This window comes from Rhodosalinus sp. K401 (assembly GCF_041365735.1).
Classification (GTDB): Bacteria; Pseudomonadota; Alphaproteobacteria; order Rhodobacterales; family Rhodobacteraceae; genus Rhodosalinus.
Genome location: NZ_JBGFSI010000002.1, coordinates 1 through 56,023 on the forward strand (window position 1 = coordinate 1; position 56,023 = coordinate 56,023).

Sequence of the window (56,023 nt, forward strand, 5' to 3'; positions counted from 1 at the left end):
GACGCTCGGCGGCGTGCTGGCGATCCAGATCCTGCGCCGCGGGCTCAACCATATCGGCGCGGACACCGAGACGGTGAACCTCGTGATCGGCCTCATCCTGATCGCGGTGCTCTTCCTCGACCGTCAGCTCAACGTGAGGGGCAAGGAGGCCCTGCGGATATGACCGACAAGACACCGGCGCTCCGGCTCGAGAACATCGTGAAGACCTTCCCGGGCGTGCGCGCGCTCGACGGGGTGTCGTTCGAGGTCATCCCGGGCGAGGTCCATGCGCTCATGGGCGAGAACGGGGCCGGCAAGAGCACCCTGATGAAGGTCCTGGGCGGCATCCACCAGCCGAACGAGGGCCGCATCCTCGTGGGCGAGGCGCCCGTGGTGATGGCGAACCCGCTGGAGGCGAAGGCCAAGGGCATCGTCTTCATCCACCAGGAACTGAGCCTCGCCGAGGAACTCACCGTGGCCGAGAACATCTATCTGGGCGAGCTTCCGCGGAAATCCTTCGGCCGCGTGGACTGGAAGACGCTCTACGCCCGCACCGACGAGATCCTCGCCCAGCTCAAGGTGGGCTTCGACGCGCGCACCGTGGTCGGCACGCTCTCCATCGCGAACCAGCAGATGGTGGAGATCGCCCGCGCCCTGACTGTGGACGCCAAGGCGGTGATCTTCGACGAGCCGACCGCCTCGCTGACCGACGCCGAGAAGGTGGTGCTCTTCGAGGTGATCGAGGACCTCAAGCGCCAGGGCGTGGGGATCATCTACATCTCCCACCGCATGGAGGAGATCTTCAGGATCACCGACCGGATCAGCGTGCTGCGCGACGGGCAGTATCGCGGCACGCTCGTGACGGCGGAGACGAACGAGGACGAGGTGACGCAGCTGATGATCGGCCGCGCGCTCGACCTGTCGCGCAACGAAAACCATGCCGAGCCGGGCGACGTGGCGCTGGAGGTCAGGGGCCTTTCCTGCGGGGATCTCTACCGCGACGTGAGCTTCGAGATCCGCCGCGGCGAGGTGGTGGGGTTCTACGGGCTCGTCGGCGCCGGCCGCACCGAGATCGCCGAGACGCTTTTCGGCCTGCGCGCCCCCTCCGCCGGGCAGATCCTTCTGGAGGGAGAGGAGGTCCGGCTGCATTCGCCCGCCGACGCCATCGCGCGGGGCATCAGCCTCGTGCCCGAGGACCGCAAGGGGCAGGGGCTGGTGCTCGGCATGAACTGCCGGGACAACATGACCTTGCCGCAGGTGAACGACCTGAAGGCCGGACCCTTCGTGGCCGAAGGCGCGGAGGTCGCGATCTTCGATCAGTACCGCGACCGGCTCGACATCCGCACGCCGGGCTGGCGCCAGCTCGTCGGCAACCTGTCGGGCGGCAACCAGCAGAAGATCGTGATCGGCAAGTGGCTGTCGATGCATCCGACGCTTCTGATCGTGGACGAGCCGACGCGGGGGATCGACGTGGGCTCCAAGTCGGAGATCCACAAGCTCATCCGCGATCTCGCGGGGCAGGGCTACGCGGTGATGGTGATCTCCTCGGAGATGCCGGAGGTGCTCCATGTCTCGGACCGGATCGTGGCGATGTATCACGGCGAGCTGATCCGGACCTTCACCTCGGACGAGGTGACGGAGGACAACCTGATCCAGGCGATCTCCGGCATCCGCCCGGACGACAGGGCGGCGTGAGCGGCGGGAGGGCGACCGCGGCCTGCGGCACGGCCGGGCGGCAGACGAGTCCGGACTCCCGCGGTGACTGAAAGTCGGACGCGCGCGGCGGACGGCGATGGAGAGACGTCCGCACCGGCTCCTCGACCAAGACGCATCGGCAAGCCCGCGCCGCTGGCCCCGGGCGACGAACCGCGCTATCCGGCGACGGGACCATCCGCTCGGACCAACTGGACGCGACTCCCCGCAGCCTAGGGCGGCGCGACCTGCTTGCGCTTCGCCAGTTCTGGGGCAGTCTGCTAGACTGGGTCGCCGTGGGCGCGTCGGACCGCGGATGCGTGGCCCGACGGGAAGAAGCAAAGGACATGCCAATCATGGAAGACTGGGTGCGGCCAACCTTGATTCTCGGCGCGGTCGCCGTGCTGCTGTTGCTGAACGTGCTGGAGTTCCGATCCAAGCGGCGCGCGGACCGGGCCGAAACGGCGCGCTTCGCGGACGACGACAGCCCGACGATGTGGTTCGCGCGAAAGCGTCATGCCACGTTGCAGAACATCGAGCAGGTGCTGCACATCATCAACACGGTGCTGATCGCCATCCTGATCGCGATCCTCACCGCGTGAGGAACGGCGCGCTCCGGGAAAGGAACACGCACTGGGTGGACGGACATGAACATCCTCGTCTTCGGAGCAACGGGCGGATCGGGCCGGGCCGTCGTGGCGCGCGCCCTCGACGCGGGGCACGAGGTGACGGCCTTCGTGCGCGATCCCTCGCGCATGGAGGCCGCACCGCGCCTGACCGTCGTCGCGGGCGACGCGACATGCGCGGACGACGTGGCGCGCGCGCTGGCGGGGCACGATGCGATCGTGATCAGCCTGGGGGACCGGCCGAAACCGTTCGACTGGTTGCCCGGACGGCGCCGCGCCGCCTCGAGCCGCGTCTGCGAAATCGGCACGCGGAACATCCTGGCCGCGATGCCGTCGGACGCGCCGCCCCGTATCGTCGTGGTGAGCGCCTTCGGCGTCGGCGACACGCGCGAGACCGCGCCCTGGTATCATCGCCTCTACCTGCGCCTGTTCATGGAGGATCTCATGGCCGACAAGGAGCGGCAGGAAACCTTGCTGAAGAAGGCCGATCCCGACTTCCTGATCGTGCAGCCGGTCGCGCTGACCGACGCGGGGGAGAGCGGCCGATGGACGGCCAGCACGGAGGGCGCCATCGGCAGGCAGCAGGTCTCGCGCGGCGACCTCGCGGCGTTCATCGTGGACGAGTTGACCGAAGGCCGGCACCGGCGGGAAACCGTGGCGTTTTCCGGGTGAACGGTCGCCGGCGCGCCTCGGGCGTGGCGACGGTCCGGTCCGGCAGTGGCGCGCGCCGCCCGCGGGACGGGCCGGGCTGCGGTGACCTGCGCCCGATCCCCGCGCCGCCGCGGCGTCAGTCGCCGGGCCCGATCCCGAAATAGAGCAGGTATTTGTCGATCGCCTTGGCGATCGCGTCCTCGGGGTCCTCGGGGCCGTTCATCCCGTAGATGTGCGTCCTGATCCCGATATAGACGATGCCGCCATGCAGGTTCCAGATATCCTCCATGCTCGGCCGCGCGCCGCCGCGCGCCAGCGCCTCGGTCTCGTCGAGGACCGGGCGGAGAATCACCTCGCCCAGATGCTCGAGATAGCGGTGGTTGAGCGCCGCCCCGGCCAGACCGGAGAACATGAAAATCCGCATCCAGTCGCGCTCGAAGATGAGGGCGCTGTATTCCGTGTAGAACGCGAGCAGCCGCTGCCGCAGCGGCACGGAGCGATCCGTGAGGCGGTCCGGCCAGTCCGGCGACAGCCGGTCGAGGTAGACCTTTTCATAGACCGCTTCGAGGAGGTCGTGCTTCGTCGGGAAGTAGTTGAAAAGTAGAGATTGCGTCACCCCGAGCCGCCTGGCGAGCTGGCGTGTGTTTCCCTCGAGGCCGACCTCGGCGAAGAAGCGCACGGCCTCGGCCACGATCTGCTTGCGACGCTCCTCGGGGGGCATGCGCCGGCGCGCCACGCCTTCGATGGAATGTATGTTTTCGCTGTCCAACCCGGCACCCATGATCCTGCCAGCCCGCCCCTTTAAACACTTTTTCCTTGAAACGCGCATCTTTTTAAAGATCATGCGATCAACAAGGGTGAGCATCCGATCAATAACGCCGGCGACCGGCGCGGGACGCGGATGGGGAGGATTACCGGATGAAGGCATCGGCGGGCGGATATGCCCGGGCCAGGGACGTGCCGCACGCGCTCGACCTGCTGGCGGCGTCGGACGGCGCGGGGCGGATCCTGGCGGGCGGGCAGAGCCTGATCGCGGCGATGAACATGCGCCTGTCGGAAGGCGACATGCTGATCGACATCTCCCGCATCGCCGGTCTGCAGGGCGTCACCGAAGAGGCGGACACGCTGCGCATCGGTGCGCTGACCCGCCACGCCGCGGTCGGGGCCGATCCGCTGATTTCGGCGCACGCGCCGCTGCTGGCGGAGGCGGTGGGCTACATCGCCCATGCCGCCATCCGCAACCGCGGCACGATCGGGGGCGCGCTGGCGCATGCCGATCCGGCCGCGGAGTTTCCCGCCTGTGCCGTCGCGCTGGGCGCGACGATCCATGTCGAGGGCAAGGGCGGCGCGCGAGAGATCCCGGCCGAGGCGTTCTTCGAGGACGTCTTCACCACGGCGCTCGCCGAGGACGAGATCCTGACGGCGATCTCCGTGCCGAAGGCGGAGCCGGGTGAGGTGCAGCTTCTCGAAGAGGTCGCGCGGCGGTCGGGCGACTACGCGCTGACGGGGCTGTGCCTGGTCAGGCGGGCGGAGGGGCACCGCGTGACGGTGTTCTCGGCCGGGCCGACGCCGCTTCTGGCGCGGGACGCCATGGCCGCGCTTGACGGGGGCGACCTCGACGGCGCGGTGGCGGCGCTCGTCGAGGCGCTCGACCCGCCCTCGGACACGCAGGCGAGCGCGTCCTATCGCAGACATCTTGCAGGGGTTCTGCTGCGCAGGGCCTTGGCACGGATCGAGGAACAGAAGGCATGACGGCGGCATTCTCGAACAAGGTCGACATCGAACTCACGGTGAACGGAGAGCCGGTCGAGGCGCGCGTTCCGGCGGGCCAGCACCTGGTGGATTTCCTGCGGCTCGACCTCGGGCTGAACGGGGCGCACGCCTCCTGCGAGCACGGCGTCTGCGGCGCGTGCACCCTTCGCGTCGACGGAGAGGCCGTGCGCGGCTGCCTGATGCTCGCCGCGCAGGCCGACGGCGCCGAGGTCTGGACGGTGGAGGGGCTGACCGATCAGGGAACGAGCGCGGATCTGCAGCAGGCCTTCGTGGCGCGAAACGCGTTGCAGTGCGGCTTCTGCACGCCGGGCATGATCGTCGCGGCCGAGGACCTGCTGGCACGAGGCGATGTGCCCACACGGGCGGCGATCCGCGAGCACCTGTCGGGGAACTACTGCCGCTGCACCGGCTACGAGGCGATCATCGACGCGGTCGAAAGCGTGGCGCGGGCGCGCGCTGGAAAGGATGCCGCATGACCATCCAGTTCGGAAACCCCGATCGGCCCAATTCCTATATCGGCAAGACCGTTCCGCGCCCCAACGCGGAAAAGCTCGTGCAGGGGCGCGGGCGGTATGTCGACGATATCGTGCTGCCGCGGATGGTGCATGTGGCCTTCGTCCGATCGCCGGTGGCCCATGCCCGGATCAGCGGCCTGGACGCCGAGGCGGCGAAAGCGGTGAAGGGCGTTCTGCGGGTCTTCACCGGGGCCGACCTTGCCGATGTCTGCACGCCCTGGGTCGCGGTGCTCGCGCATCTCAAGGGCCTGAAATCGCCGCCGCAGCACGCCATGGCCGTGGACCGGGCCTGCTGGGTGGGCGAGCCGGTGGCGGCCGTCGTCGGCACCACGCGCGCCGCGGCCGAGGAAGGCGCGGCGCTCGTCGATGTGGACTACGATCCGCTTCCGGTCGTCACCGACACGATGACCGCGCTGGATGACGACACGCCGGTGATCCATCCCGACCTCGGCGACAATCTTGCCTTCCGGCGGCTGCACGAGGAAGGCGACGTCGACGCGGCCATGGAAGCGGCGCACAAGGTGGTGTCGGCCCGCTTCCGCACCGCGCGCCATACCGGGGTGACCCTGGAGCCGCGCTCGATCCTCGTCGACTGGAACCCGGCCGAGGAGCAGCTGACGGCCTATCACGCGACGCAGGCCCCGCACATGATGCAGACGGTGTTCGCGGAGCATCTGGGAATCCCCGAGGGCCGCGTCCGGGTGGTCTGCGGAGACGTGGGCGGATCCTACGGGATCAAGGTCCATGTCTATCCCGACGAGATGGCCACCGCCGCCATCGCGAAGGTCCTGGCGCGTCCGGTCAAGTTCATCGCCGACCGGCTGGAAAGTTTCACCACCGACATCCATGCCCGCGATCACGAGATCGAGGCACGGATCGCCGTGGACGCGGAGGGCAAGATCCTCGCCATCGACGTCGACGACTGGACCGGGATCGGGCCCTACTCGGTCTATCCGCGCACCTCGGCCATCGAGGGCAACCAGGTCGTGAACCTGTGCGGGGGCCCCTACGACTTCGCCAATTACAGGGCGCGGACCACGGTCGTGTTCCAGAACAAGACGCCGACCTGCCAGTACCGGGCCGTCGGCCACCCGATCGCCGTGGCGATCACCGAAGGGCTGGTGGACATGGCCGCCGCCGCCATCGGGATGGATCCGGTCGAGATCCGCCGCCGGAACATGTACGCGGACGACGCCTATCCCGTCACGTCGCCCGCGAAGATGAAGTTCGAGGGGCTGTCGCATCACGCCTCGATGGACCGGCTGATGGAGCTGATGGACTACGACGCGCTGCGCGCCGATCAGGAAGCGGCACGCAAGCAGGGCAAGCATCGCGGCATCGGCATCGCGTCCTTCATCGAGCTGACGAACCCCTCTCCGTTCATGTACGGGATCGGCGGCGCGCGCATCTCCGCGCAGGACGGCTGCACCGTCCGCATGGATCCCGACGGCTCGGTCGTGGCGCTGTCGGGCGTGACGGAACAGGGCCAGGGCACGGAGGCGATGCTGTCGCAGATCGTCGCCGAAAGCGTGGGCGTCACGCCCGACAAGGTCCGGATCATCACGGGCGACACCCAGGTCACGCCCTATGGCGGCGGCACCTGGGCGTCGCGCGGGGCGGGGATCGGCGGCGAAGCCGCGCTTCAGGCGGGACGCGCGTTGCGCGGCTCGATCCTCGAGGTGGCGGCGGCGATGCTGCAGTCCGACGAGGGCAGGCTCGACATCCGCGACGGCCAGGTGGTCGACGCCGATACCGGCGAGACGCGGATGCCGCTCGAGGAGCTGGGCCGCATCGTCTACTTCCGTGGCGACACGCTGCCCAAGGGCCTGCCGCGCGAACTGGTCCAGACCCGGCACTTCATCACCATGGACTATCCCTTCGCCTTCACCAACGGCGTCCAGGCCTCCTATCTGGAGGTGGACACGGATACCGGTGTCGTGACATTGCTGAAGCACTGGTGCGTGGAGGATTGCGGCCGGATCATCAATCCGCAGCTCGTCGACGAGCAGATCCGGGGCGGGATCGTGCAGGGCCTCGGGGGCGCGCTTTTCGAGGAAATCCACTACGACGAGGACGGGCAGCTGCTGAACGGCTCGATGGCCGACTACCTCGTGCCCATGGCCGCCGAGATGCCCGACATGATCGTCGGTCACGTGGAGACGCCCACCGCGGAAAGCGAGCTTGGGGCGAAGGGGGCCGGAGAGGCCGGCACTGCCGGGGCCCCTGCCGCGGTGATGAACGCGATCAACGACGCCTTGCGCCCGCTTGGCGCCGAGGTCACCGAAATGCCCTTCACGCCGGAACGCATCCTGCGCGCGCTGGGCAAGATCAACGACTGAACCAGGGGCGCGGGAGGCGCCCCGACAAAGGGAGGAAACGCATGAAGATCACGGCATTCGCGACGGCCACGGCCATACTGACGAGCGGCGCGGCCTTTGCCCAACAGCAGATCACCGTCAACATCGGCTCTTCGCACCCGGAACAGAACATCTGGGTCTACGCGATGAAGAACACGTTCCAGCCCGAGGTGAACCGCATCCTCGCCGAGAACGGCAACGACTATCAGGTCAACTGGGTCGAGAGCTACGCCGGCACGCTCTACAAGTTCACCGACACCCGCGAGGCGGTGATGGACGGCATCGTCGACGTGGGCATGGTCGGCACGGTCTGGGAAGGGGCCAACATGCCGCTTCAGAACGTGACCTACTTCACCCCCTTCGCCACCGAAGATCACCGCATGATCATCGAGATCTTCGACGATCTGTCGGAAAACCTTCCGGCGCTGAAGAACAGCTGGTCCGAGAACGGCATGGTGCATCTCAGCTCGCTCATCACCGACAGCTACGACATCTACGCGACCTTCCCCGTGACCTTGATGGAGGATCTTCAGAACCGCAAGCTGAACGCGCCGGGCACCTCGGCGAACTGGCTGCGCGAGACGGGGGCCACGCCGGTCGACGGGGCGCTGACCACCTATTACACGAACATCCAGACCGGCGTGACCGAGGGAACCCTGTCCTTCGCCTCGGGCATCCGCCCGACCCGGGTCTACGAAGTCGCGCCAGAGCTGACGCGCGTGGGCATCGGGTCGATGTATTTCGGCGGCATCGCGGCCAACGAGGATTTCTTCGACGCCCTGCCGGAAGAGGTGCAGCAGGCGATGCGAGAGGCCGCGCAGGCCACCTCGGTGGCGCATGGGGATTATGTGGCCGATCTTGCCGCGACGGCGATCGACGAGATGCAGGAGGCCGGGCTGACCATTCACCAGCTGCCCGACGAGGAGAAGGCCAAGTGGGTGAACGGCCTGCCGAACATCGTGGAGCCGTGGCTGGAGCAGACCGGCGAGGACGGCAGGATCGTGCTCAAGGCCTATTTCGACGCGTTGCGCGAACGCGGCGCAACGCCGCTGCGGGACTGGGACGAAGGTCTCTGATCGCCTGAAGGCAAGCACTGACAAGGCGATGCCGCCCGTCGCACCGCGCCGGGCGCATCCGTCATGGACGGCGGGATCGTGGCAATGAGCAATGACGACGCGGCCGGGCTGGAAGACGACGACGGCTTCGTTCCGGCCTTTTCCGACGCGCCGGTCGGCGCCGTGCTGGCCACGATCGCGGCGACGCTGTCGGCGATCGGGACCGCCGCGATCGGCGCGCTGATGCTTCTTATCGTGGCGGACGTGATCGGGCGGAATTTTCTGGACGCGCCCGTCACCGGCGTTTCCGAGATCGCCGCCCGCGCGGTGGTCGCGATCGTGTTCCTTCAGGTGCCTGCGGCGATCCTGCAAAAGCGCCTCACGCGCGCCGATTTCCTGCTGCGCCGGATCGAGCGCGTGTCGCCGCGCGTCCTCTGCCTGCTGGAGACGTTCTTCTGCATCGCCGGGGCCGTGGTCTTCGCGCTCATCCTCTGGCCGTCCTGGCCGAAACTCGTCGAAAGCTGGGCGTCGGCCGAATTCTTCGGCGTTCAGGGCGTCTGGACGATCCCCACCTGGCCGTTCCGCCTGATCACCGTGGTCGGATCGGCCGTGGCGGTGCTCTCCGCGCTCTACCGCGCGAGCGAGGAAATTCGAATGATGCGAAGACCGGCATGACCACGCTCGCCTTCGGTTTCGTCCTGATCGCCGTTCTGGTGGCCCTGGTGCTGATGGGCCTGCAGATCGCCTACGCGCTCTTCGGGGTGGCCTTCGTCGGCATCTGGCTGATCCGCGACAATATCGGGCTGGCGTTCCGCATGCTCGAGCTGACCGCCTATTCCGGGATCGCCGATTACCTCTTCGCCACGATCCCGCTTTTCGTGCTGATGGGCCTGCTCGTCAGCGTCTCGAATGTCGGGCGCGACACGTTCGAGGTGGCGGAGGAGTTGCTGCGCCGGATGATCTGCGGGCTCGGGGTCGCGACCGTCGCGGCCAACACCATCTTCGCGGCCGTCACCGGCGTTTCCATCGCGTCCGCGGCGGTCTTTACCCGGGTCGCGGTGCCCGAGATGACGCGCCACGGCTACCGCCCGGCCTTTTCCGCGGGAACGGTCGCGGGCTCGTCCGTGCTGGGCATGCTCATTCCGCCGAGCCTCCTGCTGATCATCTACGGGGTGCTGGCCGAGGTTTCGATCGGCGGCATGTTCATAGCGGGCATCGTGCCGGGCTTCATGCTGGCGGGCGGTTTCGTCGCCATGTTGATCGCCATCACGATCGCCTTTCCGAAATTCGTGCTGATCGATCCCGAGGACACGAAGGCGCGGCGCCTCGACCGGGACCATACCCCGATGCCCGCGGGCGAGATGCTGCGCAAGCTCGTCCCGATCGTCCTGCTCGTGATCCTGGTTCTGGGGGGCCTTTACACGGGCTTCTTCACGCCGACCGAAGCCGGCGGGGTCGGGGCGTTCGGCGCGCTTCTCGTGGCGCTGTCACGGCGCAGCCTCGATCGGAAAAGGCTCTGGAAGGTGATGAAGCAGACCGGCGTCATCTCCGTGTCCATCCTGCTTCTCCTGATCGCCGCGTCCTTCTATTCGCGCATGCTGGCCATCGCCGGGCTGCCCAACGCGATCTCGGGGCTCGTGACCGACTCCGGCTTCGGGCCCTTGGAGTTCCTCTTCTTCTACGCGCTCATCATCCTGCTGATGGGGATGATCCTCGACAGCACCTCGATCCTGCTGATCATGGTGCCGATCGCGGCGCCCATCGCCCAGGGCCTTGGGATCGACCTGATGCATTTCGGCATCGTGACCGTCATCGCGGTCGAGATCGGCCTGCTGACGCCACCGTTCGGCATATCCGTCTTCACCGTACACAACACGCTGAACGATCCGTCCGTGACGGTGGAGCAGGTTTTCGGCGCGACGCTGCCCTTCATCGCGGTGATGCTGATCGTGCTGGTCATCGTGGCGCTGGTGCCGGGAACCGTCACGGTGTTCCTGTAGGCCACATCGCGCCGGCGCCTGCGCTCCGACCCTCCCGCGACATCCCCTCGGCCTGGACCAGACGACCGGGAAGGCCGCGGGAGGTCGGTCCGATCGCTCGCCGATCATCCCGGCCGCGCGGCCCCGTCAAGACGCCGTGCTTTTCCGTTGCCAATTTGTTATGCATGTGCAGCATTCAGAACCTGCGTGCGTGTGGCGCGGCGGCGGGGCCTGCCGCCAGAAGGGTGAGGCAGAGGGCGACCCATGTCCGGCTCGACAAGATTCCTGATCGCGGCGCTCGTGCTGGCTCTCTCCGGGGCGGCGCTCTGGTACGCGGTCTTGAGGGACGGTAACGACCTGCCGCCCGGCTTCGCTAAGGCCAACGGCCGCATCGAAGCCGGGCGCGTCGACGTCGCGACCAAGTTCGCGGGACGTCTTGCCGAAATCCTCGTGAGCGAGGGCGACCGGGTCGAGGCCGGGCAGATCCTGGCGCGCCTCGACGATGCGCATATCAGGGCGCAGCTTCGCGAGGCGGAAGCGCAGGTGAGTTCGGCCCGCCAGACGCTGGCGGAGCGCCGCGCGGTCCTCGAGGAACGCAAAAGCGCCCTCGTTTTCGCGGAAAAGGAACTGTTCCGCGCGCGCGAACTGGGCGAACGCGGCTTCGCGCCGGAGGAACGCATCGATCTTCGCCTGTCCGAAAAGGAGTCCGCCGCCGCGGCCGTGACCTCGGCGAAGGCCGGCATCGCGGCCGCCGAAGCCCAGGTCGAGGCGGCGCAGGCCACCGTCGACCGGTTGCGCGCCGATCTCGAGGATTACGCGCTTCACGCGCCGCGGGCCGGGCGCGTGCAATACCGCCTGGCCGAGCCGGGCGAGGTTCTGGGCGCGGGCACGCGGGTGCTGACGCTGATCGACCTGACCGATGTGGTGATGACCGTGTATCTGCCGACAGGTGCCGCGGGCCGCCTGGCCTACGGTGCCGAGGCGCGGCTGGTGCTGGACGCGGCCCCCGAATACGTCATCCCCGCGAGCGTCAGTTTCGTCGCGGGCGAGGCGCAGTTCACGCCCAAATACGTCGAGACGGAGGAAGAGCGCGAGACCCTGATGTTCCGCGTCAAGCTCCGCATCCCGCCGGAAATCCTCGCCGACTACCAGGATGTGGTGAAGACCGGGGTGCCGGGCGTGGCGCATGTTCGGGTCGATCCGTCCGCGTCCTGGCCCGAAGAGCTGACCGTCCGCCTGCCCGATGCCCGCTGAGCCGGTCGTCGCGGAACTCACCGGTCTCAGCCATCGCTACGGCGCGATCACGGCGCTGGACGATGTCAGCCTGAGCTTCTCCGAAGGGCGCATGGTCGGGCTGATCGGGCCCGACGGGGTGGGAAAATCGACCCTGCTGGGGCTGCTGGCCGGGGTGCGCCGGATCCAGCAGGGCCGCGTCGAGGTGCTGGGCGGCGACATGGCCTGCGCCGCGCGCCGCTCGGAGAGTTTCTCGCGCATCGCCTACATGCCGCAGGGGCTGGGACAGAACCTCTATCCCACGCTGTCGGTCCACGAGAATGTCGATTTCTTCGGGCGGCTCTTCGGACAGGGGGCTTGCGAACGAGAGGCGCGCATCGCGGAGCTGCTGGAAAGCACCGGGCTCGCGCCGTTTTCCGGCCGCCCGGCGGGCAAGCTTTCGGGGGGCATGAAGCAGAAGCTCTCGCTGTGCTGCGCGCTGATGCACGCCCCCGACCTGCTCATCCTCGACGAACCCACGACCGGCGTCGATCCGCTGTCGCGCAAGCAGTTCTGGGAACTGATCGACCGGCTGCGCGAGCGTCGTCCGGAGATGACGCTGGTCACGTCGACCGCCTACATGTCGGAGGCGGAACGCTTCGACCGGCTGGTGGCGATGGATGCGGGCCGGGTGCTGGCCACCGGAACGCCGGACGAGTTGCGCGGCGAGGCCGGGGCCGACACGCTGGAAAAGGCGTTCATCGCCTTCCTGCCGCCGGAAAAGCGCGAGGGCCATGGCGAGGTGCACCTGCCGCCGCGCCCCGAAGGCGACCGCTCCGTCGCGATCGAGGCCGAGGGCCTGACCAAGCGGTTCGGTGACTTCACCGCCGTCAACGATGTCAGCTTTCGCATCGAGAAGGGCGAGATCTTCGGCTTTCTGGGCTCGAACGGCTGCGGCAAGACCACGACCATGAAGATGCTCACGGGCCTGCTGGAGCCGACGGAGGGCCACGCGGAACTTTTCGGAAAGCCGGTCGACAGCTCAGACCTCGCGACGCGGCGGCGGGTCGGCTACATGTCGCAATCCTTCTCGCTTTACGCGGAACTCTCGGTGCGGCAGAACCTCGTGCTGCACGCGCAGCTGTTCCAGCTGAGCGCCGCGCGGCAGCGCGAGCGGGTGGCCGAGCTGCTGGAGCGGTTCGACCTCGGGGACGTCGCCGGCAGCCGCCCCGCGAACCTGCCGCTCGGCGTGCGCCAGCGCCTGCAACTCGCCGTCGCCGTGCTGCATGAGCCCGAGATGCTGATCCTGGATGAGCCCACCTCCGGCGTCGATCCGGTGGCGCGGGACCGTTTCTGGGAGTTGCTGATCGCGCTGTCGCGGGACGACGGGGTGACGATCTTCATCTCGACCCATTTCATGAACGAGGCCGAGCGCTGCGACCGGATCTCGCTGATGCATGCGGGAGAGGTTCTGGCGGTCGGCCCGCCCGGCGACCTGCGCGACCGCCGTGACGCCGAGAGCCTGGAAGAGGCGTTCATCGCCTATCTCGAGGAGGCCGCCGACGACGCCACGCCCGAGCAGGCGCCGGATCCGGGTTCGGAGCGGACAGGCGCCGGGCACCGGCGCGGCCTCTTCTCCATGGCGCGGTCCTGGGCCGTCGCCCGGCGCGAGGCGATGGAGCTCGGGCGCGACCCGATCCGGCTGGCCTTCGCCCTGCTGGGGCCGGTCATCCTCATGATCGCCGTAGGCTTCGGCATCTCCTTCGACGTCGAGGACATCAACTACGCCGTCGTCGACCAGGACCGAAGCGCCGAAAGCCGCATGCTGGGGCGCCAGTTCTCGGGTTCGCGGTATTTCCTCGAGCAGGCCGAACTGGACACGCCCGCCGGGATGGACGCCCTGCTGCGGCGGGGCGAGATCACCATGGCGCTGGTCATCCCGCCCGACTTCGGCCGCGACCTGCTGGGCGGCGACGACCCCGAGGTGGCGCTGTGGCTCGACGGGTCGAACACGGTGCGCGCCGAAAGCGCGCGGCGTTACGCCGAGGCCGCCTTCGCGGGGTTCCTGAGCGAACTTGCGCAGATCGAAACCGGGCGTGTGCCCACGCTTTATCCCGCGGCCATCGAGCCGCGCTTTCGCTACAATCAGAGCTTTTCCTCCGATTACGCCATCCCGCCGGGGGTGCTGATGATGATGCTGATCATGATCCCGACGATGATGACGGCGCTGGGCATCGTGCGCGAAAAGGAGCTCGGTTCGATCACCAATCTCTACGCGGCCCCGGTCCGGAAGCTGGAATTCCTGATCGGCAAGCAGGCCCCCTATGTCGCCGTGGCCATGATCAGCTTCGTGATCCTCGTGGGCATGCTTCTTGCGGTGTTCGGATTGCGGATCGAGGGCAGCCTGCCGGCGCTGGTCCTGGGCGCCCTGCTCTACACGGTGGCGGCGACGGCCTTCGGGCTGGTGATCTCGACCTTCGTGCGCAGCCAGATCGCCGCGATCTTCGGCAGCGCGATCATCGTCATCATCCCGACGGTCAATTTCTCGGGGATGCTCTACCCCGTCTCGACGCTGGACCCGCTGACCCGGACGATCGGGCAGTCCTTTCCGCCGTTCTACTTCCAGCGGATCAGCACCGGCGTGTTCAACAAGGGGCTCGGGGCCGGTGATCTCTGGCTCAACCACCTTGCCCTCGCAGGGTTCTGCGTGCTGTTCTGGGCGCTTGCGGCGTTGCTGCTGAAAAAGCAGGAGGCTTGAGGCGATGCGCGCTCTTCGCAACATCTTCCGCCTCGGCCTCAAGGAACTGTGGAGCCTGTTCCGGGACCCGGTCCTGATGGCGCTGGTGGTCTACACCTTCACCGCGGCGGTCTACGCCGTGGCGCACGGCGTGCAGACGGAGGTGCGCAACGCCGCGATCGCCGTGGTCGACGAGGACAGGTCGACCCTGTCGGGCCGTATCCGCGGGGCTTTCCTGCCGCCGCAGTTCCGCGACGCCGACCTCATCGGGATCTCCGAGATGGAGCAGGCGCTCGATACGGGGCGCTACAGCTTCGTGCTGCACGTGCCCGCGCGGTTCGAGGCCGACGTGCTGGCCGGGCGCCAGCCCTCGCTGCAACTGAACGTCGATGCGACCGCGATGACGCTGGCGGGCAACGGCACGGCCTACATCCAGCGGATCGTCCAGGACGAACTGGCCGTCTTCCTGTCGGGCGACGACGCCGGCACCGCCCTTCCGGCGAGCCTCGTGCCGCGGGCGCGGTTCAACCCGAACCTGCAGTCGCAATGGTTCTTCGCGGTGATGCAGGTGATCGGCAACGTCACCATCCTGTCGGTGGTGCTGTCGGGCGCCGCCGTGATCCGGGAGCGCGAGCACGGCACGATCGAGCACCTGATGGTGATGCCGGTCACCGCGCTGGAGATCATGCTGGCCAAGATCTGGGCCAACGGGCTGGTGATCGTCGCCGCGGCGGTGCTTTCGCTTCTTGTTGTGGTCGAGGGGCTGATGGGCATTCCGGTGCCGGGGTCGATCCCCGTCTTCGCCGTCGGCGCCGCCGTCTATCTCTTCGCGGTCACGTCGCTCGGGATCATGCTGGCGACCTTCGCGACCACGATGCCGCAATTCGGGCTGCTCGCGATCCCTGTCTTCGTCGTTCTCTACCTGCTCTCGGGCGGGGTGACGCCGCTGGAGGCGATGCCCGACCTGCTGCGCAACCTGATGCAGCTGTCGCCCGCCACGCATTTCACGAGTTTCGCCGAGGCGGTCCTTTACCGCGATGCCGGACTGCTTCTTGTGTGGAAGGAACTCCTGGCCGTCGCCTGCATCGGCGGCGTTTTCCTCGCCCTCGCCCTCAGCCGGTTTCGCGGGACGATGGCGGCCGCACGCTGAGCGCGCGACCTGGGCACGCGCCGGCCGGCGGCGATGTTCCGGTCTCGGCGACCGGCGGCGAAGGCGGGCTTTCACAGTGGGCCGCGATGCGCGGGCGATCCCGCGCCGGGAAGGGCAGGGCGCCTTCAGTGGGTGCTCGACCCGCGCCGGATCTCTCCGTGATCGAGGACCGGGGCGGCGTCGAGGTCGGCGGCGTTCAGCATCGAGGCCACGCGCTCGAGCGAGGCCACGATCATCGCCTGCTCCCAGTCCTCGAGCGCCTCGAAGGCCTTCACGTATTGCTGCTGAAGCGCGTCGGGCGCGCGCCCGATCACGTCGCGCCCGTTTTCCGTCAGTTCCACGTTGGTCTGCCTGCGGTCGGTCTCCGAGCGTTCGCGCCGGACCATGCCCTTGGCGGCGAGGCGGTCGAGCAGGGTCGAGATCGTCGCCTGGCTCACCCCCATCTGCGCCGAGATCTGTTTCGGCGTGACGACGCCATGTGCCGAGACGATCTGCAGGACGCGGATCTGCACGGGGGTAAGGCCCGCGACGCGGGCAAGCTCCCGGCCGTACAGTTCGGTCGCGCGCAGGATGCGGCGCAAGGCGATCAGGCTCGTGTCTGTGCGGTCCACGTCGGGGCCCATCGGCTGGTGAAATGTCATGACTGTGTCAGCCTCCGTCCGGTCGGACAAGATATCATTAGTTAGTCTAATTAAGGAAAGCGCGGCAGGATTCCAAGGAAAAAGGCGCCGTCGCCATCCGGTAGCGAAGCCATGCAAAGGTATAAATACCAGAAAAACAATATTTTAGACGTCACATGCCGTGATTTGTTTAGCCTAGTTGATTTTCTTTGCGTGATGCGTATATCTTCCGGCAACGCAGCAAGAGAGGAAGCAGTCCCGTGAACCAGATCCGCTCGATCGACATGCGCCGCCCCGGCGCAATCGCTTTTCGGAAGCCGATGCCGCAGGACGGTGCCGCGGTCTGGCAACTCGTGTCGGCCTGCAAGCCGCTCGACGAGAATTCGATGTACTGCAACCTGATCCAGTGCGACCACTTCCGTGACACCTGCGTGGTGGCAGAGCGCGACGGCGCGCTTCTGGGCTGGATCTCCGCCTACGTGCTGCCCAACGACCCCGAGACGCTCTTCGTCTGGCAGGTGGCCGTTTCCGAAGCGGCGCGCGGCGAGGGCCTCGCCGGACGCATGCTGACGCATCTGCTCTCGCGCGAGGAAGCGCGGGACGTGACGCGCATCCAGACCACGATCACCCGCGACAACGATGCGAGCTGGGCGCTCTTCAAGCGTTTCGCAAGCAAGCAGGGTGCAGAGCTCGACGCGCAGGCGCACTATGCGCAGGACACCCACTTCCAGGGCGCCCACGCCACCGAACACATGGTGACGATCAAGCTGCCCGCGGCGATGGGCCGCGCGGCCTGACGGCCGTCCCCATCACCCGCACATTCCAGAATTTCAAAGCGAGGATATCCTCATGACCGCTGACATGTCAGCCGACAAAGCCATTTTCCACCGACGCGAGTCGCAGGTGCGCAGCTATTGCCGCAGCTTCGACACGGTGTTCGCCTCCGCGAAGGGGGCGATCCTGACCGACACCGAGGGCCGGGACTACATCGACTTCCTGGCCGGGTGCTCGTCGCTCAACTACGGTCACAACGATCCGGACATGAAGGCCGCGCTGGTCGATCACGTCACCTCGGACGGCATCGCCCACGGGCTCGACATGTATTCGCGCGAGAAGGCGGCCTTCCTCGAGGCGTTCGAACGCATCGTGCTCGCCCCGCGCGGCATGGACCACAAGGTGATGATGACCGGGCCCACCGGCACCAACGCCGTCGAGGCCGCGATCAAGCTCGCCCGCAAGGTGACGGGCCGGACCGAGGTCGTGGCCTTCACCAACGGGTTCCACGGCATGACGCTGGGCGCGCTCGCGCTGACCGGCAACCGCGGCAAGCGCGCGGGCGCGGGCCAGCCGCTCGGCAACGTGACCCATCTGCCCTATGACGGCGCTCTGGGCGAGGATGTCGATACGCTTCCCGTGATCGAGGCGATGATCGAAAACTCGTCGAGCGGGGCCGACCTGCCCGCCGCCTTCGTGGTGGAGCCGGTGCAGGGCGAGGGCGGTCTGAACGCCGCCTCGGCCGCGTGGCTCAAGGGGCTCGAGACGCTGGCGCGCAAGCACGGCATCCTGCTTATCGTCGACGACATCCAGTCGGGCATCGGCCGTGCCGGAGGCTTCTTCGCCACCGACGGCATGGACATCGAGCCGGACATGATCACGCTCGCGAAGTCGCTGTCGGGTTTCGGGCTGCCTTTCGCGCTCACCCTCGTCAGGCCCGAGCACGACATCTGGAAGCCGGCCGAGCACAACGGCACCTTCCGCGGCAACACCCATGCCTTCGTCACCGCCCGCGTGGCGCTGGAGAAGTTCTGGGCCGACGACGCCTTCGAGACCGAGGTTGCCCGCAAGGGCGCGCATCTGGAAAAGCGTCTGACCGAGATGGCCGCGATGATCCCGGGCGCCCGGCTGAAGGGGCGCGGCATGATGCGCGGCATCGACGTGGGCTCGGGTGAGCTGGCCGGCGAGATCTGCGCCCGCGCCTTTCGCCACGGTCTGGTGATCGAGACCTCGGGGGCCGACGACGAGGTGGTGAAGGTGCTGGCGCCGCTCACCATCGAGGACGCGGTGTTCGACCGCGGCCTCGACATCCTGGAGGCCGCGATCCGCGAGGAAACGGCGAAACCCATGGCGGCGGAGTAACACAATGATCGTTCGTGATTTCGAAGACCTGAAGACCGGTGACAGGACCGTGAGCGACGCGCAATGGACGAGCGTGCGCATGCTTCTGGCCGATGACGGGATGGGATTTTCCTTCCACATCACCTTCCTCGACGCCGGCAGCGAGCACACGTTCGAATACAAGCACCATTTCGAAAGCGTCTATTGCATGTCGGGCACCGGCGCGATCACCGATCTGGCCACCGGCGAGACCCACGCGATCAAGCCGGGCGTGATGTACGCGCTCGACAAGCACGACCGCCACACCGTGCGCGCCGATCCCGAGGCGGAACTCGTGATGGCCTGCGTCTTCAACCCGCCGGTCACGGGCAAGGAGGTGCACCGCGAGGACGGCTCCTACGCCCCGGCGGAAGAACAGGCCTGACCCTGCGCAAGGCCGCCGCGAACCGGCGGCAGGCAAACCTGAAATGATCCGCGACCGCGCGCGCCTCGCGCCCGGTCGCGGTCTCGAAAAGGCAAGAACCATGACCGAGCGCCACGCCCACACCGTCGAGAAGATCGGCGGCACCTCCATGAGCCGCTCTCGCGAGCTTCTGGAGCCGCTTTTCCTCCACGGCGGTGCAGACCCCTACAACCGCGTTTTCGTCGTCTCCGCCTATGGCGGCATCACGGATCTGCTGCTCGAGCACAAGAAGAGCGGCGAGCCGGGCGTCTATGCCCTTTTCGCCAACGCCGAGAACGATCACGGCTGGTCGGATGCCCTCAACCGCGTGGCCGAGGCGATGAAGGTCGCGCACCGCGAGGTGCTGGAAGCCCCCGGCGACATCCAGGAGGCCGACGATTTCGTGCGCGAGCGCATCGAGGGCGCGCGCTCCTGCCTGATCGACCTTCAGCGACTCTGTTCCTACGGGCATTTCCGTCTGGACCAGCACATGGGGCTGATCCGCGAGCTGCTTTCGGGGCTGGGCGAGGCGCATTCGGCGCAGGCGACCGCGCTTCTGCTGCGCCGCGCGGGCGTCAACGCGCGGTTCGTGGACCTCTCCGGCTGGCGCGACGAGGCCGAGGTCTCGCTCGAAGAGCGGATCGCGCGGGGGTTCGAGGATATCGACCTCGCGACGGAACTTCCCGTCGTGACGGGCTACGCGCAGTGTTCCGAAGGGCTGATGAAGCATTACGACCGCGGCTATTCCGAGGTCACCTTCTCGCGCATCGCCGCGGCCACCGGTGCGGCAGAGGCGATCATCCACAAGGAATTCCACCTCTCTTCCGCCGATCCGCGGCTCGTGGGGCTGGAGAACGTGCGCAAGCTCGGCCGCACCAATTACGACGTGGCCGACCAGCTTTCCAACATGGGGATGGAGGCGATCCACCCGTCGGCGGCCAAGACCCTGCGCCAGGCGGGTATCCCGCTGCGCGTGACCAACGCCTTCGACCCGGCCGATCCCGGCACGCTGATCGACGAGGCGCCGGCCGAGGCGCCGGCGGTGGAGATCGTGACCTCGCTGCCGGTGATCGCGCTCGAACTCTTCGAACCCGACATGGTGGGCGTGAAAGGCTACGACGCGTCCATCCTGGAGGCGCTCACACGGCACAAGGTGCGGATCGTGGCGAAGTCGTCGAACGCCAACGCGATCACGCATTACGTGGACGCCTCGCTGAAATCCGTGCGCCGCGTGGAAGCCGACCTCGTGCGGGTCCACCCCTCGGCCGAGGTCACCACCCGCGCGCTCGCGGTGGTCTCCGCCATCGGGCGCGACATCTCCGGCCTCCGGGCGCTCGGCCGCGGGCTCCTCGCGCTCGACCGGGCCGGTCTGGCGCCCGTCGCGGTCAGCCAGGGGCCGCGCAACGTCGATATCCAGTTCGTCATGGCGCGCGAGGACGCCGACACGGCGGTGAAGGCGCTGCACCGCGCGCTCGTCGAGGAGGCCGACGCGCAGGCCCCCGAGGCGACCGAAGAGTCGGAGATCGGCGCCGCCGCCGCGCCCAAGCTCGTGGCCTGAGCGCAATTCACAAGTTGTTGAGGGCCCTTAAACGTCCGCCGGCGCGGCCTAAATGACACATCAAGGCGTCGGTACGGAACACCGGCGTCTTACTTCACTGTCCCTCGTTCCGACACTGGCGCCCGGAATTTTCTCCGGGCGCTTTTTTGTGCGCCCCTGTGGCGCTACGCTCCGGGTATGAGCGACACCCATCCCGACTCGGTCCTCCGAGAGATCCTGACCCGCACCCGCGTGATCGCGTTGGTCGGGATCTCGACGAACCCGGTGCGCCCGAGCGCCTATGTCGCGCGCTACCTCGCGCTCAAGGGCTTTCGCGTCATCCCCGTGAACCCCGGCCATGCCGGCAAGACGCTTCACGGCGAGACGGTGCGCGCCTCGCTCACCGAGGTCGCCGAGGCGGGCATCGAGGCCGACATGGTCGATATCTTCCGCCGCTCCGAGGCGGTGCCGCCCATCGTCGAGGAGGCGATGGCGGTGCTGCCCGCGCTCCGGACGATCTGGATGCAGATCGGCGTCTCGCATCCGGAGGCCGCGGCCATGGCCCGGGCGCAGGGCGTCGACGTTGTGATGAACCGCTGCCCCAAGATCGAGTATCAGCGCCTCTTCGGCGAGCTTCGCATGGGCGGCTTCGCCACCGGCGTCATCTCCTCGAAGCTCTGAGCCGCGCGGGGCTACCCTTCGCGCCCCGCCTTTTCCTCGAGCCCCGATCGGCCCTGGCGCCGCTCGAGTTCCGCCAGCACCTCGGCGAGCGTCACGTCGCGGGCGCGCAGCATGACGATCAGATGGAAGAGCACGTCGGCCGCCTCGGCGGTCAGCCTCTCGCGGTCGCCGCGCACCGCCTCGATCACGGCCTCCACCGCCTCCTCGCCGAACTTCTCGGCGCATTTCTCGGGCCCTGCGGCGAGGAGCCGCGCGGTCCAGCTTTCCTCCGGATCGCCGCCCATGCGGGAGGCCACCAGCGCGTCGAGCGCCTCGAGAATGTTCATGCGGGCCTCATGGGGATGCCGGCCGATGCCATGTGCGCCTTGGCCTCGGCGATGGAATGGGTGCCGAAATGGAAGATCGACGCGGCGAGCACCGCGCTCGCGCCGCCCTCGGTGACGCCCGCCACCAGATGGTCCAGCGTGCCGACGCCGCCGCTCGCGATCACGGGCACGTCCACCGCCGCCACCACGGCGCGGGTGAGCGCGAGGTCGAAGCCGTCGCGGGTGCCGTCGCGATCCATCGAGGTGAGCAGGATCTCTCCCGCGCCCTCCGATTCCACCCGCCGGGCGAAGGCGAGCGCATCCACCCCGGTCGCGCGGCGCCCGCCATGGGTGAAGATCTCCCACCGGCCCGGCGCGACCTGCTTGGCGTCGATCGCCACCACGATGCACTGGCTGCCGAACCGGTCGGCGCAGCGGCGCACCACCGTGGGGTCGGCCACCGCGGCGGAGTTGAGGCTCACCTTGTCGGCGCCGGCGAGCAGCAGCGCGCGCACGTCCTCGGGCCCTTTCACGCCGCCGCCCACGGTGAGCGGGATGAAGCACTGCTCGGCGGTGCGGCGCACCACGTCGAACATGGTGCCGCGATTCTCGTGGGTGGCGTGGATGTCGAGAAAGCAGATCTCGTCTGCGCCCGCCGCGTCGTAGGCCCGCGCCGCCTCCACCGGGTCGCCCGCGTCCACCAGGTCGACGAAGTTTACGCCCTTCACCACGCGGCCGTCGGCCACGTCGAGGCAGGGAATGAGGCGGGTCTTGAGCATGACCCGGGTGATACGCCCGCCACCCCGCCACGGCAAGGGCGGCACTCACCTCTGCGTGAGCAACGAATTCGTGACTGGCCGCGCCGGGCGGGGTGCCGGACTGTCGCTGCGCAGAACGCTGGAAAGGAGATCCCCATGCCGGTTCGCACTTCCCTCGCCGCGCTCGCATTGGCGCTGGCCCCGCTGCCATCGCTGGCGCAGGACATCGCGCGCGTTTCCGCCGACAAGAGCGTGGCGGCCACGGCCGACGCCTTCGTCGCCGCGGTCGAGGCGGCGGGCGTGACCGTGTTCGCGCGGGTCGATCACGGCGCGGGCGCCCGAAGCGTCGGATCGGATGTGGGCGCCTCGCAACTCGTCGTCTTCGGCAGCCCCAAGGTCGGCACTCCGGCGATCGAGGCCGACCGGCTGGCGGGGCTTGCCCTGCCGCTCAAGGTGCTGGTCTACGAGGATCGCGACGGCCGGGTCTGGCTGGCCTATGAGCCGCCGGCCTCGGCGCTCGGCCGCTTCGACGGGATCGACCCCGATGCCCCGGTGATCGGGGCGATGGCCGCCGCCCTCGAAAGGTTCACGAAGGCCGCGGCCGAATAGCCTCAGCCCGCGAGTGCGGCGAGCGCCGCCTTCAGGTCGAGCTTCCCGTCATAAAGCGCGCGGCCCGAGATCGCCCCCGCGATCACGCCGGTGTCGCGCAGCGCGACGAGATCGTCGAGCGACGACACGCCCCCCGACGCGATGACCGGGATGGAGACCGCGCGGGCGAGCGCCGCGGTGGCCGCCACGTTGGGCCCGCCCATCGCCCCGTCGCGGTCGATGTCGGTGTAGATGATCGCGGCCACGCCGGCGTCCTCGAAGCGGCGGGCGAGGTCGGTGGCCTCCACCTCCGTCTCCTCGGCCCATCCGCGCGTCGCGACCCGGCCCGCGCGCGCGTCGATGCCCACCGCGACCTTGCCAGGGAAGGCCCGCGCGGCCTCGCGCACCAACTCGGGCTGTTCCACCGCGACGGTGCCGAGGATCACCCGGGCGAGCCCCGCGCCCAGCCAGCGCTCGATCGTCGCCATGTCCCGGATGCCACCGCCGAGCTGCGCGGGCATGCCGGGGCAGGCGGCGAGGATCGCCTCCACGGCGCCCGCGTTCACCGGCCGCCCCGCGAAGGCGCCGTTCAGGTCCACGAGGTGCAGCCACTCCGCGCCCGCCTCGACGAAGGCGCGGGCCTGCGCGGCGGGGTCGTCGTTGAAGACCGTCGCCTTCTCCATCTCGCCGCGCAGGAGGCGCACCGCCTTGCCGTCCTTCAGGTCGATCGCGGGGTAGAGGATCATGGGCGCGCTCCGTCTCGGGGTCGGGGCGCTTCTGCCCGGACGGCGCGGCGAATGCAATGCGCGCCCGCCGACGCGGGGTCACGCTTGATCGGCCGGGCGCGCGCCGCGCAGGATGCCGGCCGGGAGGACCGAAAAGGGAGGAAAGGAATGACACGCATGCTCGCCGCCGTCGCGGCGTTCCTGCTCGGGGCCGGCGCGGCGCTCGCCGATCCGGTGCTCGGCACCTGGCAGACGGAGCCCGACGACGGGGCCTTCGCCCATGTGAGGATGCAGCCCTGCGGCGACGCCATCTGCGGGACCATCGCGCGCACCTTCAACGCAGAGGGCGAATACCGCTCCGACACGATCGGGCGGCAGATCGTCCGCGGCATGGTGCCGCAAGGGGACGGCCGCTACGAGGGGCGGGTCTGGCGGCCCTCCAACGACAAGGTCTATCTCGGCAAGATCGACCTCGCGGGGGACCGGCTGAAGCTGCGCGGCTGCGTGGCGGGCGGGCTCATCTGCGCGAGCCAGACCTGGGCGCGGGTGGACTGAGCCGGGCGGCGCGCCTCAGGGCCGCCAGCGCAGGAAATTGGCGATGAGGTGGAGCCCTGTCGCTGCGCTCTTTTCCGGGTGGAACTGCGTGCCGAAAAGCGTGTCGCGCCCCACGATCGCGGTCACCTCGCCGGCGTAGTCGACATGGGCGATACGGTGGGCCGGCGCTTCGGCCACGAAGTGGTAGGAGTGCACGAAATAGGCGTGATCGCCGGTGCCGATCCCGTCGAGCACCGGGTGGGGCGTGTCGATCACGAGGTCGTTCCAGCCCATGTGCGGCACCTTGAGCGCGGGGTTGGCGGGCGCGATGCGCGCCACCGTGCCGGGGATCCAGCCGAAGCCCGGCGTCTCCTCGTATTCGAGCCCGCGCGAGGCCATCATCTGCATCCCGATGCAGATGCCGAGGAACGGCCGGCCGCGGGTGATCGCCGCCTCCTCGATCGCCTCGAACAATCCCGACTGCTCGAAGAGCGCCCGGCGGCAGGCCGGGAAGGCGCCGTCGCCCGGCAGCACGACGCGCTCGGCGCGTGCGACCGTCTCGGGATCGGCGGTGACCATCACAGCCCCCGCGCCCGTCTCGGCGGCCATGCGCTGGAACGCCTTCTCGGCCGAGTGGAGGTTGCCGCTCTCGTAATCGACGATGACGGTGGTCATGGGCTCAGAGCGCGCCCTTGGTGGACGGGATCGCCTCGCCCGCCCGCGGATCGGGCTCCACGGCCTGGCGCAGCGCCCGCGCCACGGCCTTGAAGGCGGCCTCGGCGATGTGGTGGCTGTTGATCCCTGCCCGTGCGGAGACGTGGAGCGTGATGCCGCCGCGGCTCGCCAGCGCCTGGAAGAACTCGCGCACGAGCTCGGTGTCGAAGGCGCCGATCTTCTGGGTGGGGAAGTCCACCTCCCAGGCGAGCCAGGGCCGCCCCGACAGGTCGAGCGCCGCCTCCACCCGCGCGTCGTCCATCACCAGCGTGAAGGCGCCGTAGCGGCGGATGCCGCGCTTTTCGCCGAGCGCCTCGGCGAGCGCCTGGCCGAGCGCGAGCCCGCAATCCTCCACCGTGTGGTGGTCGTCGATGTGCAGGTCGCCCTCGGCCGAGAGGTCGATGTCGATCAGCGAATGCCGCGAGAGCTGCGCCAGCATGTGGTCGAAGAAGCCCACGCCCGTGGCGATCTCGTGCGTGCCCGTGCCATCGAGCGCGACGCGGGCGGTGATCGCCGTCTCGGCGGTGGTGCGGCTGATGCGGGCCTCGCGCATGGGGCGGCTCCTCGGGTTTCGGGTGGCGCGGTTATAGGCTCCTGCGGGGCTGGCGGAAAGGCCCCGACCGGCGGGGATTGTGCCGGCGTGGCGGCTGTGCCAGCCTCGGCGCTCCCACAGGAGAGGCCCCGATGAGCACCTGCGTCTTCATCCAGATCCGCTGCAAGCCCGGCAGCACCTATCGCGTCGCCGAGGACATCGCGCTGCGCGAACTCCACTCCGAACTCTATTCCACCAGCGGGGAATACGATCTGCTCATGAAGCTCTACATCCCGGAGGGCGAGGACGTGGGCAAGTACATCAACGACCGCCTTCTCGATATCCAGGGGATAGAGCGGTCGCTGACCACGCTGACCTTCAAGGCGTTCTGATCCGCGCCCCGCTTCGGCCGGGGATCGCCCCCGCGCGCATCCTTCCACGACGCGGTGCGGCCCGCGGCCGGTCCGGCAAGTGTCGATCTGTTGAAATTGGAGCGGGCGATGAGATTCGAACTCACGACCCTTACCTTGGCAAGGTAATGCTCTACCCCTGAGCTACGCCCGCATCCTTGGGTGAGGCGTGGGATAGTCAAACGCGCCGCGCGCTGCAAGGGGAAATTTCGGGAAAGAGAGTGTTTCCCCACGCCACTCTTCCATTGCTTCACACGCGCACGATCGCCGGCTATGATGACGCTGCGTCAAGTATTCGGAGCGTTCCTGAGCGGGGGTGACATGATGGACACCGCGATCGATCTTCTGCCGGGTGATCCGGCGCCCTGGTTCCGGCAGCGCACGCCCTCCAACCCGCAATTCGCGTTCGACACGGCGGCGGGGCGTTACCTCGTGCTCTGCTTTCTCGGCTCCGCCGGGGACGCCCATGCCCGGGCCGCGCTGCGCGCCGTGGCCGAGCGGCCCGGTTTCTTCGACGACAATACCGCCTGTTACTTCGCGGTCTCCGTGGATCCCGGCGACGAGACCGCCGCGCGGATCGATAACCGGATCCCGGGCTACAGGGTCTTCTGGGATTTCGATCTCGCGGTCAGCAAGCTTTACGGCGCGGTGCCGCCCGACGCGAAGGCGGGGCCCGCGGGCGTGCCGCATCGCCGGTTCTGGCTGGTGATAGACCCCACGATGCGCGTGCTCGCGCGCATCCCCTTCGGCCAGGACCAGCAAGACATCCCCCGGCTTCTGACCTTCCTCGACACCCTGCCGCCGCCCGAACGCTTCGCCGGCTTCGAGGTGCCGGCGCCCGTCCTCGTTCTTCCCAACGTGTTCGAACCCGAGCTGTGCCGCCACCTCATCCAGCTTTACGAGCGCAACGGTGGGCAGGAGTCGGGCTTCATGCGCGACGTCGACGGCAAGACGTTGGCCCTTCACGATGCCAGTCACAAGCGACGGCGCGATTACCTGATCGAGGATCGGCGGCTCAGCGACGCGCTGCGCGCGCGGTTCGTGCGGCGCGTCGTGCCGGAAATCTTCAAGGTGCACCAGTTCCAGGTCACACGCATGGAGCGTTACATCGTATCCTGCTACGACGCCTCCGAGGGCGGGCATTTCTCGGCCCACCGGGACAACACGACGAAAGGCACGGCGCATCGCCGTTTCGCGGTGTCGGTCAACCTGAACGACGATTTCGAGGGCGGCCGGGTCAGCTTTCCCGAATACGGCCCGCGCGGCTTCAAGGCGCCCGCCGGTGGGGCGGTGGTCTTCTCGTGCTCGCTTCTTCACAAGGTCTCGCCGGTCACGAGCGGGCGGCGCTACGCCTTCCTGCCCTTCCTCTACGACGATGCCGCCGCGCGCATCCGCGAGGCCAACAACGCCCATCTCGGCGAGAACGTCGGCCAGTATCGCGGGGCGGCGCAAGACGCGTCCCCGGCGCCCAGCACGGCCGAAGGCGCCTGACGCGCGGCATCCGGCACGGCCGGCGGCCCGATGATGGGCCCTTGTGCGCGCGCCCGATCCCGCACCGGGGACGAGGCGGCCGCACCGCGCGTCCGCGGCAGGGCCGATGCCGGGCGACGGTGCGACCCGGTCACTCCTCGGCTTCGTATTCCACCAGAAGATCCTTGGCGTCGATCTGGCCTCCGGGCTGGACGTGCACGGCCTTCACCGTCGCATCCCGCTCGGCGTGGAGCCCGGTCTCCATCTTCATCGCCTCGATGGTGAGCAGCAGATCGCCCTCGGCCACCTTCTGGCCCGCGCTCACGCTCACGCTCGCCACGACGCCGGGCATGGGGGCGGCCACATGGGCCGCGTTGCCCGGCTCGGCCTTCGGGCGCTGGGCCGTCTGCGACTTCACCATGCGGTCGGGCACGCGCACCACGCGCGGCTGGCCGTTCAGCTCGAAGAAGACGCGGACCTCGCCGTCGTCATGGGTCTCGCCCACGGCCTGCAGGCGGACCTCGAGCGTCTTGCCGGGATCGATCTCGGCGGTGACCTCCTCGCCCGGCTCCATGCCGTAGAAGAACGTGCGCGTGGGCAAGGTGCGCACGGGACCGTAAAGGTCGTGCCGCTCTGCGTAGTCGAGGAACACCTTGGGATACATCAGGTAGCCGTTGAGGTCCTCGTCGTCGAACTCGCGCCCGTCGAGCTTGTCCGACAACTCCCGGCGCTTGGCCTCCAGATCTTCCGGCGGAAGATGGGCGCCCGGGCGCTCCGTGTTTGGGCGCTCGTTCTTGAGAACCTTCTTCACGATCGCCTCGGGAAAGCCGCCCGGGGGCTGGCCGAGATTGCCGCGCATCATGTCGATGACCGAGTCGGGAAAGCTCACCTCCTTCTCCGGGTTCTCGACATCGGCGCGGGTCAGGTGCTGGCTGACCATCATCAGCGCCATGTCGCCCACCACCTTCGACGACGGCGTGACCTTCACGATGTCGCCGAACATCTGGTTCACCTCCGCATAGGCGTGGGCGATCTCGTGCCAGCGCTCCTCGAGCCCGAGCGAGCGCGCCTGCGCCTTGAGGTTGGTGAACTGCCCGCCCGGCATCTCGTGCAGGTAGACCTCGGAGGCGGGCGACTGCAGGCCCGATTCGAATGCCGTGTAGTGCAGGCGCACCGCCTCCCAGTAGTTGGAGATCTCGCGCACCGCGTCGATGTCGATGCCGGTGTCGCGATCGGTGAAGGCCAGCGCCTCCACGATGGTGCCGAGCGTGGCCTGGCTCGTATTCCCGGAAAGCGCGTCCATCGCGCAGTCAACCGCGTCCACCCCGGTCTCGGCGGCGGCGAGGATCGTGCCGCAGGCGATGCCGGCGGTGTCGTGGGTGTGGAAGTGGATGGGCAGCCCCACCTCTTCCTTGAGCGCCTTGAAGAGCGTGCGCGCGGCGGCCGGTTTCAGAAGCCCCGCCATGTCCTTCAGCCCCAGCACATGCGCGCCCGCGTCGCGCAGCGCCTTGCCCATCTCGACGTAGTATTTCAGGTCGTATTTCGACCGGTCGGGATCGAGGATGTTGCCGGTGTAGCAGATCGCGCCCTCGCAGACGCGGTCGTTCTCGCACACCGCATCCATCGCCACGCGCATGTTCTCGACCCAGTTCAGGCTGTCGAAGACACGGAACACGTCCACGCCCGAGGCGGCGGCCTGGCGCACGAACTCGCGCACCACGTTGTCGGGATAGTTGGTGTAGCCCACCCCGTTCGCGCCGCGGAGCAGCATCTGCGTCATGATGTTGGGCATCCGCTCGCGCAGGTCGCGCAGCCGCTGCCAGGGACATTCCTGCAGGAAGCGGTAGGCCACGTCGAAGGTGGCCCCGCCCCAGCACTCGACGCTGAAAAGCTGCGGCAGGTTGTGGGCGTAGGCCGGCGTCACCTTGACCATGTCGAGCGAGCGCATCCGCGTGGCCAGCAGCGACTGGTGGGCGTCGCGCATCGTCGTGTCGGTGACGAGCAGCTTCGTCTGCGCCGCCATCCAGTCGGCCACCGCCTGCGGCCCCTTCTCCTCCAGCAGCGTCTTGGTGCCGGGCGGTGGCGTCTCGGCACGCAGCTTCGGCGGGCGCGGATCCTTCACGTCGGCGGGCGGGCGCGGGCGGCCCTTCGTCTCGGGGTGACCGTTCACCGTGATGTCCGCGATGTAGGTCAGCACGCGCGTGCCGCGGTCCTTGCGCTTGGGAAACTGGAACAGCTCCGCGGTCTCGTCGATGAAACGGGTCGTGTATTCGTTCGACAGGAATTTCGGGTGCTTGAGCAGGTTCTCGACGAAGGCGATGTTCGTGGCCACGCCGCGGATTCGGAACTCGCGCAGAGCCCGGTCCATCCGCGCGATGGCTTGGTCCGGCGTGGGCGCCCAGGCGGTGACCTTCACCAGCAGCGAATCGTAGTAGCGGGTGATGACGCCGCCCGCGTAGGCCGTGCCGCCGTCGAGGCGGATGCCCATGCCCGTGGCCGAGCGGTAGGCGGTGATGCGCCCGTAGTCGGGGATGAAGTTGTTCTGCGGATCTTCCGTGGTGATCCGGGTCTGAAGCGCGTGGCCGTTGAGCGCGATGTCGCCCTGGCTCGGCATCCCGGTCGCCTCGGAGAGCGACTTGCCCTCGGCGATCAGGATCTGCGCCCGCACGATGTCGATGCCCGTGACCTCCTCGGTCACGGTATGCTCGACCTGGATGCGGGGGTTGACCTCGATGAAGTAGAAATTGCCGGTGTCCATGTCCATCAGGAACTCGACGGTGCCGGCGCACTCGTAGTTCACATGGGCGCAGATCTTGCGGCCGAGTTCGCAAAGCTCGGCGCGCTGCTCCTCGCTCAGGTAGGGGGCGGGCGCGCGCTCCACGACCTTCTGGTTGCGCCGCTGGACCGAGCAGTCGCGCTCGAAGAGGTGATAGATGTTGCCCTGCGTGTCGCCGAGGATCTGCACCTCGACGTGGCGGGCGCGGGTGATCATCTTCTCGAGGTAGCCTTCGCCGTTGCCGAAGGCGGCCTCGGCCTCGCGCCGGCCCTCCAGCACCTTCTCTTCCAGCTCGTCGGGGCCGCTGATGGGGCGCATCCCACGCCCGCCGCCGCCCCAGCTGGCCTTCAGCATGAGCGGATAGCCGATGTCCTCGGCCTCGCGGCGGATCGCCGCCATGTCGTCGCCCAGCACCTCGGTGGCGGGGATCACCGGCACGCCGGCCTCGATCGCCACGCGCCGCGCGCTGGCCTTGTCGCCGAGCTGGCGCATGGTCTCGGCCCGCGGCCCGATGAAGGCGATGCCCGCGGCGTCGCAGGCATCCACGAAATCCGGGTTCTCGGACAGCAGGCCATAGCCCGGGTGGATCGCGTCGGCGCCGCACTCCTTCGCCACGCGGATGATCTCGGGGATCGACAGATAGGCCTGCACCGGTCCCAGCCCCTCGCCGATGCGGTAGGCTTCGTCCGCCTTGAAGCGGTGGAGCGACAGCTTGTCTTCCTCGGCGAAGATCGCGACGGTGCGTTTGCCCATCTCGTTGGCCGCGCGCAGCACGCGAATCGCGATCTCGCCCCTGTTGGCGACCAGGATCTTGCGGAAGTCGGTCATCGGCGCTGTCCCTTTGCGTTCGCTATGCGATGTCTAGGCACAATCCCGCGCTTCGTAAACTCGGCGTGATCGCGCCGGTGGATTTTTACCCGTTGTCAACGCGCGTCTGGTTCGTTTGCGGCGTCACGTCGCCGGGTGCGCCATATGATCTTTCGCTATCTCTATTGGAGCACGGCACGCGGCGGCCAGCCCTCCGCCGACGAGGTGTCGGATATCCTCGCCGCCTCGCGGCGCAACAACACGGTGGCCGACATTACCGGCCTGCTGCTGCTGCACGAGGGAAGCTATTTCCAGGTGCTCGAGGGCGAGGAAACGGTGGTGCGCACCTGCTTCGCGCGGATCGGCCGCGATCCCCGCCATCACGGGCTGGTCACGCTGCGCGCGGGCGCCGAGCAAGAGCGCGCCTTTCCCCATTGGCGGATGGGCTTCGCCCGGCTCGACAGCCTGCCGGGCACATGCCGCGACTCGGCGCTGGACCTGGCGAAGCTGGCACAGCGCGGCGAGGTGTCCGGCGAGCCCCGGATCGACCGCCTGATCCAGACCTTCCTCGTGGGCTTCCGCTCGCTGGGATACGAGGCCGGGCGCGAGTTGCGGGCAGAGGGCCTGACGGGTCAGTCGCGCACCAGGCGCGATGGCAGCGCGCCGTAATCGCGCGCGCCCAGCTGGCCCATGTTGGCCTCCAGATCCTTGCGCAGCAAGTCCACCAGATGCGTCGGGCCATCCGCCCCCAGCGCGGCGATCGCGTAGTGCCAGGGCCGTCCCATCATCACGAAATCCGCGCCGAGCGCGATGGCGCGCAGCATGTCGAGCCCGCCCTCGACGCCCCCGTCGAGGATCACCGGCAGCGTCGTGGCCGCGCGGATCGCGGGCAGCGCCTCGATCGTGGCGGGCGCGGCGTCGAACTGCCGGCCGGCATGGTTCGACACCCAGATCGCGTCCGCGCCCTCGGCCTGAAGCATGGCGGCGTCCTCGGCGCCCAGCACGCCCTTGACGACGAGCGGCCCCTCCCAGTTGTCCCGCAGCCAGCGCAGGTAGTCGCGGTCGGGCGAGGTGCGCAGAAGGTAGCCCACATGCGCGTTCGAGGGCAGCGCGCCCGAGGCGAGACCCTCCTTGTAGGGATCGAGCGTTCGCATCCGGGGCATCCCCGCCCGCGCGGTGGCGAGCGCCCAGGCCGGACGCGCCGCCACCTGCAACGCCAGCCGCGGGGTAAGGCGCGGCGGGTTCGTCAGGCCCGAGCGCGTCTGGCGCTCGCGCCGGCTTGCCACCGGGACGTCAACGGTCAGCACCAGCGTGCGGAACCCCGCCGCCCGGGCGCGCCGCAGCATGTCGCGGCGGATGTCCTCGTCGCGCGGCGGATAGAGCTGGAACCAGCCGTTCTCCCCGGCCTCGGGCCCGACCTCCTCGGGGGTGGCGGTGGCGACGGTGGACAGCGTGTAGGGCAGACCCGCCTCCGCCGCGGCGGCGGCGAGCCTGCGTTCCGCCCCGGGCCAGATCAGGCCCGACATCCCCACCGGCGCGACGCCGAAGGGCAGGGCGTGGCGGCGGCCCAGAAGCTCGACGGAAAGATCCGGCGCGATCTCGCCGTGCAGGATGGAGGGACGCAGCACGACCCGGTCGAGCGCGGCGCGGTTGCGCGCCTGAGTGGCCTCCGCGCCGGTGGCGCTGTCGAGATATTCCCAGACGAAGCGGGGCAGCCGCGCGCGGGCGCGGGCACGAAGGTCCGAGATGGCGGGGAAGCGTGCGTCGAGGGTCATCGGCAGCATGTTTCCGTCAGCGGCGGGGGATTGTCCAGCACGCGGGCGCGGCCCGCGCCGCGGGCGGAACATACGCCGAACAATTCTTTAAACCCGCCGCCGGCTGCGCTAGATTGCGCGCCATGAGCAGTTTCGACGACGCCGACGCCTTCGAGGCGGCCTCGCTGTCCGCCCGTGCCATGGCCGCGCGGCCTGCGCCCTATCTTCACGAGCTGAACGCCGCGCAGCGCGCCGCGGTGGAGGCGCTCGACGGGCCCGTGCTGATGCTGGCGGGCGCGGGCACGGGCAAGACCAAGGCGCTGACCACGCGCATCGCGCATCTTCTCAACACCGGCCGCGCGCGCCCGGACGAGATCCTGGCCGTGACCTTCACCAACAAGGCCGCGCGCGAGATGAAGGACCGCGTGGCGCGCCTTCTCGGCCACGCGGTGGAGGGGGTGCCCTGGCTCGGCACCTTCCACGCGATCTGCGTCAAGCTGCTGCGCCGCCATGCGGAGCTTGCGGGGCTCAAGCCGTCGTTCACGATCCTCGACACCGACGACCAGCTTCGCCTCCTCAAGCAGCTCGTCGCGGCCGAGGGGATCGACGAGAAGCGCTGGCCCGCGCGCCAGCTCGCCGGGATCATCGATCACTGGAAGAACCGCGCCTGGACGCCCGAGCGCGTGCCCGCCTCGGAGGCCGGTGCCTACAATCGCCGCGGCGTCGAGCTCTACGCTCAGTACCAGGCCCGCCTGAAGGAGCTGAACGCGGTCGATTTCGGCGACCTGCTGCTCCATGTCGTCACCATCTTCCAGACCCATGACGACGTGCTCGAGCGATACCGCCGCTGGTTCCGCTACATCCTCGTGGACGAGTACCAGGACACCAACGTCGCGCAGTATCTCTGGCTGCGACTACTGGCCGGCGGTCACCACAACATCTGCTGCGTGGGTGACGACGACCAGTCGATCTATGGCTGGCGCGGTGCGGAGGTGGGCAACATCCTGCGCTTCGAGAAGGATTTCCCCGGCGCGAAGGTCGTCCGGCTGGAGCAGAACTACCGCTCGACCCCGCATATTCTCGCCGCCGCGTCGGGCGTGATCGCCGCCAACGAGGGGCGGCTCGGCAAGACGCTCTGGACCGAGGCCGAGGCGGGCGAGAAGGTCCGCCTCATCGGGCACTGGGACGGCGAGGAGGAGGCCCGCTGGATCGGCGAGGAGATCGAGGCGATGCAGGGCGGCACGCGGGGGATGCGGCCCTTCTCGCTCGACGAGATCGCGATCCTCGTGCGCGCCTCCCACCAGATGCGCGCCTTCGAGGACCGCTTCCTCACGATCGGGCTGCCTTACCGCGTGATCGGCGGGCCGCGCTTCTACGAGCGGATGGAGATCCGCGACGCCATGGCCTATTTCCGGCTCGTCGTCTCGCCCGCGGACGATCTGGCCTTCGAGCGGATCGTGAACACGCCCAAACGCGGCCTCGGCGACAAGGCCCAGCAGAAGATCCGCGCCGCGGCGCGGGCCCGGGGCGTGAGCCTTCTGGAGGGTGCGCGGGCGCTGCTGGCCGAGAAGGGGCTCTCGGGCAAGGGCGCGGCGGAGCTTGCGAAGCTTCTCGACGGGCTCGACAGGTGGGGCCGGATGGCGGGCGATCCCGGCCTCAGCCACGTCGAGCTTGCGGAAATCGTTCTCGACGAGTCGGGCTACACGGGCATGTGGCAGAACGACAAGACGCCCGAGGCGCCGGGGCGGCTCGACAACCTCAAGGAACTCGTCAAGGCGCTCGAGGAGTTCGAGAACCTCACCGGCTTCCTGGAGCATGTGAGCCTCATCATGGACAACGAGGCGGGCGCCGAGGGCGAGAAGGTCTCGGTGATGACGCTGCATGCCGCCAAGGGGCTGGAGTTCCCGGCCGTCTTCCTGTCGGGCTGGGAGGACGGGCTTTTCCCCTCGCAGCGGTCCATGGACGAGCAGGGCCTCAAGGGCCTCGAGGAGGAACGCCGCCTCGCCTATGTCGGCATCACCCGCGCGGGCGAGCTCTGCACGATTTCCTTCGCCGGCAACCGGCGCGTCTTCGGCCAGTGGCAGTCGCAGATGCCCTCGCGCTTCATCGACGAGCTGCCGGAGGAGCATGTCGAGGTTCTGACGCCGCCGGGGCTTTACGGGGGCGGCTACGGTGCCGCGGCCACGGCGGGCATCGAGCGTCGCGCGGCCGAGGCCAACGCCTACAACTCTCCCGGCTGGCGCCGGATGCAGGAGCGCGCCGGCGCGCGCCCGGTCAGCCAGCCGCGCGAGACGCGCGGGCAGGTGATCGACCTCGAAGCGGTCAGCGCCCACAGCGTGGGTGATCGCGTTTTCCACCAGAAGTTCGGCTACGGCACGATCAAGGGCATCGAGGGCGACAAGCTCGAGGTCGCCTTCGAGAAGGCGGGCGACAAGAAAGTGGTCGCCCGCTACGTCACCGGCGCCGACGACGTCCCGTTCTGAGGCAAGCCGCGCCACCGGCGCCGCGTTTGACCGGACGTGAAAATCGCTTTCGCCTGACGGGGAATCGGCTACGCTCGGTCTTGTCAGGGTGCCGCGGCGCGTGCGTCGCGGAGAATTGGGAAGCCGGTGAGACCCCGGCGCTGCCCCCGCAACGGTGAGGGCGGGATGCGACAGGCAACGCCACTGGGACCGCTCCCGGGAAGGCGCCTGGCGCGGGGCCATTGGCCCCACCCGCCCCGAGCCCGGAAACCAGCCCTGGCATGACGTCGAACCGCGGGTGGCGGTGTGGGCGGGGACGTCGCGCGGCGCTGCCGCGGTGCTGTCCCGCTCTTTCAGTCATCCGCTCCAATGGCCGCGGGGCGCGGCCCGGGAGATGAGAGATGGGTGACCGGACGGGCCGCGCAGGCCGGCGGGCAGGGCGCAAATGACGGCGCTGGCGATCATGGACGGGCTGCAAAGGCTCGCGCGAGAGGGCGACGCGGCCGAGCAGGCCGCGCGGCTCGGGTTCCTCGAATGGGTTTTTGCCCTGCCGGCGGACACCAGCCCGCAGCAGGCGGCGAGCCGGGCGCTCGACGGGCTCGACCCGCCCGAGGCGCCCAACGCCGCCGCGGCGGCCTTCCTGGAGTTTCTGGAACAGGCGACGCGGCCGAGCGTCGTGGGCGCGACTCGCCGGGGCGGGGCGCGCGGACGCCGTCGCGCGCTGCACTGACGCGCAGGCGCCGCGCCGCGACGGGAAATCACGGGACATCCCGTTTTTCGAAGCTTGGGAAAGAGAAACGGCGACGCCCGGGAGGAGGAGGAAGGCGCCGCCGTTTCGATCTCGAAGGCCCCAGGGAGGAGGAGAGGGGGCGCTTCGATCCTGTGTCCGCATCCCGCACCCGAGGGCGACGGACTGCGGCGTATAAGGTGCGGCGGCATCGGGAGGAGGAGAGATGCCGCCGCCAGTTTTCAGAAAACCCAGGGAGGAGGAGAGGGTTTCCTGATCCGTATGTCTGCGGGCGCCTGCCTTGCGTGTTGGCGTCAGCCTGCGCCGCGTTCCTTCCAAAGATACGTTTATGCTGCGCTTGCACAATAGCCGGCGGCTCAATGCTGCTATGCGGCAAATGCATATGACATACTGACCTTTTCCGGGCACCGCTGCCCGTTCCTTGTGCGCTTCGTGAACGCTTGGGCTCGCCTGCCCACGTTGCGCCCGGGCTTGCCTGGAAGATGGGCGGCCCGTGCACGGCGACGCCCGCTCATTTCCCGTCGATGGCATCCGGCGGAATGCCGGAACGCCCGACTCGCGCCCGGCGAGCGATTCGCCCGGGCCGGGCGACGGATCTTCGGCGACGCGACAGTTTTCTGGATACGGCTGGGAAATCATGGGCCGAAAAGGGAGTCCGGAAATTCGCACCATATATGGAGCAATTTTCAGGGATGGTCATATATATTGTATTTCAGTCCCGCGGGAGCATGGCAAAAGCCGCTCATGCAAGGCGGTGACGCGTCTGTGGTTGCCTGTCGTCCCACAAAAACTTGTTGATTTCCATGAATTCCCATGGCATCCCTTTTCTCACGATGAGGGACGGGACGAAGGGGCGGAAAAGAACCCCGAACAAGGCTCCCATAAAAAGTCAGGTTTCATACAGGCACCCCGCTTTCATCGTGAAAGAGAGATCCGGTGCGCGGGCGAGCAGACATCCCCCCAGGTGGCGCGCGCAACCGGACACCCCGGCGACGGGACGAGGGCGGCGGATCGGGCTTTGGCAGCAGCTCGATCCGCCGTTTTCGTAAGGCGCCGGGCCTTCGGGGGCGAAGGTTGAAAGGGCGGTAGGGACAGTGGGCCGCAGGTTCAGAGGCGAGAGCCGCAACAAGGTGGACGCGAAGGGCCGGGTGTCGATCCCGGCCTCGTTCCGCCGCGTGCTCGAGGCCGCCGACCCGAACTGGACCGATGGGCTCAACCCCGAACTGGTGATCGTCTACGGCGACCACCGCCGCAATTACCTCGAATGCTACACCATGGAGGCGATCGCCGAGGTCGACGAGAAGATCGACGCGATGCCGCGCGGCTCGATGCAGCGCAAGATGCTGCAACGCCTCTTCCACGGCCAGAGCTATCCCACCAACGTGGACGAGACCGGCCGCCTCGTCCTGCCGGCGAAGCTGCGCCAGAAGATCGGGCTCGAGGGCGAGGCGTTCTTCATCGCCGCCGGCGACACGTTCCAGATCTGGAAGCCCGAGACCTACGACGCCGAAGAGCTGGCGCGGACCGAAGCCTGGCTCGACGAGCTGCCCGAGGATTTCGACCCGCTGATGCTGCTGGACGATCCGCAGCCCGGCGGCCCGGCGGGGGCGTAGGCCATGACCTGCCCGGCCGCGTCCGCCCCGAGCTCCGCGCCGCCCCATGTTCCGGTCCTGCTCGGCCCGCTTCTCGATCTCGTGGCGCCGGTGCGCGGCGTCTGGCTCGACGGCACCTTCGGTGCGGGCGGCTATGCCCGCGCGCTGCTGGAGGCGGGCGCGGACAAGGTCGTCGCGATGGATCGCGATCCGCTCGCCTTCGAACTCGCGGCGGGATGGGCCGGCGGGTATGGCGACCGTCTGGAGATGGTCGAGGACGTCTTCTCGAGGCTCGATGATTACGGCAGCGACCTCGCCGGGGTGGTGCTGGATCTCGGCGTCTCCTCCATGCAGCTCGACCGCGCCGAGCGCGGCTTTTCCTTCCAGAAGGAGGGGCCGCTCGACATGCGCATGGGGCGGGAGGGCCCGACGGCGGCCGATATCGTCAACGCCGCCTCCGAGAGGGAGCTGGCCGACATCCTCTTTCTCTACGGCGAGGAGCGCGCGAGCCGGCGCATCGCCCGCGCCATCCTGCGCGCGCGCGCCGAGGCGCCGATCGAGACGACGCTCGATCTCGCCCGCGTCGTCGAGGCCTGCCTTCCGCGGGCGAAGCCGGGGCAGGCGCACCCCGCCACCCGCAGTTTCCAGGCGCTCAGGATCGCCGTGAACGACGAGTTTGGGGAGCTGTTCCAAGCTCTCGTCGCCGCCGAGCGCGCGCTTGCGCCCGGCGGCGCGCTCGCCGTGGTGACCTTCCATTCCATCGAGGACCGGATGGTGAAGCGCTTTTTCCAGGCGCGGGCGGGCTCCACCGGCGCGGCCAATCGCTTCGCGCCGGCGGGCACCCCCGAGCGTGCGCGCTTCGAGATCCTCACGCGCAAGGCGGTCGGCCCCGACGCGGAGGAGCTTGCCCGCAACCCCCGCGCGCGTTCGGCCCGGCTTCGGGTGGCGCGCCGCACCGATGCGCCCGCGGGCGCCCCCGATCCAGCCCGGATCGGCATGCCGGTCGTGAAAGGATAGACCAGATGCGCACCCTGCTTTTTGTGACCACCGCGTGCACCGTGATCGGGCTCGCCTTTTGGGCCTACCACCAGAACTATCGCACCCAGCAGGCCATCGCCGAGACGGAGGCCCTGCAGCGCCAGATCGCCGAGACGCGGGCGCGCTTCGCGGTGCTGCGGGCGGAATGGGCCTATCTCAACCGGCCCGACCGGCTGATGGAGCTTGCCGAGATGAACTTCGACACGCTCGGGCTTCTGCCCTTCCGGCCCGAGCAGTTCGGCCGCGTCGAGCAGGTCGCCTATCCTGCTGAGGACGCGCCCGAGCCCATCGCCAACGTGGTCGAGATTTCCGAGCAGGGAGAGTCGACGCCATGATCCGCAAGCCGCTGCGCCCGCTCGCCCGGATCCTCGAGGCCCGCGCCAGGGGCGAAAGCCCCGACGCGATCGAGCGCGAGAACATCCGCCTGCGCCACGAGGAGATGCGCGACCGGCTGCGCCAGCGCGCCGAGGCGCGGCTGCTGGTGCTGGGCGTGGCCTTCGTCTTCGCCTTCGCCCTCGTGGGCGGGCGGACCGCGCATCTCGCGGCCTCAGAGCCCGAAGAGCCGCGCGTGCGCGCGCCGGGCGCCTCCATCCTCGCGCAGCGCGCCGACATCACCGACCGGCACGGCCGGGTGCTGGCCACCAACATGGGCACGCACAGCCTTTACGCGCAGCCGCCCCTGATGGTGGACCCCGACACGGCCGCGCGCGAGCTTGCGCGGATCTTCCCGGACCTCGATGCCGAGAAGCTGCGCGCCGATTTCACGGGCGCGCGCAAGTTCCTGTGGATCAAGCGAAAGATCAGCCCCGAGCAGAAGCAGGCGGTGCACGACATCGGTGAGCCGGGGCTGCTTTTCGGGCCGCGCGAGATGCGGCTTTATCCCAATGGAAGCCTCGCGGCGCATGTGCTGGGCGGGGCGGGCTTCGGGCGCGAGGGCGTGCACGCCGCCGAGGTGATCGGCGTCGCGGGCGTGGAAAAGACCTTCGACGCGCGCCTGCGCGACCCGGCCCGTGCGGGCGCGCCGCTCGCGCTGTCGCTCGACCTCACGGTGCAGGCCGCCGCAGAGCGCGTGCTGGACGGCGGCATGCGGCTTCTCAATGCCAAGGGCGCGGCCGCGGTGCTGATGGACGTGAAGACCGGAGAGATCGTGAGCCTGGTGAGCCTGCCGGATTTCGATCCCAACGACCGGCCCGCGCCGCCGCCGCGCGGGGAGGCCGCCGACAGCCCGCTTTTCAACCGCGCGGTGCAGGGCGTCTACGAACTCGGCTCCACCTTCAAGACCTTCACGGCGGTGCAGGCGCTCGAGCTGGGGCTCGCCGATGACGACACGCTGATCGACACCTCGGGGCCGATGCGGGTGTCCGGTTTCGCGATCCGGGAGTTCCGCAACAAGGATTACGGCGAGCAGACCGTGGACGGCATCCTCGTGCACAGCTCGAACCGGGGGACGGCGCGGCTCGCCCTGCAGATCGGGCCGGAGCGCCAGCGCGCGTTTCTCGACCGTCTGGGCTTGCTCGAGCCGGTTCCCGTCGAGATGCCCGAGGCGGCGCAGGGCGCGCCGCTGCTGCCCGAACGCTGGACGGATCTTTCGGCGGTGACGATCTCCTACGGGCACGGGCTTTCGGTCACGCCGCTCCACCTCGCCGCGGGCTACGCGGCGATCGCCAATGGCGGCTTTCGCGTGACGCCGACGCTGCTGCGCCAGGACGCCCCCCGCCTCGGCGAGCGGGTGATGACGGCCGCCTCGGCGGACAAGGCGCGCACCATGCTGCGCCGCGTGGTCACCGAGGGCACCGCGAGCCTGGGCGAGGTGCGCGGCTATCGCGTCGGCGGCAAGACCGGGACCGCCGACAAGCCGCGCAAGGCCGGTGGCGGTTATTACGAGGACAAGGTGATCGCCGTCTTCGCCTCGATCTTTCCCGCCGACGACCCGCGATACGTGCTCGTCGTGGCGCTCGACGAACCGGTGGAGACCTCGGGCGCGGAACCGCGGCGTTCGGCGGGCTGGACGGCGGTGCCCGTGGCCGCCGAGATGATCCGCCGCGTCGCGCCGATCCTGGGGCTGCGGCCCGAGATTGAACCCGCCCCGCAGACTGGTGTAACGCTCACCGCCAACTGAAGGCACGGTACGCGTGCCGGGGCGGCGGGCAGGCATGGCACGAACGGAGCGGCAGGGCATGGGCGAGCGGGAGAAGGGCCTTTCGGAACTGGGCCTGACCGCGCAAGGCGGCCGTGCGGCCCGCGTCACCGGGATTTCCGTGGACAGCCGCAAGGTCGCGCCCGGCCATCTTTTCGCGGCGCTGCCGGGCACGCGCGCCCACGGCGCGGCGTTCCTGCCCGCCGCGCTTGCGAAGGGTGCCGCGGCGGTGCTCACGGATGCTGAGGGCGCGCGCCTCGCCGCCGAGCCGCTCGCTGCCTCCGATGCCGCGCTCGTGGTGGCCGAGGATCCGCGCCAGGCGCTCGCCCGCGCCGCGGCGCTCTGGTTCGGCGCCCAGCCCGAGGTTATGGCGGCGGTGACCGGAACCAACGGCAAGACCTCCGTCGCCAGCTTCCTGCGCCAGATCTGGACCGCGCTGGGCGAGGTCGCGGTCAATCTCGGCACCACCGGCGTGGAGGGCGCGTGGGATCACCCGCTCGGCCACACCACGCCAGAGCCCGTGACGCTTCACCGCGTGCTCGCCGAGGCCGCCGCCGCGGGCGTGACCCACGCGGCGATGGAGGCGTCCTCCCACGGGCTCGAGCAGCGCCGCCTCGACGGCGTGGTGCTGCGCGCCGCGGGGTTTTCCAGCTTCAGCCAGGATCATCTCGACTACCACGAGAGCCTGGAGGCGTATTTCGCGGCCAAGGCCGGGCTCTTTTCCCGCGTGCTGCCCGAGGACGGGGTGGCCGTGGTCAACCTCGACGCGGCGCGGGGCGAGGATCTCGCCCGGATCGCCCGCGCCCGCGGGCAGCGCGTGATCGGCGTGGGCCGGGGCGAGGCGGCCGATCTGCGCATCCTCGCGCAGCGCTGCGAGCCCCAGGGCCAGGAACTGCGCCTGTCCTGGGAGGGCCGCGCCTTCCAGGCGAAGCTCGCGCTCGTGGGCGATTTCCAGGCGTGGAACGCGGCGCTCGCCGCCGGGCTCGCCATCGGTTGCGGCGCCGAGGCCGAGCGCGTCCTTGCGTCGCTGCCCGCGCTCTCCACCGTGCGCGGGCGCATGCAGCTTGCCGCCGCGCGCGCGAACGGGGCCGGCGTCTATGTCGATTACGCGCATACCCCCGACGCCATCGCGACCGCGCTGCGGGCGCTGCGGCCGCATGTGATGGGGAGGCTCGTCGCGGTGATCGGCGCAGGAGGCGACCGCGACACCACCAAGCGCGCGCCCATGGGCGCGGCGGCGGCCGCGCATGCCGATCTCGTCATCGTCACCGACGACAATCCGCGTTCGGAGGCGCCGGCGGCGATCCGCGCCGCGGTGATGGAAGGCGCCCCCGGCGCGGCCGAGGTGGGCGATCGGGCCGAGGCGATCCTGCGGGCCGTGGCCGCGCTCGGCCCCGGCGACGCGCTCTTGATCTGCGGGAAGGGCCACGAGACGGGCCAGGAGGTCGCGGGCACGGTCTATCCCTTCGACGACGCCGAACAGGCGAGCCTCGCCGTCGCCGCGCTCGAAGGGCGGGCGCCGTGACGCTCTGGACCTCCACCGACGCCGCCCGCGCCACCGGCGGGCGCGCGACCCGCGACTGGGCCGCCACGGGCGTCTCCATCGATACCCGCACGCTCGCGCCCGGCGACCTCTTCGTGGCGCTCACCGCGGCGCGGGACGGCCACGACTTCGTGGCCGACGCGCTGGCGAGGGGGGCCGCGGCGGCGATGGTCGTGCGCGTGCCCGAGGACGTGGCCGGCGACGCGCCGCTGCTGGTCGTGGAGGATGTGCAGGCCGCGCTCGAGGCGCTCGGTGCCGCGGCGCGCGCGCGCGCCACCGGGTGCAGGGTGGTCGCCGTGACCGGCTCGGTCGGCAAGACCTCGACCAAGGAGATGCTGAAGACGGTCTGCGCCGGGCAGGGGGCGACGCACGCCTCGGTGGCGAGCTACAACAATCACTGGGGCGTGCCGCTCACGCTCGCCCGGATGCCCGCCGACACGCGCTATGCCGTCATCGAGATCGGCATGAACGCGCCGGGCGAGATCGCGCCCTTGGCGCGCCAGGCGCGCCCCGACGTGGCGGTGATCACCACGGTCGCGCCCGCGCATCTCGGCGCCTTCGGCAGCCTGGAGGGCATCGCGGCCGAGAAGGCTTCGATCATGGCGGGGCTTCGCCCCGGCGGCACGGCGGTCGTGAACGGAGACCTCGACACCTCACCCCTTCTCGAGGCGGCGGCGCGGCGGGCGGGCGCACGCCGCGTGGTCACCTTCGGCGAGGCGGCGCGCAACCACCACCGGCTGCTCCGCGCCACCATCCGCGACACCGCCACCGTCTGCGAGGCGCGGGCCTGGCGGGCCCCGATCCTTTACAAGGTGCAGGCGCCGGGGCGGCATTTCGCGCTCAACGCGCTTGCCGTGCTCGCCGCGGGCTGGGCGCTCGGCCTCGACCGCGCGGTGGCGATCGCGGACCTCGCCCGTTGGCGGCCGGTCGCCGGGCGCGGCGCCCGCGAGGTCGTGCGGTTCGATCCCGTGGACAGCCGCCTGGCCATCGACCTCATCGACGAGGCCTACAACGCCAACCCGGCCTCCGTCGGCGCGGCGCTCGAGGTGCTGGCGGGCGCCGAGGTGCGCCACGACGTCGGGCGCAAGGCGCGGGGGCGGCGGGTGGCCTATCTGGGCGACATGAAGGAGCTCGGTGGCGGCGAGGCCGAGATGCACGCCGCGCTGGCCCGGCACCCGGCGATGGCCGGGATCGACGTGGTCCACACCGTGGGCCCGCTCGCGCGGCACCTGTGGGAGGCGCTGCCACCTGCAAAGCGCGGCCGGCACGCGACGCGCGCGAAGGAGATGGCCGCCGGCGTGCGACGCGATCTCGACGCGGGCGACGTGGTCATGGTCAAGGGGTCGCTTTCCACCGGGCTTTCGGCCGTTGTTGACGCTGTGCGGAAACTCGGGCATCCCGCCGCGCAAGCCCTTTCGGGAGACGAGTAGATGCTCTACTGGCTCACGCTGCTGAGCGACGGCGGGGATGTGTTCAACCTCTTCCGCTACATCACCTTCCGGGCGGGCGGCGCCTTTCTGACCGCGCTGCTGTTCGGCTTCCTGTTCGGACCGCCGCTCATCAACGTGCTGCGCCGGCGCCAGGGCAAGGGCCAGCCGATCCGCTCGGACGGGCCGGAAACCCATGTCACGAAGGCGGGCACGCCCACCATGGGCGGGCTGCTGATCGTGGGCGCGCTCACCGTCTCGACCCTGCTCTGGGCGCGGCTCGACAACGGGTATGTCTGGATCGTACTCTTCGTCACGCTGGCCTTCGGACTGATCGGCTTCGCCGACGACTACGCCAAGGTATCGCGGCAGAACGTGAAGGGCGTGCCGGGCCGGCTGCGGGTCGCGCTCGGCGTCCTGATCGCGGGCATCGCGGCCTTCTGGGCGGCCCAGCTGCACCCCGCGGAGCTGACCAACCAGCTCGCCCTGCCGGTCTTCAAGGACACGCTGGTCAATCTGGGCATCCTCTTCGTGCCTTTCGCGATGGTGGTGATCGTGGGCGCGGCCAACGCCGTGAACCTGACCGACGGGCTCGACGGGCTCGCCATCATGCCCTCGATGATCGCGGCGGGCACGCTCGGCGTGATCGCCTACGCCGTGGGGCGGGTGGACTTCACCGAGTATCTCGACGTCCACTACGTGCCGGGCACCGGGGAGATCCTGATCTTCACCGCCGGGCTGATCGGCGGCGGCCTCGGCTTCCTGTGGTACAACGCGCCGCCCGCGGCGGTCTTCATGGGCGACACCGGAAGCCTCGCGCTGGGCGGCGCGCTGGGCGCGATCGCGGTGGCCACCAAGCACGAGATCGTGCTGGCCATCGTGGGCGGGCTCTTCGTGGTCGAGGCGCTGTCGGTCATCATCCAGGTGCTCTACTTCAAGCGCACCGGCAAGCGCGTCTTCCTGATGGCGCCCATCCACCACCATTACGAGAAGAAGGGCTGGGCCGAGCCCACCATCGTGATCCGTTTCTGGATCATCTCGCTGATCCTCGCCGTGATCGGGCTGGCCACCCTCAAGGTGCGGTGATGCGCGGGCGGCGCGCGATCGTGAAGGCGGGCAAGGGGGCGCTGCCCCCGTCGCGCGCGGGGCGCGCGACTCCCCCGGAGTATTTGGATCCAAGAAGAAGAAGGACGGCGCCCGGTGCGCGGCGCCGGCGCGGGAGGCCCGCATGATCCCGGTCTCCGGATTTGCCGGCCAGAGGGTCGCGGTGCTCGGGCTGGGACGGTCCGGGCTGTCGGCCGCACGAAGCCTCGTGGCGGGGGGCGCCCGCCCGCTTCTCTGGGACGACAGCCCCGAGGCGCGGGCGCGCGCCGAGGCGCAGGGCCTGCCGCTTCACGATCTCTCAAGCGCGGGCGCCTTCGAGGGCGTCGCGCGTCTCGTGCTGTCGCCCGGCATCCCGCATCTCTATCCGGCGCCGCACCCGGTGGTGGCGGCGGCCGTCGCGGCGGGGATACCGGTCGACAACGACGTGGGCCTTTTCTTCGCCTCCCTCGGGCGCGGCGACTGGGACGGCTTCGACACGCCGCCGAGGGTGGTGGCCGTCACCGGCTCGAACGGGAAGTCCACCACCGCGGCGCTGATCCACCATGTCCTGGGCGAGGCCGGGCGGCCCGCGCAGCTTGCCGGGAACATCGGGCGCGGCGTGCTCGACATCGACCCGCCCGGCGAGGCGGAGGTGATCGTGCTCGAGCTTTCCTCCTACCAGACGGAACTCGCCCGCGCGCTCACGCCCGATATCGCGGTGTTCACGAACCTGACCCCCGACCACCTCGAGCGTCACGGCGGGCTCGGCGGCTATTTCGCCGCGAAGCGGCGGCTCTTCGCCGAGGGCGGCCCGGACCGCGCGGTGATCGGGGTGGACGAGCCGGAGGGCCGCTTCCTCGCCGGCCAGCTCGCCGAGGCGCCGGGGGACGACCGGGTGATCCGCGTCTCGGGCGAGGGCAAGCTCGCCGGACCGGGCTGGTCGGTCTGCGCGCGCAAGGGGTTTCTGGCGGAGTGGCGCAAGGCGCGGCAGGTGGCCTCGGTCGACCTGCGCGGGATCAAGGGCCTTCCCGGCGCGCACAACCACCAGAATGCCTGCGCAGCCTACGCCGCGGCGCGCGCGCTCGGGCTCGGCCCGCGCCAGATCGAGGCGGGGTTCGCGAGTTTCGCGGGCCTGCCGCACCGCAGCCAGGTCATCGCTGAGGCAGGCGGGGTCACTTACGTCAACGATTCCAAGGCCACCAACGTCGACAGCGCCGCGCGCGCGCTCGGCGCGTTCCCGCGGATCCGCTGGATCTGCGGTGGGCTGGAGAAGACGGGCGGGCTCTCGGCGCTCGAGGGATGCATGGGCGCGGTGGTGAAGGCCTACGTCATCGGCCGCGAGGCAGAGCGCTTCGCGGTGGCGCTTCGCGGTGTGGACACGGAGGTCTGCAGCGTCATGGGCCGCGCGGTGGAGCGCGCCATGGAAGAGGCGGAGCCGGGCGACACGGTGCTGCTTGCGCCGGCCGCCGCGAGCTTCGACCAGTACGACAACTTCGAGCAGCGCGGCGAGGATTTCATCGTCGAGGTGCGCGCCCGGCTGGGCTGAGGCGCAGCATGCGCGGTCTTTGCGCTGGCGCGCGGGCGGTGTTTTCGTTATCCTTTCGTCCAAGTCCCGCCAAAAGGGACACGGACAGAGGCAGCGAGCGGCAGGACCCATGACGGAAATGGTCTATGGCTCCGTTCCGGTACGGGACGGCGAGCCCATCCTTTCGAAGTGGTGGCGCACGGTGGATCGCTGGACGATCTCCTGCGTGCTGATCCTTTTCGGCATCGGCCTGCTTCTGGGGTTCGCCGCCTCGCCGCCGCTCGCGGCGCGCAATGGCTTCGACGCCTTCCACTACGTCGAGCGGCAGGCGATTTTCGGGGTCGCGGCGCTCCTGGCCATGCTCGCGGTCTCCATGATGACCCCCCACACCGTGCGGCGCCTCGCCGTGCTGGGCTTTCTCGCCGCCTTCGTGGCGCTCGTCTTCCTGCCCGTCTTCGGCACCGATTTCGGCAAGGGGGCCGTGCGCTGGTACTCGCTCGGTTTCGCCTCGGTGCAGCCCTCGGAGTTCCTCAAGCCCGCCGTCGTCGTGGTCGCCGCCTGGCTCGTCGCGGCCAGCCAGGAGATCAACGGCCCGCCGGGGCGCACGTGGTCCTTCGCGCTGACCGTCGCCATCGTGCTCATGCTCGCGCTTCAGCCCGATTTCGGGCAGGCCGCGCTGGTGCTTTTCGGGTGGGGCGTGATCTACTTCGTGGCCGGGGCGCCGCTTTTCATCCTGGCCGGCATCGCGGGGATCGTGGTGCTGGCGGGCTCGGTCGCCTATTCCGGCTCGGAGCATTTCGCCCGCCGCATCGACGGCTTCCTCGCCCCCGAGGTCGATCCCAACACCCAGCTCGGCTTCGCCACCAACGCGATCCGCGAGGGCGGCTTCTTCGGGGTGGGCGTGGGCGAGGGGCAGGTGAAATGGTCGCTGCCCGACGCGCATACCGATTTCATCATCGCGGTCGCGGCCGAGGAATACGGGCTTGTCCTCGTGTTCGTTCTCATCGCGCTCTACACCACGGTGGTCGTGCGCGCCTTCTCGCGGCTGATGCGCGAGCGTGACCCGTTCATCCGCCTTGCCGGAACCGGGCTTGCCGCGATGTTCGGCGTGCAGGCCATGATCAACATGGGCGTGGCGGTGCGGTTGCTGCCCGCCAAGGGCATGACGTTGCCCTTCGTGAGTTACGGCGGATCGTCGATCATCGCCACCGGGATCGCGATGGGCATGCTGCTCGCCTTCACGCGGACACGCCCGCAAGGCGAGATCGGCGAGCTGTTGCGGGGCAGGCTGCGGTGAGCGCCGCGCCGCTTCTCGTCATGGCCGCGGGCGGCACGGGCGGGCACATGTTTCCCGCCCAGGCGCTCGCCGAGGAGATGCTGCGCCGCGGCTGGCGCGTGCAGCTTTCCACCGACGATCGCGGTGCGCGCTACACCGGCGGCTTCCCGCACAGCGTTCAGATCGACGAGATCGCGAGCGCGAGCGTCTCGCGCGGCGGCGCGCTGGCCCGGGCCGCGGCGCCCTTCCGGATCGCGCAGGGCGTGGCGACGGCGATCCTCGCCATGCGCGGCGACCGCCCTCTCGTGGTGGTCGGCTTCGGCGGCTACCCGACGATCCCCGCGCTGTCGGCGGCGGTGGCCCTGGGCATCCCGCGCATCATCCACGAGCAGAACGGCGTGCCGGGGCGGGTGAACGCGCTTTTCGCCAGGCGCGTGGACGCGGTCGCCTGCGGCACGTGGCCCACGGCGCTGCCCGGCGGCATCGAGGGCATCCATGTGGGCAACCCCGTACGCGGCGCCGTGCAGGAGCGGGCCGGCGCGCCTTACATCCCGCCCGGCGACTACCCGATGTCGCTTCTTGTGATCGGGGGTAGCCAGGGCGCGCGCATCCTGTCCGACACGGTGCCCGCGGCGGTGGCGCGCCTGCCCGAGGCGCTGCGCGCCCGGCTGCGGGTCAGCCATCAGGCCCGCGAGGAGGACCGGGCGCGCGTCGCGGGCTTCTATGCCGAGAATGGCATCGATGCCGAGGTTCGCCCCTTCTTCAACGACGTGCCGCGCCGGATGAGCGAGGCGCAGCTCGTCATCAGCCGCGCCGGCGCCTCCTCGGTGGCCGATATCGCGGCGATCGGGCGGCCCGCGATCCTCGTGCCCTATGCCGCCGCCACGGCGGATCATCAGACCGCGAACGCCCGCGCGCTCACCGAGGCCGGGGGCGCGATCCGCATCCCCGAAGCGAAGCTTTCGCCGGAAAGCCTGTCCGAGCAGATCCGCCTGGTGCTGGACAATCCCGAGGGGGCGACCCAGATGGCCGCCGCCGCGCTGTCCTGCGCGGTGCCCGACGCGGCGGAGCGGCTTGCGGGCATGGTCGAGGAGCTGGCGGTGAAAGGACAGCGATGAGCGCGGCGACCAAACTTCCCACCGATGTCGGGCCGATCCATTTCGTGGGCATCGGCGGCATCGGCATGTCGGGCATCGCCGAGGTGCTGGTCAATCACGGCTACACCGTGCAGGGGTCCGACCTGAAGCAAAGCCCGATCACCGAGCGGCTGGCCGGCATGGGCGTGCGCGTCTTCGAGGGCCAGCGCGCCGGAAACCTCGACGACGCGGAGGTCGTGGTGATCTCCTCGGCCATCAAGCCCGGCAACGCGGAACTCGACGAGGCGCGCCGGCGCGGCCTTCCGGTGGTGCGCCGCGCAGAGATGCTGGCCGAGCTCATGCGGCTCAAGTCGAACGTCGCGGTGGCCGGAACCCACGGCAAGACCACGACGACGACCCTCGTGGCGACGCTGCTCGATGCGGGCGGGCTCGATCCCACGGTGATCAATGGCGGGATCATCCACGCCTACGGCTCCAACGCGCGGATGGGGCAGGGCGAGTGGATGGTGGTCGAGGCCGACGAATCCGACGGTACCTTCAACCGCCTTCCCGCCACCATCGCCATCGTCACCAACATCGACCCCGAGCACATGGAGCACTGGGGCGATTTCGCGCGGCTGAAGCAGGGCTTCCACGACTTCGTCTCCAACATCCCCTTCTACGGGCTCGCCGTGCTCTGCACCGACCACCCCGAGGTGCAGGCGCTCGCCGGGCGGCTGACCGATCGGCGGGTGCTGACCTACGGGTTCAACGCGCAGGCCGACGTGCGGGCGGTGAACCTGCGTTACGAGCGCGGCGAGGCGCATTTCGACGTCGCGCTCCAGGCCGAGGGCAGGATGATCGAGGGCTGCCGGCTGCCCATGCCCGGCGAGCACAACGTCTCCAACGCGCTGGCCGCGGTGGCGGTGGCGCGCCATCTCGGCATCAGCCGGGCGGGCATCCGCGACGCGCTCGCCGCCTTCCGCGGCGTGAACCGCCGGTTCACGAAGGTGGGCGAGGTCGGCGGCGTGACGATCATCGACGATTACGGCCATCACCCGGTGGAGATCGCGGCCGTGCTCCGCGCCGCGCGCCAGAGCGGCGAGGGTCGCGTGATCGCGGTGCACCAGCCGCATCGTTACACCCGCCTCTCCTCGCTCTTCGAGGATTTCTGCGGCTGCTTCAACGAGGCCGACGTGGTCGCCATCGCCGAGGTCTACGCCGCCGGAGAGGACCCCGTCGCGGGCGCCTCGCGCGACGACCTGGTGGCCGGCCTCATCCGCCACGGTCACCGGCACGCCCGCGCCATCGGCGGCGAGGAGGACCTGGTGCGGCTCGTCCGCGAAGAGGCGCAGCCAGGGGACATGGTGGTCTGCCTCGGCGCGGGCAGCATCTCCGCCTGGGCCAACGCGCTGCCCGCGCGGCTCGGGGGGTGACGGTGGCGGCCGCCGCGCACGCGCACCGCACCGGGCCGGGTCTGCCGGCCGCCCCCGGCGTGGCGGAGAGCGCGGCTGTCGCGATCGATCGATCCGGCGGCGCGATCTCGCCACGGCCCGGCCTGCCGGCCCACGGGCCACGCGTCTTCGAAGATGCGTTCGACGGGCGCGGGAGGCCAGGCGCCGCGCGCGGCCATGTCCCCGGAGCGACCCGCGCAAGCGCGACCCCCGTGGCGCGCCCCTTCGGATCGGGCGTGCCCGCGACCTGCCGCGCGGCCGGGGGGACGCCATGACGCTGTCGCTCACGCTCGCCTGCCTCTGGGTCGTGCTGGCCAACGTCGCGGGGATGCTCCCCTCGCGGGACAATCACTGGACCCGGGCCTACTGGCTGATCGCCGCGGGCATTCCGATCCTGGGCTTCGTCACCTACGAGAACGGGCCCTGGGCGGGGCTTATCGCGCTCGCGGCGGGGATGAGCGTGCTGCGCTGGCCGGTCTGGTATCTCTGGCGCAGCGTCGCGGCCCGCCTCGGGCCGCCGCGGGGGCCGGACGGCGATGGGTAGCCTCGGCCCCGTCCTCGCCTATGGCGGCTGGGCGCTCGCGCCGCTCATGGCCTGGGTGGCGCTTGCCGCGGGGCTCGAGGGCAGGGCGGGGCGCTACCTCGCGCTCCTCGCCCTCTATTCCGGCTTCGCGCTCGTCACCTGGGCGGCGCTCGCGCGCAGCGAGGGCCCCGCTGTCGCGCCCGCCGCCGTCGCCATCGGCTGGGCGGGCGTGGCGGCCGTCTCCTCGGCGCTTTTCGCCTTCGGCCTCTGGGCCGGGCGGCGCGGGCGGTGAGCGCACCCGCCCGCCGGCCGGCTGGACAGAACCGGGCCGGCGCGGCAGGTTGGCCCGCATGGTCGAGATCTCTGATATCGAGGACCGGGAGAGCCTGGAGGCGTGGCTGAAGGACCAGCCTCAAGAGACGGCGGTCTGGATCGCGAGCCGCGCGGCGGCGCGCGCGTTACCTCTTTGGTGGAAAGCGTTAATTTCGGACGGTTCTACCAACATGCCTGTTCTCAGGGCACTTCTGCTATCCACAGTTGCCGCCACAAAGCTCACCAGAAGTGTTATGAATGCGGCCAATGCCTTTATCGCAGCGGACTGGGCCGCCAATCTGGCTTACTACCGACTTGAAGCCGAGGTTGATCAGCCATCACGTCACTCACTGTTTGATATTGCTTCTGCAGCAGAGCATGCTGTCTATACAGCAGTTTACCCAAACGGTCGGCACTCAGCGTATGCTGCGGGAGAAGCCGCTAGCGCTACTTCGCATCAGCGGAGCTATTGGGCTGTAATCCATTTAGACTGCGAGTTTCTTTTAGCCGCAGAGTCGCTCCGGTACGAACCTCTCTGGCACGACAGTCCCAACCCCATGTCGGACCGCTGGGACGCCGTCACCGCCCGCCTGCGCGACGATCCCCCGCCCGGCGGGCCATGGGACTTCTGGCGAGAGTGGTATCAGGGCCTGCTCGACGGCAGCCCGATGGACCCCGAACTGCTAACACGCATCGCCCTGATCGACCCTGAGCACTGGGACGCCGGCCCGGACCGGGTGAACCCGATGATCGCGGAGATGGTCGCGGAGCATCGCCGCGCGAAGGCCACCGAACTCTTCAATGCGACGCTCTTCGACTTCACCTTCGACCACCTCGAAGGCGTCATGCGCGCCGTGCCGCTGCCAAAGGACTGGCAGAATCTGGACGACCCGGAGAGCCTGGCCGCGTTCCTCGAAGACGCCGAGAGCCTTGCCGAGTCGTTAGAACTGTTCTGCGCCGCTTTGCACGCCGAAGGTGGGGCCGTGCAGGGAGGCGGGGCAATCGTCGCCTATGCCAATGCTGTCCTTGACGAGTTGAGGCGGGCAGAGACCTACAAGCAGCTTCGGGTTGGGAAACTGGTGGAATATGGAGGCATACTTGAGGCTGCCAGCGTCCGGGAAGAGGTGCTGCGCGAGCTTGGCCCGGTGCTGTCCGAGCCCTTCCGCCGAAACGTCGAGTCGCTCAAGCAACTGGTCCGCGAGCACTTTGCGCAATCGCTGGCGCGTTTCGCCCCCCTGCGCGACTTCCGGATGGAAGAAGCGGCGAACCCGTGGGAGGTTCTGGCCACCTTCCGCGAAATCGTTGCACAGGTGCGAAGCGGCGCTGATGGTGCTCTGCCGGTTCTGCACGAGGACGACGCCGCCGTCCTCGATGACGTGCTCGACAGCATCGACCTGAAGATCCGCGGTTTGCAGGGCGCCAGCGATCCCGATACGCGCGAGAGCATGAAGCGCGACATCGACTTCGAAATCGCCAAGATCGGGGCGACAGGCGGGGTATATGCGGAACGTGCAAAGCAGGCTGTCGGGAAAGCCGGCGAAATGGCCGATGCAACGCTGAAATGGGAGAAGCGTGGTCGCGGGCTTTGGAGCTTTGGAAAGGAAATCCTCGAACGTCTCGGTTGGAACGGGGCATGACCCACCTCCCCACCCCCCGCGGCCGGCTCACGGCCGGGAAGCCGCTTTCCGAGCTCACCTGGCTTCGGGTGGGCGGTCCGGCGGAGTGGCTCTTCCAGCCCGCCGACACCGAGGATCTCGCGGCGTTCTTGAAGGCGCTCGACCCCGCGGTGCCGGTCTTTCCCATGGGCGTGGGCTCCAACCTCATCGTGCGGGACGGTGGCGTGCGTGGCGTGGTGATCCGCCTCGGGCGCGGATTCAACCACATCCGGATCGAGGACGGCCGCGTCATCGCCGGGGCCGCCGCGCTCGACGCCCATGTGGCGCGGCGCGCGGCGGAGGCGGGGCGCGACCTGACCTTCCTGCGCACCATTCCCGGCGCGATCGGCGGCGCGGTGCGGATGAACGCCGGCTGCTACGGCACCTATGTCGCGGACCGGTTCGTGGAGGCGACCGCGGTGACGCGCGCGGGCGAGGTCGTGACGCTGGGGCCGGGCGAGCTGAATTTCCGCTACCGCCAGACCGACCTGCCGGAGGGATCGGTGATCACGGAGGCCGTGTTCGAGGCGCCCGCGGGCGCGCCCGAGGCGCTGCGCGCGCGGATGGAGGAACAGCTGGCCCGCCGCGACGCCACGCAACCCACCCGGGCGCGCAGCGCGGGCTCCACCTTCCGCAACCCGGCGGGGTTTTCCTCCACCGGGCGGGCCGACGACACCCATGAGCTCAAGGCCTGGAAGCTCATCGAGGAGGCGGGGATGCGCGGCGCGCGGCACGGCGGCGCGGCGATGTCGGAGAAGCACGCCAATTTCCTGACCAACGCGGGCGGGGCCACGGCCGCCGAGCTCGAGGGGCTGGGCGAACGCGTCCGAAAAAGGGTTTTCCAAAACAGCGGAATAGAGCTAGAGTGGGAAATCATGAGGGTCGGCGAAACGGCCCCTGAAACAGGCACGATCCAGTTCGATAAAGACAAGTCCTGACCGGGCTTCTGCCCGGGGACCAGGCGGAACGACACGGGCGCGAACGCCCGGGGCATTGAGGCGAGGGTATGTCGAGCAGGACAACCCCGAATGTGGCGGTGTTGATGGGCGGCATGTCCGCAGAGCGCGAGGTGTCGCTGTCCTCGGGCCGCGAATGCGCGTCGGCGCTGCGCTCCGAGGGATTCCGCGTCGTCGAGATCGACGCGGGCCCCGACCTGCCCGCACGGCTCGCCGAGGCTCGGCCCGGCGTGGTGTTCAACGCGCTGCACGGCCGCTGGGGCGAGGACGGCTGCGTGCAGGGCCTGCTGGAGTGGATGCGGCTGCCCTACACGCATTCCGGCGTGCTGGCCTCGGCGCTCGCCATGGACAAGCAGCGCTCCAAGGAGGTCTTCGCGGCGGCGGGGCTGCCGGTGGCCGAGAGCGTCCTCGCGCCCCGGGACGAGGTGCGCGCGCGCCACGTCATGACCCCGCCCTACGTGGTCAAGCCCAACGACGAAGGATCCTCGGTCGGGATCTACATCGTCGACGCGGCGGCCGACGCGCCGCCCGCGCTCTCCGACGAGATGCCCGAGACCGTCATGGTGGAAGCCTTCGCGCCCGGACGGGAACTGACGACCACGGTGATGGGCGGCCGGTCCCTGGCCGTGACCGACATCCTGACCGACGGCTGGTACGACTATGCCGCCAAGTACGCGCCCGGCGGCTCGCGCCACGTCGTGCCCGCCGAGATCCCCGAGGAGATCGCGGCGCTCTGTCTCGACCACGCGCGCCGGGCCCACGAGGTGCTGGGCTGTCGCGGTGTGTCGCGCACGGATTTCCGCTGGGACGAGGCGAAGGGCGCTGACGGACTCGTGGTGCTGGAACTCAACACGCAGCCCGGCATGACGCCCACCTCGCTCAGCCCCGAACAGGCCCGCGCCGTGGGGATGAGCTTTGGCGAGATGTGCCGCTGGATGGTGGAGGACGCCTCATGCGACCGCTGACGCGCTGGGTGCGGCAGGGCGATCCGGCGCCGTCGCGCCTGGCCTACCGGATGGAACGGCTGATGCTGACGCCGCTCTTCCGCGTTGCGTTGCGCCTGGGCGTGCCGCTCGTCGCCGTGGTCGCCGCGGGGGCGGTCTATTTCTCCGACGCGGCGCGGCGCGAGGCGATCGTCGGCGCCGTGGCCAACCTGCGCCACGCGATCGAGAGCCGGCCCGAGTTCCGGGTGGACCTCATGGCAATCGACGGCGCGAGCGCGGGCGTGGCAGCCGATATCCGCGAAATCCTCCAGGTCGATTTCCCGACGACGAGCTTCGATCTGGATCTCGATGCCATGCGCGCCCAGGTCCTCGAGCTTTCCCCGGTGGAGGCGGTCGCGCTGCGCATCCGGCCGGGCGGCATCCTGCAGGTGGACGTGACCGAACGCGTGCCCGCGGTGGTCTGGCGGCACCGCGACGGGCTCGATCTGCTCGATGCCGGTGGCGCGCTTGTCCACCCGGTCGACTCGCGCGCCGCGCGCGCCGACCTGCCGCTGGTGGCCGGTGAAGGGGCCGACGCCGCGGTGGCCGAGGCGCTCGCGCTCGTCGCCGCCGCCCGTCCCCTGCACGAGCGGTTCCGCGGCCTCGTCCGGGTGGGCGAACGGCGCTGGGACGTGGTTCTGGACCGCGGCCAGCGCATCCTGCTGCCGCCGACGGGCGCGCGCCGCGCGCTCGAGCGCGCGATCGCCATGGACCAGGCCGAGGACCTTTTTGCCCGCGATGTCGCGGCCGTCGACATGCGCCTGCCGGCGCGGCCGACGATCCGGCTGAACGCGGGCGCGGTGGAAGAGCTGCGCCGGATCCGGGCGCTGCAATGGGGAGAGGAGTGAGACGCCCATGATCGAGCTGTACGAGTCCCAGCGCGCCATGCGCAACATGCGTCGCGCCGCGATGCAGCGCGGCGTGGTGGCCATCCTCGACGTGGGCAGCTCTAAGATCGCATGCCTGGTGCTGCGCTTCGACGGGACCGCCGGGCGTGTGGGCGACGGCGTGGGCTCGCTTGCCGGGCAGGCCGGGTTCCGCGTGATCGGGGCGGCCACGACCCGCTCGCGCGGGGTGCGCTTCGGCGAGATCGACGCGATGGCCGAGACCGAGCGCGCGATCCGCACCGCCGTGCAGGCCGCCCAGAAGATGGCGCAGATCCGGGTGGATCACGTGATCGCCTGCTTCTCGGGAGCGGGGCCGCGCTCCTACGGGCTGGCGGGAGAGGTCGAGCTGGAGGGGCCGATGGTGACGGAGCAGGACGTGGCCCGCGCCCTTTCCTCCTGCGAGGTGCCCGAATTCGGGACGGGCCGCGAGGTGCTGCACGCCCAGCCGGTCAACTTCGCGCTGGACCACCGCACCGGCCTCGGCGATCCCCGCGGCCAGATCGGAAACCGCCTCGCCTGCGACATGCACATGCTGACCGTGGATGCGCAGGCGGTCCAGAACCTCGCCTACTGCATGAAACGCTGCGACCTCGAGCTTGCGGGGCTGGCCTCGTCGAGCTACTGCGCCGGTCTATCCGCGCTGGTGGAAGACGAACAGGAACTCGGCGCGGCCTGCATCGACATGGGCGGCGGCGCGACGGGCGTGTCGATCTTCATCAAGAAGCACATGATCTTCGCCGACGCGGTGCGCATGGGCGGCGATCACGTCACCGGCGACATCTCGATGGGCCTCCAGATCCCGACGGCGAACGCCGAGCGGATCAAGACCTTCTACGGCGGTGTCGTGGCGAC

General features: G+C 69.5%; 51 protein-coding genes, 1 tRNA gene, 1 pseudogene and 1 riboswitch (1 of these 54 cut by a window edge). Of the genes and pseudogenes, 43 read left to right on the forward strand and 10 right to left on the reverse strand.

The features are described 5' to 3' along the window. From AB6A66_RS02470 to AB6A66_RS02485, 4 genes and pseudogenes are all read left to right on the forward strand, one after another. Positions 1-163, forward strand: a pseudogene (locus tag AB6A66_RS02470) (ABC transporter permease); the annotation flags it as partial. After that, positions 160-1,674: a sugar ABC transporter ATP-binding protein gene (locus AB6A66_RS02475; protein ID WP_371054665.1), complete on the forward strand. Its 1,515-nt coding sequence runs from the start codon at positions 160-162 to the stop codon at positions 1,672-1,674. The pseudogene AB6A66_RS02470 and the gene AB6A66_RS02475, both read left to right, overlap by 4 nt. Positions 1,675-2,027: 353 nt before the next feature. Beyond that, positions 2,028-2,273: a hypothetical protein gene (locus tag AB6A66_RS02480; protein WP_371054666.1), complete on the forward strand. Its 246-nt coding sequence runs from the start codon at positions 2,028-2,030 to the stop codon at positions 2,271-2,273. 45 nt (positions 2,274-2,318) lie between these two features. Then, on the forward strand, positions 2,319-2,969 hold the full coding sequence (locus AB6A66_RS02485) for an NAD(P)-dependent oxidoreductase (protein WP_371054667.1): 651 nt from the start codon (positions 2,319-2,321) through the stop codon (positions 2,967-2,969). Between the two features lie 115 nt (positions 2,970-3,084). On the opposite strand, the gene AB6A66_RS02490 is transcribed toward AB6A66_RS02485, so the two are convergent. Next, positions 3,085-3,717 (reverse strand): TetR/AcrR family transcriptional regulator, encoded by a 633-nt coding sequence (locus AB6A66_RS02490; RefSeq protein WP_371054668.1) that lies wholly within the window; start codon positions 3,715-3,717, stop codon positions 3,085-3,087. Positions 3,718-3,866: 149 nt separating this feature from the next. Between AB6A66_RS02490 and AB6A66_RS02495 the strand changes: the two genes are divergently transcribed. The 9 genes from AB6A66_RS02495 (at position 3,867) to AB6A66_RS02535 (ending at position 15,726) form a co-directional block, all read left to right on the forward strand. Next, positions 3,867-4,700, forward strand: coding sequence for a xanthine dehydrogenase family protein subunit M (locus AB6A66_RS02495; RefSeq protein ID WP_371036774.1), 834 nt, complete (start codon positions 3,867-3,869; stop codon positions 4,698-4,700). After that, positions 4,697-5,197 (forward strand): (2Fe-2S)-binding protein, encoded by a 501-nt coding sequence (locus AB6A66_RS02500; protein WP_371036773.1) that lies wholly within the window; start codon positions 4,697-4,699, stop codon positions 5,195-5,197. The genes AB6A66_RS02495 and AB6A66_RS02500 overlap by 4 nt, the downstream gene beginning before the upstream one ends. After that, the gene (locus AB6A66_RS02505; RefSeq protein WP_371054669.1) at positions 5,194-7,575 is read left to right on the forward strand and encodes a xanthine dehydrogenase family protein molybdopterin-binding subunit; all 2,382 of its coding nucleotides are present in this window, start codon (positions 5,194-5,196) and stop codon (positions 7,573-7,575) included. Before AB6A66_RS02500 ends, AB6A66_RS02505 begins: the two co-directional genes overlap by 4 nt. A gap of 41 nt (positions 7,576-7,616) precedes the next feature. Beyond that, positions 7,617-8,669 carry a C4-dicarboxylate TRAP transporter substrate-binding protein gene (locus AB6A66_RS02510; RefSeq protein ID WP_371054670.1) on the forward strand — a complete coding sequence of 351 codons (1,053 nt, stop codon included), beginning with the start codon at positions 7,617-7,619 and terminating at the stop codon, positions 8,667-8,669. Positions 8,670-8,753: 84 nt separating this feature from the next. Then, positions 8,754-9,323: a TRAP transporter small permease subunit gene (locus AB6A66_RS02515; RefSeq protein WP_371054671.1), complete on the forward strand. Its 570-nt coding sequence runs from the start codon at positions 8,754-8,756 to the stop codon at positions 9,321-9,323. Next, positions 9,320-10,648 (forward strand): TRAP transporter large permease, encoded by a 1,329-nt coding sequence (locus AB6A66_RS02520; RefSeq protein ID WP_371054672.1) that lies wholly within the window; start codon positions 9,320-9,322, stop codon positions 10,646-10,648. Before AB6A66_RS02515 ends, AB6A66_RS02520 begins: the two co-directional genes overlap by 4 nt. 243 nt (positions 10,649-10,891) lie before the next feature. Then, positions 10,892-11,881: an HlyD family secretion protein gene (locus tag AB6A66_RS02525; protein ID WP_371054673.1), complete on the forward strand. Its 990-nt coding sequence runs from the start codon at positions 10,892-10,894 to the stop codon at positions 11,879-11,881. Next, positions 11,871-14,597 carry a ribosome-associated ATPase/putative transporter RbbA gene (gene rbbA / locus AB6A66_RS02530; protein ID WP_371054674.1) on the forward strand — a complete coding sequence of 909 codons (2,727 nt, stop codon included), beginning with the start codon at positions 11,871-11,873 and terminating at the stop codon, positions 14,595-14,597. The genes AB6A66_RS02525 and rbbA overlap by 11 nt, the downstream gene beginning before the upstream one ends. A gap of 4 nt (positions 14,598-14,601) precedes the next feature. Next, entirely contained in the window at positions 14,602-15,726 is a 1,125-nt protein-coding gene (locus AB6A66_RS02535) for an ABC transporter permease (protein ID WP_371036766.1), read from the forward strand. 125 nt (positions 15,727-15,851) lie between these two features. Here the strand turns inward: AB6A66_RS02535 and AB6A66_RS02540 are convergent, their stop codons facing one another. Next, positions 15,852-16,367 (reverse strand): MarR family winged helix-turn-helix transcriptional regulator, encoded by a 516-nt coding sequence (locus AB6A66_RS02540; protein ID WP_371036765.1) that lies wholly within the window; start codon positions 16,365-16,367, stop codon positions 15,852-15,854. A 263-nt stretch (positions 16,368-16,630) separates the two neighbouring features. Here AB6A66_RS02540 and ectA point away from each other — a divergent pair, with 263 nt between their 5' ends. The 5 genes from ectA (at position 16,631) to AB6A66_RS02565 (ending at position 21,121) form a co-directional block, all read left to right on the forward strand. Beyond that, positions 16,631-17,143, forward strand: a complete 513-nt coding sequence (ectA, locus tag AB6A66_RS02545) for a diaminobutyrate acetyltransferase (RefSeq protein ID WP_371054934.1) — start codon at positions 16,631-16,633, stop codon at positions 17,141-17,143. 52 nt (positions 17,144-17,195) lie between these two features. Further along, positions 17,196-18,482, forward strand: a complete 1,287-nt coding sequence (gene ectB / locus AB6A66_RS02550) for a diaminobutyrate--2-oxoglutarate transaminase (protein WP_371054675.1) — start codon at positions 17,196-17,198, stop codon at positions 18,480-18,482. Between the two features lie 4 nt (positions 18,483-18,486). Then, positions 18,487-18,885 (forward strand): ectoine synthase, encoded by a 399-nt coding sequence (locus tag AB6A66_RS02555; protein WP_371036763.1) that lies wholly within the window; start codon positions 18,487-18,489, stop codon positions 18,883-18,885. 100 nt (positions 18,886-18,985) lie between these two features. Then, the gene (locus tag AB6A66_RS02560) at positions 18,986-20,461 is read left to right on the forward strand and encodes an aspartate kinase (RefSeq protein WP_371054676.1); all 1,476 of its coding nucleotides are present in this window, start codon (positions 18,986-18,988) and stop codon (positions 20,459-20,461) included. Positions 20,462-20,638: 177 nt separating this feature from the next. Beyond that, positions 20,639-21,121, forward strand: a complete 483-nt coding sequence (locus AB6A66_RS02565) for a CoA-binding protein (RefSeq protein ID WP_371054677.1) — start codon at positions 20,639-20,641, stop codon at positions 21,119-21,121. 11 nt (positions 21,122-21,132) lie between these two features. Here AB6A66_RS02565 and AB6A66_RS02570 read toward each other — a convergent pair whose 3' ends face one another. Together AB6A66_RS02570 and hisF are read right to left on the reverse strand one after the other, a co-directional pair. Further along, positions 21,133-21,447, reverse strand: a complete 315-nt coding sequence (locus tag AB6A66_RS02570; protein ID WP_371036760.1) for a phosphoribosyl-ATP diphosphatase — start codon at positions 21,445-21,447, stop codon at positions 21,133-21,135. Then, the gene (gene hisF / locus AB6A66_RS02575; protein ID WP_371054678.1) at positions 21,444-22,205 is read right to left on the reverse strand and encodes an imidazole glycerol phosphate synthase subunit HisF; all 762 of its coding nucleotides are present in this window, start codon (positions 22,203-22,205) and stop codon (positions 21,444-21,446) included. Before hisF ends, AB6A66_RS02570 begins: the two co-directional genes overlap by 4 nt. A gap of 135 nt (positions 22,206-22,340) precedes the next feature. Here hisF and AB6A66_RS02580 point away from each other — a divergent pair, with 135 nt between their 5' ends. Beyond that, positions 22,341-22,793 (forward strand): DUF302 domain-containing protein, encoded by a 453-nt coding sequence (locus AB6A66_RS02580; RefSeq protein WP_371054679.1) that lies wholly within the window; start codon positions 22,341-22,343, stop codon positions 22,791-22,793. 2 nt (positions 22,794-22,795) lie between these two features. Here AB6A66_RS02580 and hisA read toward each other — a convergent pair whose 3' ends face one another. Continuing rightward, positions 22,796-23,518, reverse strand: coding sequence for a 1-(5-phosphoribosyl)-5-[(5-phosphoribosylamino)methylideneamino]imidazole-4-carboxamide isomerase (gene hisA, locus AB6A66_RS02585; RefSeq protein ID WP_371054680.1), 723 nt, complete (start codon positions 23,516-23,518; stop codon positions 22,796-22,798). Positions 23,519-23,665: 147 nt separating this feature from the next. On the opposite strand from hisA, the gene AB6A66_RS02590 reads away from it, so the two are divergent. Beyond that, positions 23,666-24,052 (forward strand): DUF2147 domain-containing protein, encoded by a 387-nt coding sequence (locus AB6A66_RS02590; RefSeq protein ID WP_371054681.1) that lies wholly within the window; start codon positions 23,666-23,668, stop codon positions 24,050-24,052. Positions 24,053-24,067: 15 nt separating this feature from the next. Here AB6A66_RS02590 and hisH read toward each other — a convergent pair whose 3' ends face one another. Continuing rightward, entirely contained in the window at positions 24,068-24,706 is a 639-nt protein-coding gene (gene hisH / locus AB6A66_RS02595; protein WP_371036755.1) for an imidazole glycerol phosphate synthase subunit HisH, read from the reverse strand. Positions 24,707-24,710: 4 nt separating this feature from the next. Next, a complete protein-coding gene (gene hisB, locus AB6A66_RS02600; RefSeq protein ID WP_371054682.1) occupies positions 24,711-25,298 on the reverse strand; it encodes an imidazoleglycerol-phosphate dehydratase HisB in 588 nt (195 codons plus the stop codon). A 131-nt stretch (positions 25,299-25,429) separates the two neighbouring features. On the opposite strand from hisB, the gene AB6A66_RS02605 reads away from it, so the two are divergent. Further along, positions 25,430-25,669, forward strand: coding sequence for an Lrp/AsnC ligand binding domain-containing protein (locus AB6A66_RS02605; protein WP_371054683.1), 240 nt, complete (start codon positions 25,430-25,432; stop codon positions 25,667-25,669). Between the two features lie 97 nt (positions 25,670-25,766). Here the strand turns inward: AB6A66_RS02605 and AB6A66_RS02610 are convergent. After that, positions 25,767-25,841, reverse strand: a tRNA-Gly gene (locus AB6A66_RS02610). Positions 25,842-26,008: 167 nt separating this feature from the next. On the opposite strand from AB6A66_RS02610, the gene AB6A66_RS02615 reads away from it, so the two are divergent. Further along, a complete protein-coding gene (locus AB6A66_RS02615) occupies positions 26,009-27,178 on the forward strand; it encodes a 2OG-Fe(II) oxygenase (RefSeq protein ID WP_371054684.1) in 1,170 nt (389 codons plus the stop codon). A gap of 130 nt (positions 27,179-27,308) precedes the next feature. Here the strand turns inward: AB6A66_RS02615 and AB6A66_RS02620 are convergent, their stop codons facing one another. After that, positions 27,309-30,761, reverse strand: a complete 3,453-nt coding sequence (locus AB6A66_RS02620) for a pyruvate carboxylase (protein WP_371054685.1) — start codon at positions 30,759-30,761, stop codon at positions 27,309-27,311. Between the two features lie 144 nt (positions 30,762-30,905). Here AB6A66_RS02620 and AB6A66_RS02625 point away from each other — a divergent pair, with 144 nt between their 5' ends. After that, positions 30,906-31,409 (forward strand): BLUF domain-containing protein, encoded by a 504-nt coding sequence (locus tag AB6A66_RS02625; RefSeq protein ID WP_371054686.1) that lies wholly within the window; start codon positions 30,906-30,908, stop codon positions 31,407-31,409. Here AB6A66_RS02625 and AB6A66_RS02630 read toward each other — a convergent pair. Next, positions 31,373-32,524, reverse strand: coding sequence for an alpha-hydroxy acid oxidase (locus AB6A66_RS02630; protein ID WP_371054687.1), 1,152 nt, complete (start codon positions 32,522-32,524; stop codon positions 31,373-31,375). The genes AB6A66_RS02625 and AB6A66_RS02630 overlap by 37 nt on opposite strands. A 113-nt stretch (positions 32,525-32,637) precedes the next feature. On the opposite strand from AB6A66_RS02630, the gene AB6A66_RS02635 reads away from it, so the two are divergent. The 20 genes from AB6A66_RS02635 to ftsA all read left to right on the forward strand — a co-directional run. Beyond that, positions 32,638-34,977 (forward strand): ATP-dependent helicase, encoded by a 2,340-nt coding sequence (locus AB6A66_RS02635; protein WP_371054688.1) that lies wholly within the window; start codon positions 32,638-32,640, stop codon positions 34,975-34,977. 69 nt (positions 34,978-35,046) lie between these two features. Next, a riboswitch (cobalamin riboswitch) is annotated at positions 35,047-35,250 on the forward strand. A 151-nt stretch (positions 35,251-35,401) separates the two neighbouring features. Continuing rightward, positions 35,402-35,686 (forward strand): hypothetical protein, encoded by a 285-nt coding sequence (locus AB6A66_RS02640; RefSeq protein ID WP_371054689.1) that lies wholly within the window; start codon positions 35,402-35,404, stop codon positions 35,684-35,686. 1,112 nt (positions 35,687-36,798) lie between these two features. Then, positions 36,799-37,317, forward strand: coding sequence for a division/cell wall cluster transcriptional repressor MraZ (gene mraZ / locus AB6A66_RS02645; protein ID WP_371036746.1), 519 nt, complete (start codon positions 36,799-36,801; stop codon positions 37,315-37,317). A 3-nt stretch (positions 37,318-37,320) separates the two neighbouring features. Then, positions 37,321-38,313, forward strand: a complete 993-nt coding sequence (gene rsmH / locus AB6A66_RS02650; protein ID WP_371054690.1) for a 16S rRNA (cytosine(1402)-N(4))-methyltransferase RsmH — start codon at positions 37,321-37,323, stop codon at positions 38,311-38,313. A gap of 5 nt (positions 38,314-38,318) precedes the next feature. Continuing rightward, positions 38,319-38,669 (forward strand): cell division protein FtsL, encoded by a 351-nt coding sequence (locus AB6A66_RS02655; protein WP_371054691.1) that lies wholly within the window; start codon positions 38,319-38,321, stop codon positions 38,667-38,669. Next, entirely contained in the window at positions 38,666-40,453 is a 1,788-nt protein-coding gene (locus AB6A66_RS02660) for a peptidoglycan D,D-transpeptidase FtsI family protein (RefSeq protein ID WP_371054692.1), read from the forward strand. Before AB6A66_RS02655 ends, AB6A66_RS02660 begins: the two co-directional genes overlap by 4 nt. 58 nt (positions 40,454-40,511) lie before the next feature. After that, entirely contained in the window at positions 40,512-41,996 is a 1,485-nt protein-coding gene (locus tag AB6A66_RS02665; RefSeq protein ID WP_371054935.1) for a UDP-N-acetylmuramoyl-L-alanyl-D-glutamate--2,6-diaminopimelate ligase, read from the forward strand. Continuing rightward, entirely contained in the window at positions 41,993-43,444 is a 1,452-nt protein-coding gene (gene murF, locus AB6A66_RS02670; protein ID WP_371054693.1) for a UDP-N-acetylmuramoyl-tripeptide--D-alanyl-D-alanine ligase, read from the forward strand. Before AB6A66_RS02665 ends, murF begins: the two co-directional genes overlap by 4 nt. Next, positions 43,445-44,527: a phospho-N-acetylmuramoyl-pentapeptide-transferase gene (mraY, locus tag AB6A66_RS02675; protein ID WP_371054694.1), complete on the forward strand. Its 1,083-nt coding sequence runs from the start codon at positions 43,445-43,447 to the stop codon at positions 44,525-44,527. It abuts the gene before it with no gap. A gap of 142 nt (positions 44,528-44,669) precedes the next feature. Beyond that, entirely contained in the window at positions 44,670-46,070 is a 1,401-nt protein-coding gene (gene murD, locus AB6A66_RS02680; protein WP_371054695.1) for a UDP-N-acetylmuramoyl-L-alanine--D-glutamate ligase, read from the forward strand. A gap of 109 nt (positions 46,071-46,179) precedes the next feature. Then, the gene (gene ftsW, locus AB6A66_RS02685) at positions 46,180-47,346 is read left to right on the forward strand and encodes a putative lipid II flippase FtsW (protein ID WP_371054696.1); all 1,167 of its coding nucleotides are present in this window, start codon (positions 46,180-46,182) and stop codon (positions 47,344-47,346) included. Between the two features lie 20 nt (positions 47,347-47,366). After that, positions 47,367-48,443, forward strand: coding sequence for a UDP-N-acetylglucosamine--N-acetylmuramyl-(pentapeptide) pyrophosphoryl-undecaprenol N-acetylglucosamine transferase (locus AB6A66_RS02690; protein ID WP_371054936.1), 1,077 nt, complete (start codon positions 47,367-47,369; stop codon positions 48,441-48,443). Next, positions 48,440-49,837, forward strand: coding sequence for a UDP-N-acetylmuramate--L-alanine ligase (gene murC, locus AB6A66_RS02695; protein ID WP_371054697.1), 1,398 nt, complete (start codon positions 48,440-48,442; stop codon positions 49,835-49,837). Before AB6A66_RS02690 ends, murC begins: the two co-directional genes overlap by 4 nt. Before the next feature lie 289 nt (positions 49,838-50,126). Then, positions 50,127-50,399, forward strand: a complete 273-nt coding sequence (locus AB6A66_RS02700; protein WP_371036738.1) for a DUF2484 family protein — start codon at positions 50,127-50,129, stop codon at positions 50,397-50,399. Continuing rightward, a complete protein-coding gene (locus AB6A66_RS02705) occupies positions 50,392-50,670 on the forward strand; it encodes a hypothetical protein (RefSeq protein WP_371036737.1) in 279 nt (92 codons plus the stop codon). Before AB6A66_RS02700 ends, AB6A66_RS02705 begins: the two co-directional genes overlap by 8 nt. Positions 50,671-50,728: 58 nt before the next feature. Then, a complete protein-coding gene (locus AB6A66_RS02710; protein ID WP_371054698.1) occupies positions 50,729-52,327 on the forward strand; it encodes a hypothetical protein in 1,599 nt (532 codons plus the stop codon). Next, the gene (gene murB / locus AB6A66_RS02715) at positions 52,324-53,283 is read left to right on the forward strand and encodes a UDP-N-acetylmuramate dehydrogenase (protein WP_371054699.1); all 960 of its coding nucleotides are present in this window, start codon (positions 52,324-52,326) and stop codon (positions 53,281-53,283) included. The genes AB6A66_RS02710 and murB overlap by 4 nt, the downstream gene beginning before the upstream one ends. A 68-nt stretch (positions 53,284-53,351) precedes the next feature. Then, on the forward strand, positions 53,352-54,266 hold the full coding sequence (locus AB6A66_RS02720) for a D-alanine--D-alanine ligase (RefSeq protein ID WP_371054700.1): 915 nt from the start codon (positions 53,352-53,354) through the stop codon (positions 54,264-54,266). Continuing rightward, positions 54,254-55,132: a cell division protein FtsQ/DivIB gene (locus AB6A66_RS02725; RefSeq protein WP_371036734.1), complete on the forward strand. Its 879-nt coding sequence runs from the start codon at positions 54,254-54,256 to the stop codon at positions 55,130-55,132. Before AB6A66_RS02720 ends, AB6A66_RS02725 begins: the two co-directional genes overlap by 13 nt. Positions 55,133-55,139: 7 nt before the next feature. Continuing rightward, positions 55,140-56,023 carry the 5' portion of a cell division protein FtsA gene (gene ftsA / locus AB6A66_RS02730; protein WP_371036733.1) on the forward strand. The gene runs 448 nt beyond the window's last position, so the window shows 884 of its 1,332 coding nt (coding positions 1-884); its start codon is at positions 55,140-55,142; its stop codon lies beyond the right edge, outside the window.

Bases quoted from the DNA above. Each gene is read 5' to 3' on its own strand.
- ftsW (WP_371054696.1), top strand. From the start codon at position 46,180: ATGACGGAAATGGTCTATGGCTCCGTTCCGGTACGGGACGGCGAGCCC.
- AB6A66_RS02565 (WP_371054677.1), top strand. From the start codon at position 20,639: ATGAGCGACACCCATCCCGACTCGGTCCTCCGAGAGATCCTGACCCGC.
- rbbA (WP_371054674.1), top strand. From the start codon at position 11,871: ATGCCCGCTGAGCCGGTCGTCGCGGAACTCACCGGTCTCAGCCATCGC.
- murC (WP_371054697.1), top strand. From the start codon at position 48,440: ATGAGCGCGGCGACCAAACTTCCCACCGATGTCGGGCCGATCCATTTC.
- hisH (WP_371036755.1), bottom strand. From the start codon at position 24,706: ATGACCACCGTCATCGTCGATTACGAGAGCGGCAACCTCCACTCGGCC.
- AB6A66_RS02535 (WP_371036766.1), top strand. From the start codon at position 14,602: ATGCGCGCTCTTCGCAACATCTTCCGCCTCGGCCTCAAGGAACTGTGG.
- ectA (WP_371054934.1), top strand. From the start codon at position 16,631: ATGCGCCGCCCCGGCGCAATCGCTTTTCGGAAGCCGATGCCGCAGGAC.
- AB6A66_RS02590 (WP_371054681.1), top strand. From the start codon at position 23,666: ATGACACGCATGCTCGCCGCCGTCGCGGCGTTCCTGCTCGGGGCCGGC.
- AB6A66_RS02560 (WP_371054676.1), top strand. From the start codon at position 18,986: ATGACCGAGCGCCACGCCCACACCGTCGAGAAGATCGGCGGCACCTCC.
- AB6A66_RS02510 (WP_371054670.1), top strand. From the start codon at position 7,617: ATGAAGATCACGGCATTCGCGACGGCCACGGCCATACTGACGAGCGGC.
- AB6A66_RS02475 (WP_371054665.1), top strand. From the start codon at position 160: ATGACCGACAAGACACCGGCGCTCCGGCTCGAGAACATCGTGAAGACC.
- AB6A66_RS02495 (WP_371036774.1), top strand. From the start codon at position 3,867: ATGAAGGCATCGGCGGGCGGATATGCCCGGGCCAGGGACGTGCCGCAC.
- AB6A66_RS02710 (WP_371054698.1), top strand. From the start codon at position 50,729: ATGGTCGAGATCTCTGATATCGAGGACCGGGAGAGCCTGGAGGCGTGG.
- AB6A66_RS02630 (WP_371054687.1), bottom strand. From the start codon at position 32,524: ATGCTGCCGATGACCCTCGACGCACGCTTCCCCGCCATCTCGGACCTT.
- AB6A66_RS02640 (WP_371054689.1), top strand. From the start codon at position 35,402: ATGACGGCGCTGGCGATCATGGACGGGCTGCAAAGGCTCGCGCGAGAG.
- AB6A66_RS02515 (WP_371054671.1), top strand. From the start codon at position 8,754: ATGAGCAATGACGACGCGGCCGGGCTGGAAGACGACGACGGCTTCGTT.
- AB6A66_RS02665 (WP_371054935.1), top strand. From the start codon at position 40,512: ATGGGCGAGCGGGAGAAGGGCCTTTCGGAACTGGGCCTGACCGCGCAA.
- AB6A66_RS02485 (WP_371054667.1), top strand. From the start codon at position 2,319: ATGAACATCCTCGTCTTCGGAGCAACGGGCGGATCGGGCCGGGCCGTC.
- murB (WP_371054699.1), top strand. From the start codon at position 52,324: ATGACCCACCTCCCCACCCCCCGCGGCCGGCTCACGGCCGGGAAGCCG.
- AB6A66_RS02635 (WP_371054688.1), top strand. From the start codon at position 32,638: ATGAGCAGTTTCGACGACGCCGACGCCTTCGAGGCGGCCTCGCTGTCC.
- AB6A66_RS02605 (WP_371054683.1), top strand. From the start codon at position 25,430: ATGAGCACCTGCGTCTTCATCCAGATCCGCTGCAAGCCCGGCAGCACC.
- AB6A66_RS02525 (WP_371054673.1), top strand. From the start codon at position 10,892: ATGTCCGGCTCGACAAGATTCCTGATCGCGGCGCTCGTGCTGGCTCTC.
- AB6A66_RS02725 (WP_371036734.1), top strand. From the start codon at position 54,254: ATGCGACCGCTGACGCGCTGGGTGCGGCAGGGCGATCCGGCGCCGTCG.
- AB6A66_RS02700 (WP_371036738.1), top strand. From the start codon at position 50,127: ATGACGCTGTCGCTCACGCTCGCCTGCCTCTGGGTCGTGCTGGCCAAC.
- mraY (WP_371054694.1), top strand. From the start codon at position 43,445: ATGCTCTACTGGCTCACGCTGCTGAGCGACGGCGGGGATGTGTTCAAC.
- AB6A66_RS02655 (WP_371054691.1), top strand. From the start codon at position 38,319: ATGCGCACCCTGCTTTTTGTGACCACCGCGTGCACCGTGATCGGGCTC.
- hisA (WP_371054680.1), bottom strand. From the start codon at position 23,518: ATGATCCTCTACCCCGCGATCGACCTGAAGGACGGCAAGGCGGTGCGC.
- hisF (WP_371054678.1), bottom strand. From the start codon at position 22,205: ATGCTCAAGACCCGCCTCATTCCCTGCCTCGACGTGGCCGACGGCCGC.
- ectB (WP_371054675.1), top strand. From the start codon at position 17,196: ATGACCGCTGACATGTCAGCCGACAAAGCCATTTTCCACCGACGCGAG.
- AB6A66_RS02555 (WP_371036763.1), top strand. From the start codon at position 18,487: ATGATCGTTCGTGATTTCGAAGACCTGAAGACCGGTGACAGGACCGTG.
- AB6A66_RS02580 (WP_371054679.1), top strand. From the start codon at position 22,341: ATGCCGGTTCGCACTTCCCTCGCCGCGCTCGCATTGGCGCTGGCCCCG.
- rsmH (WP_371054690.1), top strand. From the start codon at position 37,321: ATGACCTGCCCGGCCGCGTCCGCCCCGAGCTCCGCGCCGCCCCATGTT.
- AB6A66_RS02480 (WP_371054666.1), top strand. From the start codon at position 2,028: ATGGAAGACTGGGTGCGGCCAACCTTGATTCTCGGCGCGGTCGCCGTG.
- AB6A66_RS02505 (WP_371054669.1), top strand. From the start codon at position 5,194: ATGACCATCCAGTTCGGAAACCCCGATCGGCCCAATTCCTATATCGGC.
- AB6A66_RS02705 (WP_371036737.1), top strand. From the start codon at position 50,392: ATGGGTAGCCTCGGCCCCGTCCTCGCCTATGGCGGCTGGGCGCTCGCG.
- AB6A66_RS02615 (WP_371054684.1), top strand. From the start codon at position 26,009: ATGATGGACACCGCGATCGATCTTCTGCCGGGTGATCCGGCGCCCTGG.
- AB6A66_RS02540 (WP_371036765.1), bottom strand. From the start codon at position 16,367: ATGACATTTCACCAGCCGATGGGCCCCGACGTGGACCGCACAGACACG.
- AB6A66_RS02660 (WP_371054692.1), top strand. From the start codon at position 38,666: ATGATCCGCAAGCCGCTGCGCCCGCTCGCCCGGATCCTCGAGGCCCGC.
- AB6A66_RS02720 (WP_371054700.1), top strand. From the start codon at position 53,352: ATGTCGAGCAGGACAACCCCGAATGTGGCGGTGTTGATGGGCGGCATG.
- AB6A66_RS02570 (WP_371036760.1), bottom strand. From the start codon at position 21,447: ATGAACATTCTCGAGGCGCTCGACGCGCTGGTGGCCTCCCGCATGGGC.
- AB6A66_RS02500 (WP_371036773.1), top strand. From the start codon at position 4,697: ATGACGGCGGCATTCTCGAACAAGGTCGACATCGAACTCACGGTGAAC.
- AB6A66_RS02625 (WP_371054686.1), top strand. From the start codon at position 30,906: ATGATCTTTCGCTATCTCTATTGGAGCACGGCACGCGGCGGCCAGCCC.
- murD (WP_371054695.1), top strand. From the start codon at position 44,670: ATGATCCCGGTCTCCGGATTTGCCGGCCAGAGGGTCGCGGTGCTCGGG.
- hisB (WP_371054682.1), bottom strand. From the start codon at position 25,298: ATGCGCGAGGCCCGCATCAGCCGCACCACCGCCGAGACGGCGATCACC.
- AB6A66_RS02620 (WP_371054685.1), bottom strand. From the start codon at position 30,761: ATGACCGACTTCCGCAAGATCCTGGTCGCCAACAGGGGCGAGATCGCG.
- AB6A66_RS02690 (WP_371054936.1), top strand. From the start codon at position 47,367: ATGGCCGCGGGCGGCACGGGCGGGCACATGTTTCCCGCCCAGGCGCTC.
- AB6A66_RS02520 (WP_371054672.1), top strand. From the start codon at position 9,320: ATGACCACGCTCGCCTTCGGTTTCGTCCTGATCGCCGTTCTGGTGGCC.